The organism is Enterobacter sp. HMSC16D10, assembly GCF_001807145.1.
Taxonomy (GTDB): Bacteria; Pseudomonadota; Gammaproteobacteria; order Enterobacterales; family Enterobacteriaceae; genus Enterobacter; species Enterobacter roggenkampii.
In genome coordinates, this window is record NZ_KV787862.1 from 123,731 (window position 1) to 180,513 (window position 56,783).

The 56,783-nt window shown below is 57.7% G+C and carries 51 protein-coding genes and 1 pseudogene; 19 read left to right on the forward strand and 33 right to left on the reverse strand.

All coding sequences use genetic code 11. From position 1 onward, the window contains the following. Positions 1-170 precede the first annotated feature (170 nt). The gene (gene fumC / locus HMPREF3143_RS08595) at positions 171-1,565 is read left to right on the forward strand and encodes a class II fumarate hydratase (protein ID WP_070532644.1); all 1,395 of its coding nucleotides are present in this window, start codon (positions 171-173) and stop codon (positions 1,563-1,565) included. On the opposite strand, the gene tus is transcribed toward fumC, so the two are convergent. The 4 genes from tus to rstA form a co-directional block, all read right to left on the reverse strand. Beyond that, a complete protein-coding gene (tus, locus tag HMPREF3143_RS08600; protein ID WP_023292613.1) occupies positions 1,566-2,495 on the reverse strand; it encodes a DNA replication terminus site-binding protein in 930 nt (309 codons plus the stop codon). It abuts the gene before it with no gap. Between the two features lie 73 nt (positions 2,496-2,568). Then, positions 2,569-3,867 carry a two-component system sensor histidine kinase RstB gene (rstB, locus tag HMPREF3143_RS08605; RefSeq protein ID WP_023343989.1) on the reverse strand — a complete coding sequence of 433 codons (1,299 nt, stop codon included), beginning with the start codon at positions 3,865-3,867 and terminating at the stop codon, positions 2,569-2,571. A 75-nt stretch (positions 3,868-3,942) separates the two neighbouring features. Continuing rightward, entirely contained in the window at positions 3,943-4,203 is a 261-nt protein-coding gene (locus tag HMPREF3143_RS08610; protein WP_008500551.1) for a hypothetical protein, read from the reverse strand. Between the two features lie 244 nt (positions 4,204-4,447). Beyond that, complete coding sequence (rstA, locus tag HMPREF3143_RS08615; protein WP_021241154.1) at positions 4,448-5,164, reverse strand: two-component system response regulator RstA; 717 nt, start codon at positions 5,162-5,164, stop codon at positions 4,448-4,450. A gap of 128 nt (positions 5,165-5,292) precedes the next feature. Here rstA and HMPREF3143_RS08620 point away from each other — a divergent pair, with 128 nt between their 5' ends. Continuing rightward, positions 5,293-5,628 carry a GlpM family protein gene (locus tag HMPREF3143_RS08620; protein ID WP_070532648.1) on the forward strand — a complete coding sequence of 112 codons (336 nt, stop codon included), beginning with the start codon at positions 5,293-5,295 and terminating at the stop codon, positions 5,626-5,628. Here HMPREF3143_RS08620 and folM read toward each other — a convergent pair. The 3 genes from folM to ydgH form a co-directional block, all read right to left on the reverse strand. Next, a complete protein-coding gene (gene folM / locus HMPREF3143_RS08625; RefSeq protein WP_032674641.1) occupies positions 5,625-6,347 on the reverse strand; it encodes a dihydromonapterin reductase in 723 nt (240 codons plus the stop codon). The genes HMPREF3143_RS08620 and folM overlap by 4 nt on opposite strands. A 39-nt stretch (positions 6,348-6,386) precedes the next feature. Beyond that, complete coding sequence (locus HMPREF3143_RS08630) at positions 6,387-7,769, reverse strand: amino acid permease (protein WP_070532651.1); 1,383 nt, start codon at positions 7,767-7,769, stop codon at positions 6,387-6,389. Between the two features lie 184 nt (positions 7,770-7,953). Beyond that, positions 7,954-8,898: a DUF1471 family protein YdgH gene (ydgH, locus tag HMPREF3143_RS08635; protein ID WP_023327293.1), complete on the reverse strand. Its 945-nt coding sequence runs from the start codon at positions 8,896-8,898 to the stop codon at positions 7,954-7,956. A 535-nt stretch (positions 8,899-9,433) separates the two neighbouring features. On the opposite strand from ydgH, the gene pntA reads away from it, so the two are divergent. Then, positions 9,434-10,963, forward strand: a complete 1,530-nt coding sequence (pntA, locus tag HMPREF3143_RS08640) for a Re/Si-specific NAD(P)(+) transhydrogenase subunit alpha (RefSeq protein ID WP_021241157.1) — start codon at positions 9,434-9,436, stop codon at positions 10,961-10,963. 10 nt (positions 10,964-10,973) lie between these two features. Further along, the gene (gene pntB, locus HMPREF3143_RS08645) at positions 10,974-12,362 is read left to right on the forward strand and encodes a Re/Si-specific NAD(P)(+) transhydrogenase subunit beta (protein WP_021241158.1); all 1,389 of its coding nucleotides are present in this window, start codon (positions 10,974-10,976) and stop codon (positions 12,360-12,362) included. A 124-nt stretch (positions 12,363-12,486) separates the two neighbouring features. On the opposite strand, the gene uspE is transcribed toward pntB, so the two are convergent. The 7 genes from uspE to HMPREF3143_RS08680 form a co-directional block, all read right to left on the reverse strand. After that, a complete protein-coding gene (gene uspE / locus HMPREF3143_RS08650; RefSeq protein WP_032674643.1) occupies positions 12,487-13,437 on the reverse strand; it encodes a universal stress protein UspE in 951 nt (316 codons plus the stop codon). Positions 13,438-13,546: 109 nt separating this feature from the next. Further along, on the reverse strand, positions 13,547-13,741 hold the full coding sequence (locus HMPREF3143_RS08655) for a hypothetical protein (protein ID WP_008500541.1): 195 nt from the start codon (positions 13,739-13,741) through the stop codon (positions 13,547-13,549). A 135-nt stretch (positions 13,742-13,876) separates the two neighbouring features. Next, a complete protein-coding gene (gene fnr, locus HMPREF3143_RS08660) occupies positions 13,877-14,629 on the reverse strand; it encodes a fumarate/nitrate reduction transcriptional regulator Fnr (protein ID WP_006174991.1) in 753 nt (250 codons plus the stop codon). A gap of 183 nt (positions 14,630-14,812) precedes the next feature. Beyond that, positions 14,813-15,328 carry a methylated-DNA--[protein]-cysteine S-methyltransferase gene (ogt, locus tag HMPREF3143_RS08665; RefSeq protein WP_025911525.1) on the reverse strand — a complete coding sequence of 172 codons (516 nt, stop codon included), beginning with the start codon at positions 15,326-15,328 and terminating at the stop codon, positions 14,813-14,815. Between the two features lie 10 nt (positions 15,329-15,338). Continuing rightward, on the reverse strand, positions 15,339-16,865 hold the full coding sequence (gene abgT / locus HMPREF3143_RS08670) for a p-aminobenzoyl-glutamate transporter (RefSeq protein WP_070532653.1): 1,527 nt from the start codon (positions 16,863-16,865) through the stop codon (positions 15,339-15,341). Between the two features lie 41 nt (positions 16,866-16,906). Further along, complete coding sequence (locus HMPREF3143_RS08675) at positions 16,907-18,352, reverse strand: M20 family metallopeptidase (protein WP_070532660.1); 1,446 nt, start codon at positions 18,350-18,352, stop codon at positions 16,907-16,909. After that, positions 18,352-19,662 carry a M20 family metallo-hydrolase gene (locus tag HMPREF3143_RS08680; protein ID WP_070532665.1) on the reverse strand — a complete coding sequence of 437 codons (1,311 nt, stop codon included), beginning with the start codon at positions 19,660-19,662 and terminating at the stop codon, positions 18,352-18,354. Before HMPREF3143_RS08680 ends, HMPREF3143_RS08675 begins: the two co-directional genes overlap by 1 nt. A 175-nt stretch (positions 19,663-19,837) precedes the next feature. On the opposite strand from HMPREF3143_RS08680, the gene HMPREF3143_RS08685 reads away from it, so the two are divergent. Next, positions 19,838-20,749, forward strand: coding sequence for a LysR family transcriptional regulator (locus tag HMPREF3143_RS08685; protein WP_023292606.1), 912 nt, complete (start codon positions 19,838-19,840; stop codon positions 20,747-20,749). A 357-nt stretch (positions 20,750-21,106) separates the two neighbouring features. Continuing rightward, positions 21,107-21,670, forward strand: coding sequence for a DNA endonuclease SmrA (smrA, locus tag HMPREF3143_RS08690; protein ID WP_032651637.1), 564 nt, complete (start codon positions 21,107-21,109; stop codon positions 21,668-21,670). Positions 21,671-21,697: 27 nt separating this feature from the next. Here smrA and HMPREF3143_RS08695 read toward each other — a convergent pair whose 3' ends face one another. Then, positions 21,698-23,359 carry a methyl-accepting chemotaxis citrate transducer gene (locus HMPREF3143_RS08695; protein WP_070532668.1) on the reverse strand — a complete coding sequence of 554 codons (1,662 nt, stop codon included), beginning with the start codon at positions 23,357-23,359 and terminating at the stop codon, positions 21,698-21,700. A gap of 143 nt (positions 23,360-23,502) precedes the next feature. Between HMPREF3143_RS08695 and HMPREF3143_RS08700 the strand changes: the two genes are divergently transcribed. From HMPREF3143_RS08700 to umuC, 3 genes are all read left to right on the forward strand, one after another. Beyond that, positions 23,503-24,369 (forward strand): aldo/keto reductase family oxidoreductase, encoded by an 867-nt coding sequence (locus HMPREF3143_RS08700; RefSeq protein WP_021241164.1) that lies wholly within the window; start codon positions 23,503-23,505, stop codon positions 24,367-24,369. Positions 24,370-24,528: 159 nt separating this feature from the next. Continuing rightward, positions 24,529-24,963 carry a translesion error-prone DNA polymerase V autoproteolytic subunit gene (gene umuD, locus HMPREF3143_RS08705; protein WP_049121959.1) on the forward strand — a complete coding sequence of 145 codons (435 nt, stop codon included), beginning with the start codon at positions 24,529-24,531 and terminating at the stop codon, positions 24,961-24,963. Next, entirely contained in the window at positions 24,947-26,209 is a 1,263-nt protein-coding gene (gene umuC, locus HMPREF3143_RS08710) for a translesion error-prone DNA polymerase V subunit UmuC (RefSeq protein ID WP_008500531.1), read from the forward strand. Before umuD ends, umuC begins: the two co-directional genes overlap by 17 nt. 7 nt (positions 26,210-26,216) lie before the next feature. On the opposite strand, the gene HMPREF3143_RS08715 is transcribed toward umuC, so the two are convergent. Beyond that, positions 26,217-27,113 (reverse strand): LysR family transcriptional regulator, encoded by an 897-nt coding sequence (locus HMPREF3143_RS08715; protein ID WP_070532670.1) that lies wholly within the window; start codon positions 27,111-27,113, stop codon positions 26,217-26,219. Between the two features lie 97 nt (positions 27,114-27,210). Here HMPREF3143_RS08715 and HMPREF3143_RS08720 point away from each other — a divergent pair, with 97 nt between their 5' ends. Both HMPREF3143_RS08720 and HMPREF3143_RS08725 read left to right on the forward strand, forming a co-directional pair. Continuing rightward, a complete protein-coding gene (locus tag HMPREF3143_RS08720; protein WP_025911506.1) occupies positions 27,211-28,266 on the forward strand; it encodes an SDR family oxidoreductase in 1,056 nt (351 codons plus the stop codon). Between the two features lie 75 nt (positions 28,267-28,341). Beyond that, complete coding sequence (locus HMPREF3143_RS08725; protein ID WP_070532673.1) at positions 28,342-28,788, forward strand: hypothetical protein; 447 nt, start codon at positions 28,342-28,344, stop codon at positions 28,786-28,788. A gap of 66 nt (positions 28,789-28,854) precedes the next feature. On the opposite strand, the gene HMPREF3143_RS08730 is transcribed toward HMPREF3143_RS08725, so the two are convergent. Next, positions 28,855-29,835 (reverse strand): NAD(P)H-dependent flavin oxidoreductase, encoded by a 981-nt coding sequence (locus HMPREF3143_RS08730; protein ID WP_070532677.1) that lies wholly within the window; start codon positions 29,833-29,835, stop codon positions 28,855-28,857. A gap of 134 nt (positions 29,836-29,969) precedes the next feature. Between HMPREF3143_RS08730 and HMPREF3143_RS08735 the strand changes: the two genes are divergently transcribed. Further along, a complete protein-coding gene (locus HMPREF3143_RS08735) occupies positions 29,970-30,854 on the forward strand; it encodes a LysR family transcriptional regulator (RefSeq protein WP_023292599.1) in 885 nt (294 codons plus the stop codon). On the opposite strand, the gene HMPREF3143_RS08740 is transcribed toward HMPREF3143_RS08735, so the two are convergent. Continuing rightward, positions 30,826-32,271 (reverse strand): aminotransferase-like domain-containing protein, encoded by a 1,446-nt coding sequence (locus HMPREF3143_RS08740; RefSeq protein WP_070532679.1) that lies wholly within the window; start codon positions 32,269-32,271, stop codon positions 30,826-30,828. The two genes, HMPREF3143_RS08735 and HMPREF3143_RS08740, sit on opposite strands and share 29 nt — an antisense overlap. Positions 32,272-32,367: 96 nt before the next feature. On the opposite strand from HMPREF3143_RS08740, the gene HMPREF3143_RS08745 reads away from it, so the two are divergent. Further along, positions 32,368-33,135: an arylamine N-acetyltransferase family protein gene (locus HMPREF3143_RS08745; protein WP_070532683.1), complete on the forward strand. Its 768-nt coding sequence runs from the start codon at positions 32,368-32,370 to the stop codon at positions 33,133-33,135. Between the two features lie 18 nt (positions 33,136-33,153). Here the strand turns inward: HMPREF3143_RS08745 and HMPREF3143_RS08750 are convergent, their stop codons facing one another. From HMPREF3143_RS08750 to HMPREF3143_RS08765, 4 genes and pseudogenes are all read right to left on the reverse strand, one after another. After that, positions 33,154-36,231 carry an efflux RND transporter permease subunit gene (locus HMPREF3143_RS08750; RefSeq protein WP_070532686.1) on the reverse strand — a complete coding sequence of 1,026 codons (3,078 nt, stop codon included), beginning with the start codon at positions 36,229-36,231 and terminating at the stop codon, positions 33,154-33,156. Next, complete coding sequence (locus HMPREF3143_RS08755; protein WP_070532690.1) at positions 36,228-37,376, reverse strand: efflux RND transporter periplasmic adaptor subunit; 1,149 nt, start codon at positions 37,374-37,376, stop codon at positions 36,228-36,230. The genes HMPREF3143_RS08750 and HMPREF3143_RS08755 overlap by 4 nt, the downstream gene beginning before the upstream one ends. A 78-nt stretch (positions 37,377-37,454) precedes the next feature. Then, positions 37,455-38,651 carry a sensor histidine kinase gene (locus HMPREF3143_RS08760; RefSeq protein ID WP_070532698.1) on the reverse strand — a complete coding sequence of 399 codons (1,197 nt, stop codon included), beginning with the start codon at positions 38,649-38,651 and terminating at the stop codon, positions 37,455-37,457. Beyond that, positions 38,648-39,323: pseudogene (locus HMPREF3143_RS08765) on the reverse strand (response regulator). The gene HMPREF3143_RS08760 and the pseudogene HMPREF3143_RS08765 overlap by 4 nt, the downstream one beginning before the upstream one ends. Positions 39,324-39,447: 124 nt before the next feature. On the opposite strand from HMPREF3143_RS08765, the gene HMPREF3143_RS08770 reads away from it, so the two are divergent. Beyond that, positions 39,448-40,233: a MipA/OmpV family protein gene (locus HMPREF3143_RS08770; RefSeq protein WP_023292593.1), complete on the forward strand. Its 786-nt coding sequence runs from the start codon at positions 39,448-39,450 to the stop codon at positions 40,231-40,233. 37 nt (positions 40,234-40,270) lie between these two features. Here HMPREF3143_RS08770 and yajD read toward each other — a convergent pair whose 3' ends face one another. Further along, a complete protein-coding gene (gene yajD, locus HMPREF3143_RS08775; protein ID WP_003857471.1) occupies positions 40,271-40,618 on the reverse strand; it encodes an HNH nuclease YajD in 348 nt (115 codons plus the stop codon). Between the two features lie 178 nt (positions 40,619-40,796). Between yajD and HMPREF3143_RS08780 the strand changes: the two genes are divergently transcribed. Both HMPREF3143_RS08780 and HMPREF3143_RS08785 read left to right on the forward strand, forming a co-directional pair. Further along, positions 40,797-41,822 carry an LLM class flavin-dependent oxidoreductase gene (locus HMPREF3143_RS08780; protein WP_070532700.1) on the forward strand — a complete coding sequence of 342 codons (1,026 nt, stop codon included), beginning with the start codon at positions 40,797-40,799 and terminating at the stop codon, positions 41,820-41,822. A 25-nt stretch (positions 41,823-41,847) separates the two neighbouring features. Continuing rightward, positions 41,848-42,795, forward strand: a complete 948-nt coding sequence (locus tag HMPREF3143_RS08785; protein ID WP_070532710.1) for a zinc-dependent alcohol dehydrogenase family protein — start codon at positions 41,848-41,850, stop codon at positions 42,793-42,795. A 3-nt stretch (positions 42,796-42,798) separates the two neighbouring features. Here the strand turns inward: HMPREF3143_RS08785 and HMPREF3143_RS08790 are convergent, their stop codons facing one another. Continuing rightward, positions 42,799-43,833 carry an AI-2E family transporter gene (locus HMPREF3143_RS08790; RefSeq protein ID WP_070532714.1) on the reverse strand — a complete coding sequence of 345 codons (1,035 nt, stop codon included), beginning with the start codon at positions 43,831-43,833 and terminating at the stop codon, positions 42,799-42,801. A 421-nt stretch (positions 43,834-44,254) separates the two neighbouring features. On the opposite strand from HMPREF3143_RS08790, the gene mdtJ reads away from it, so the two are divergent. The 3 genes from mdtJ to HMPREF3143_RS08805 all read left to right on the forward strand — a co-directional run bounded on the left by mdtJ (position 44,255) and on the right by HMPREF3143_RS08805 (position 47,180). Beyond that, positions 44,255-44,617, forward strand: a complete 363-nt coding sequence (mdtJ, locus tag HMPREF3143_RS08795; protein ID WP_023327314.1) for a multidrug/spermidine efflux SMR transporter subunit MdtJ — start codon at positions 44,255-44,257, stop codon at positions 44,615-44,617. After that, on the forward strand, positions 44,604-44,933 hold the full coding sequence (mdtI, locus tag HMPREF3143_RS08800; protein ID WP_008502462.1) for a multidrug/spermidine efflux SMR transporter subunit MdtI: 330 nt from the start codon (positions 44,604-44,606) through the stop codon (positions 44,931-44,933). Before mdtJ ends, mdtI begins: the two co-directional genes overlap by 14 nt. A gap of 84 nt (positions 44,934-45,017) precedes the next feature. Next, the gene (locus HMPREF3143_RS08805; protein WP_059365127.1) at positions 45,018-47,180 is read left to right on the forward strand and encodes a bifunctional diguanylate cyclase/phosphodiesterase; all 2,163 of its coding nucleotides are present in this window, start codon (positions 45,018-45,020) and stop codon (positions 47,178-47,180) included. 1 nt (position 47,181) lies between these two features. Here HMPREF3143_RS08805 and HMPREF3143_RS08810 read toward each other — a convergent pair whose 3' ends face one another. The 9 genes from HMPREF3143_RS08810 to puuD form a co-directional block, all read right to left on the reverse strand. Next, entirely contained in the window at positions 47,182-48,003 is an 822-nt protein-coding gene (locus HMPREF3143_RS08810; protein WP_023344007.1) for a trypsin-like serine peptidase, read from the reverse strand. A gap of 279 nt (positions 48,004-48,282) precedes the next feature. Further along, positions 48,283-48,657 (reverse strand): acid resistance repetitive basic protein Asr, encoded by a 375-nt coding sequence (asr, locus tag HMPREF3143_RS08815; RefSeq protein ID WP_070532717.1) that lies wholly within the window; start codon positions 48,655-48,657, stop codon positions 48,283-48,285. 174 nt (positions 48,658-48,831) lie between these two features. Beyond that, entirely contained in the window at positions 48,832-49,356 is a 525-nt protein-coding gene (locus HMPREF3143_RS08820) for a thioredoxin fold domain-containing protein (RefSeq protein WP_254668426.1), read from the reverse strand. A 171-nt stretch (positions 49,357-49,527) separates the two neighbouring features. Continuing rightward, the gene (locus HMPREF3143_RS08825; RefSeq protein WP_070532723.1) at positions 49,528-51,015 is read right to left on the reverse strand and encodes a carboxypeptidase M32; all 1,488 of its coding nucleotides are present in this window, start codon (positions 51,013-51,015) and stop codon (positions 49,528-49,530) included. Positions 51,016-51,165: 150 nt separating this feature from the next. Further along, entirely contained in the window at positions 51,166-52,437 is a 1,272-nt protein-coding gene (puuE, locus tag HMPREF3143_RS08830; protein WP_063616288.1) for a 4-aminobutyrate transaminase, read from the reverse strand. A gap of 25 nt (positions 52,438-52,462) precedes the next feature. Next, positions 52,463-53,743 carry an NAD(P)/FAD-dependent oxidoreductase gene (locus HMPREF3143_RS08835; RefSeq protein WP_025911468.1) on the reverse strand — a complete coding sequence of 427 codons (1,281 nt, stop codon included), beginning with the start codon at positions 53,741-53,743 and terminating at the stop codon, positions 52,463-52,465. After that, the gene (gene puuC / locus HMPREF3143_RS08840) at positions 53,740-55,233 is read right to left on the reverse strand and encodes an aldehyde dehydrogenase PuuC (protein ID WP_063616287.1); all 1,494 of its coding nucleotides are present in this window, start codon (positions 55,231-55,233) and stop codon (positions 53,740-53,742) included. Before puuC ends, HMPREF3143_RS08835 begins: the two co-directional genes overlap by 4 nt. A gap of 157 nt (positions 55,234-55,390) precedes the next feature. Beyond that, positions 55,391-55,948, reverse strand: coding sequence for an HTH-type transcriptional regulator PuuR (gene puuR, locus HMPREF3143_RS08845; protein ID WP_008502454.1), 558 nt, complete (start codon positions 55,946-55,948; stop codon positions 55,391-55,393). 25 nt (positions 55,949-55,973) lie between these two features. After that, entirely contained in the window at positions 55,974-56,738 is a 765-nt protein-coding gene (puuD, locus tag HMPREF3143_RS08850) for a gamma-glutamyl-gamma-aminobutyrate hydrolase (RefSeq protein WP_023292584.1), read from the reverse strand. Positions 56,739-56,783: the final 45 nt, after the last annotated feature.

The following is a 56,783-nucleotide window of genomic DNA, read 5'->3' on the forward strand; positions in this document are numbered from 1 at the left end:
CGGGTGGCGGCTTCGCCTTACCCGGCCTACATTCTTATAGGTCGGGTAAGGCGAAGCCGCCACCCGACACCAAAAAGAGCGCACAAAGCGCCATACCGTTTCTCAGAAGTCATCAATACTTATCCCTTAAGCATGTGAGCAATCCCGACAGTGTTATCAAGGAGAAAGTAATGACCACGGTACGCCATGAGAAAGACTCGATGGGCGCCATCGACGTCCCGGCCGACAAGCTATGGGGCGCGCAAACCCAGCGTTCGCTGGAGCATTTCCGTATCTCGACTGAAAAAATGCCCGTTTCGCTGATTCAGGCGCTGGCGCTCACCAAACGTGCAGCCGCGAAGGTAAACCAGGATTTAGGCCTGCTGGCGGCAGACAAGGCCACCGCCATCATAAATGCCGCCGACGAAGTGCTGGCGGGCAAGCATCCCGACGAATTTCCGCTCGCCATCTGGCAGACCGGTTCCGGCACCCAGAGCAACATGAACATGAACGAAGTGCTGGCGAACCGGGCCAGCGAACTGCTGGGCGGCGTGCGCGGCATGGAGCGCAAGGTTCACCCGAACGATGACGTCAACAAGAGCCAGAGTTCTAACGACGTCTTCCCCACGGCCATGCACGTGGCGGCGGTGATTGCTATCCGCGAGCAGCTTATCCCCCAGCTCAACGTCCTCAAATCCACGCTCAACGAGAAAGCGCAGGCCTTCCGCGACATCGTCAAAATTGGCCGTACGCACCTGCAGGACGCCACGCCGCTGACGCTCGGCCAGGAGATTTCCGGCTGGGTGGCGATGCTGGAACATAACCTGAAGCATATTGAAAACAGCCTGCCGCACCTGGCGGAACTGGCGCTCGGCGGCACGGCGGTCGGCACCGGGTTAAACACCCATCCGGAGTATGCGGTGCGCGTGGCGGAGGAGCTTGCGGCCATAACCGGACAGCCATTCGTCACGGCGCCCAACAAATTCGAAGCGCTGGCGACCTGCGATGCGCTGGTCCACACCCACGGCGCGCTGAAAGGGCTGGCGGCGTCGCTAATGAAAATCGCCAACGACGTGCGCTGGCTGGCCTCGGGCCCGCGCTGCGGTATCGGTGAAATCAGCATTCCGGAAAACGAGCCGGGCAGCTCCATCATGCCGGGTAAAGTCAACCCGACCCAGTGCGAAGCCATGACTATGCTCTGCTGTCAGGTACTGGGCAACGACGTGGCCGTCAACCTGGGCGGTGCATCCGGCAACTTCGAGCTGAACGTCTATCGCCCGATGGTGATCCACAACGTTCTGCAATCGATTCGTCTGCTGGCGGACGGCATGGAGAGCTTTAACGAACACTGCGCGGTGGGGATCGAGCCAAACCGCGGGCGCATCAGCCAGCTGTTAAATGAGTCGCTGATGTTGGTGACCGCGCTCAATACCCATATCGGCTACGATAAAGCCGCCGAGATCGCCAAAAAAGCGCATAAGGAGGGGCTGACGCTGAAAGCCTCCGCCCTGGCGCTGGGCTATCTGACGGAGGCGGAGTTTGATGCCTGGGTGCGCCCTGAGGCGATGGTTGGCAGTCTGAAATAATCAACTCGCCACGTACAGGTGCAGTCGCGGAATAATGAGTTGAAGCGGCTGCGCCTGAGGTCGGTAGCGGTGCTGGACATTTTCAGCATCGTAATTCAGCAACTCACCAATATCCGGCACGATAGCCCCCTGATCGGCATCATAAAGCGCAATCAGCGGCGTCGGACAGGCGTACTGCACCTGTTTTTGCTGACCGGAGTACCAGACGCGGGCGATAGGCTGCACCTTCACCGGGCGCTTAATTTTGAGGCGCGTATCCGCAGGTAGCGAGGCGATGCTGTGGTACTCCTGCTCCAGGCGCTCGATCCACTGCTCACGCGACCACGGCGCGACGGTGCGCGGCGTCTTCAGGCTCTTTTCCAGCTGCGCCAGAATTTCATCCCGGGTGAAGTTTTTAATGATGTGCTTATTCGCCCAGCCGAAGCGCAGCGTGGCGGGATGGCGCAGAACCGTCAGCGTGCGATAGGCATTCAGGGTAATTAACCCCGGAAGCTGACGGTGCACCCACTCAAACCGGGCGGCGGGGGCCAGGCCAGACTCTTCGGTAACGATTTTCTCAAATGCCGCTTTCAGACTGTTGATATGGGCAATCTGGCTTTCCAGCGCCTCGCGCGCTACTGCATCGGTTTGCAGACAGATCACGCCCGGCAGCCGCACGGCCGCCTTGCTGCTGCGCTGTTCAGACTGCTGCTGGATAAAAAGATGGCGATAGTGTTTCATCGCCAGCTCCAGTGCGGCCTTGCCGATGTGCTGCTTCACGTCGATGGTGTCCAGCGGATCGTGCTCGGCCCCTTTGGCCACCTCGGGCAGGGTAAAGACGCGCGCGGCCAGCAGCCGGCAGGTCTGCAAACGTTCTGTCAGGGTCAGCAGCTCGTGTTCTATTTCCCGAAACGTGCTGTTCAGCCGTTCGATAAGATCGTAGGTCGCCATAAGCACTCTCATTAGTTACAACATACTTATCATATAGCACAGCACGCCGGGTCAGGCCAGCGTGCGGTTGAAGTCAGGCAGGGACGGGAAGGGCGATGTTATGGTACACCGGCCAGCTAAAGCAGAAGCGCGCGCCGCCGAGCTCGCTCTCTTCGCAATGCACCGTGCCGCCCATCGCCTGCGCGATAGAGTGGACGATTGCCAGCCCCAGACCGCATCCGCCGGTGGCGCGATCGCGGCTGGGATCGAGGCGGACAAACGGTTCAAACACGGTTTCGCGTGCTTCCGGGGCAATCCCCGGCCCGTCATCCTCAACGGTCAGGCTGGCCTGATTGCCCTGCAGATCCAGCCCAATCTGCAGCGTACTTTCGCTGTAGCGCATGGCGTTGTTCATCAGGTTGTCCAGCACGCGCTCCATCAGGCGCATATCGAGCGCGCCGTAGTCACCCGGCGTGACGCGCGTTAACAGCGTGCGCTGCGGGTTCACGCTCTGAACGTCGTCAATGTGGGTTTGCAGCCAGGCGGGCAGATCGGGCGTGCTGAGGTTTAGCTCGTTTTGCGGGCGATCGAGGCGCGCGTAGGTCAGCAGCTCCTCAATCAGCGCTTCAAGCTGGCCAATATCGCGGTTAAGCGCCTGAGACTCCGCTTCCGTCAGGTTCTCGCTCATCTCCAGACGATAGCGCAGGCGCACCAGCGGCGTGCGCAGCTCGTGCGCGATCCCGTCGATCAGCTGCTTCTTGCTGGCGATAAGGGCATTGATGTTATCGGCCATCTGGTTAAAGGCCACCCCCAGACGTTCAAAGCTGGAACCGCTGTCGAAGTGAATACGCTCTGTAAAATGCCCCTCGCCAAAACGCTGCGCGGCGGATTCGAGTTTCAGCATGTCCTGCCAGTGCGGGCGCATCCAGATAAAAACCGGAAACGCGAGTGAAATGGCGATAAAGGCCATCAGCGCCATGTCCAGCAGGCGCATCTGATGCAGATAATAGAGATAGGGCACCGGCCCGACGGCCAGCACGTAATGGCTGCGCGGAATTCGCTGGATAAAGGTGTATTTCTCATCCAGCGCGACGATGTCCCCGTCGCGCAGACGCTGCATGGCGGGCGGGTCCAGATCGAAATCTTTCAACGGCTCGATGCGTAAATCGAATGACAGATTGAGATCCAGCTCTTTCAGGGTTTTCGCCCAGTCGTGTGGCGGGATCTCTCTCAGCTCGCTGCGCATCAGATAGAGCGAGCTTTTCATCAGGTCGTCCAGAGACTGCCTGCCCGCGCGTTCGGCGGTAAATTTATAGACCAGGCCGACCAGCATGGTCATCACCAGGAAGCAGACAAACAGTAAAAGATAAAACTGCACAAACAGCTTTTTCATTGGATCTCACCGCAAAAACGCTATGTGCAGAATATACATGAAAACCCTTCGAGTTTTTCACGTCTGTCGAGCGTGTTAGACGGCTTTCGCGCTGTTTTTTACCTTGGCGATGAATTTTTCCGTCACGGCCAGGCCTTCTGCAATGTGCGTATCAATCACATCCGTTCCGTATTCACTGATGAGATCCAGCAGTATTTCGTAAGACTGGATGAGTTCCAGCAGGTCAAAGAGCGCTTTTTGATCGGTGCGTGAGGGGGAGGCGTGGTTCAGGGTTGCCTGATTAACAATCCACTCAAGATTGGTTTTTATCGCTTCTACCTGACCGTAGCTATACATAATTCATGAGCTTAAATCCTCATTTCAAGATTTATTGGAGAGATGTCGTGAAAGCTTCACGGCGAAAATGAGTAAAACAATCGCAAGAGCGGGGCGAGCTGAAGAAAGGAGAGTCGAGAAGGTAATTATGGAATAGTTTGCGTGCTTAGCAAGTTAATTGTTGCGCAAACGTAAAAATAAACGCGCGAAAGAAGGGCATTCTCGCGTAATGCCTTTATTTCGCGCAGGTTATCCTGTCCGGCGATCAGGTTTCCCACGCATGTGGGGCAAACAGATAGCCCTTGTTACGCACGGTTTTAATGCGGTAGGGCTCGGTGGCGTTATCCTGCAGTTTTTTGCGCAGACGCGAAATCGCCACGTCCACGCTGCGGTCCATTCCGTCATAGCTTACGCCACGCAGGTTTTTCAGCAGCGCGTCACGGTCCATGATCTGCCCGGCATGCGTTGCCAGCTCCCACAGCAGGTCAAAATCTGCGGTGGAAAGGGCGATAAGCTCGCCAGAGAGCAGCACCTGACGGTTAATCGGATCAATAGACAGCGTACCGAAGCGCATCGCTTTGTGCGGCGTCAGAGACGGCGCCGGTGCTTCGCGTTCGATGCTGGCGTGCTGGCGTAAATGGAGGCGCAGGCGAGCGAGCAGGACGGCTGGCGGTGTGGTTTTCAGAATGTAATCATTGGCACCCATCTCCAGCGACAAAATATGGTTCATATCGCTGTCCAGTGAGGTGAGCAGGACGATAGGGCCCTCCCACCGGGCGCGCAGGTCGCGGCAGAGCGTCATGCCGTCTTTGCCCGGCAACATGATATCCAGCAGCACCAGATCCGGGTTTTCACGGACGACCACCTCTTCGGCACGATCGCCACGAGGTTCAACAATGACGTCCATATCATGTTTACCCAGATAGGCGGCGATCAGCTGCCCGACTTCGGGTTCGTCTTCAACATAAACAATCTTATTCATACAGCGTCTGTTTTCGTGAAAAAAGCCAACATACACCGCGAAACCTTAACCTTCCATTAATCTTTCAAAATTAACGCCGGTTCCGTTATTCTGGCCCATAGGGTGAGTTGATTATTATAAGGAAAACGATGGCTCTGGTGATCAAAGCCGCGCTGGGTGCGCTGGTGGTGTTGCTGATTGGCATTCTGGCAAAAACGAAAAACTACTATATTGCCGGGCTGATCCCTCTCTTCCCGACCTTTGCACTCATTGCCCACTATATTGTGGCGTCCGAACGCGGCACGGAAGCGTTACGCACGACCATCGTGTTTGGCATGTGGTCAATCATCCCGTATTTTCTCTACCTGCTTTCGCTGTGGTATTTCACCGGTTTTCTGCGTCTTCCCCTGGCGCTGGGCGGGGCGGTGGTCTGCTGGGTGCTCAGCGCCTGGGTGTTAATTTTCTTCTGGAGCCGCTTTCACTAGCGCAGCGGTCGGCCGCCGTCCACGGCAAAGGTTCTGCCGGTGACGTAGCAACTGGTGAGCAGGTAATCCACGAGGTCGATGACCTCTTTCTCGCCCGGGGCAATTTTCATCAGCGATTTATTCAGCGCCTGCTGGCGATACTCCGCATCATCGCTTTCGTTGAATAAGATCATTGCCGGGGCGATGGCGTTCACCTTCACCTCGGGGGCGAGCTTGCGGGCAAACGAGCGGGTCATATTATCCAGCGCGGCTTTACTGGCCGCATAGGCAATGTGCTTGTCGCTGCCGCGCTCCACCACATAATCCGTGAAGTGAATGATGTCGCCCGCAGCATGCCCGTGGCCGCGGAGCAGATCCTGCAGAGCGTGGTTAAGCAGATAAGGGGCATTGACGTGGATCTGCAGCATGGCGGAGAGCGTTTCGCTGAGTGACGTACCCGGCTTTTCGGCCTGCCATGCGCTGGCGTTATGGAGCACGGCGCGCAGACCCGTTGTGGTGGATTTCACCTTTTCCGCAAAGGCCAGAATGCCTTCATCGGTTGAAAAATCAGCCTGAATGCAGACCGCCCCGGCTTTGCGCAGCCCTTCAATCGACGGGTATTCCGTGCGGTAGCTGACAATGACCGGATGGCGAAGGTTGAGAAAATGATGGGCGAGGGCGAGGCCGATACGGCGGCCTCCGCCGGTGATCAGTATGGGGCGAAGCGGTGCATTTCCCATCGTATTCTCCTTTACAGTTCAACAATGGGAAAGGCGATGCTATCCCACTAACATCCAGGTTGCCGGCACGGCAGCAACCAGTAACAGTCCAATTAAGGCCATTTCGCGGCGCTTCAGCGCGTTCTCCAGCTCATGCGTGCGGCGGGCGTAGATGAACACCAGCAGACCCGGTGCGTACAGCACCACCGACAGCAGCAGATGCATAGGTCCGGAAGCATACAACAACCACAGGCCGTAAATACAGGCTCCGACACCGACGACATAATGCGCCGGGCGTGTGGCAATTTTTAACAGATACGCACCCACTAAGAAATAGGGTACCAGAATCATCTCCGAGGCGATGGTCAGCAGCGTGTTATAGTCTGAACCTGTGAGCCAGATCAGCACCAGACAGATCTGAACGCTGATGTTGGTCAGCCAGAGTGAGGCAGACGGCGCGCTGTTTTGGTTTTGACGCGCAAACAGGCGTGGAAACGCCTTGTGCGTCGCGGCCAGGAAAGGCACTTCAGCCGCCATGATGGTCCAGCTCAGGTAGGCTCCGCAGACGGAGATGATAAGACCCGCCGCAATCACCACATCGCCCCAGGGGCCGAGCATTTTCACCATCAGGCCCGCCATTGACGGGTTACGCATTTCAGCCAGCTCAGGACGCGCCACCACGCCCAGCGACAGCAGCGTTACCAGCAGATAAACCCCGAGCGCAGCCAGTACGGCCAGCAGCGTGGCGCGGCCTACATCGCGTTTATTTCGGGCCCGGGCAGAAACCACAACCGCACCTTCAACACCGATGAACACCCACAGGGTAATCAGCATCGTGTTTTTTACCTGCTCCCAGACGGGGACGCCCAGCGCAACGCCGCTGAAATCGAGCGTGAACACGTCCATACGGAACGCAATGAAGGCCAGAACGATAAACAGGCCGAGCGGAACCAGTTTCGCGAGCGTCGCCACCAGGTTAATGCTGGCGGCCGTTTGTACGCCACGCAGCACCAGCCAGTGGACGAACCACAGTAACACCGAGGCGCCCACAATAGACTGCCAGGTATTCCCGTCGCCAAACAGTCGCAGCTCAGGCGTATCGGTAAAGAAACTGAGGGCCGAGAAAACGATCACCAGATAGGAGACGTTGGCGATCACCGCACACAGCCAGTATCCCCAGGCGGAGCAGAAGCCAATCAGCTCGCCGAAGCCTTCCCGGGCATAGGTGAAAATGCCGCCGTCCAGGTCCGGGCGAATGCGTGTCAGCAGCAGCATGGCGAAGGCCAGCAGCAATATTCCGACACCCGTAATGCCCCAGCCAATGATGAGGGCAGACGGGCTGGCGACGGCCGCCATATTTTGCGGCAAACTGAATACGCCCGCACCCAGCATTGAGCTTAAAACGAGTGCAGTCAGAGCACTCAGGCCAAGTTTCTTTTCCATTGGCTTCCTGTTATGAAAGGTCAAAATCCAGAATAATTATTTCGCTCAGGCGCATAAAAATGGTGGATCACACTAAGGCGCGGGATTTTACGGAGTGTAACGAAAGCATGCAATGACGTGTGGCAGAAATTCAAAAAAAGTAACAAAAAAGGCGGCATTGCGCCGCCTTTTTTAAACGATTTTGTTACTTGTACAGATCGGCGCTGATGGTCACGTTGTTACCACGTTCCTGCCACTGGCGGGTGATGTGGTAGAATTTCGCCCCTTTCTTCGCCGCACGCTTCGCGACCTGGTAAGAGACTTCCGTCATGTTACCGTAGTTGCCGGTAAATTTGATGCTGTCGAACGGCACCATCTGCGCGGCAGTGGCGTTGTTCAGCTCTTCAACTTTGGTACCGTCTGGCAGCGTAACCGAATAACGACCACCTTTCGTGGACTGCGTTTCAAAGAAACGGCCCACTTCAGCGCTTGGCGTAGCCGTCGTTGCGACGCCTGGGATTTCCACTTTCTTCGCTTCTTCGCCGCCTTTCGCTATCGCCGCGCGACCGGCTTCGGAGTTTGCCGGAATCGCATCCGGGCTCTGCAGAACACGTTTCTTCGCATCTTCTTTATAGATGAACGCGGTAATACGCTGGTTGCCGCCCTGGTTAGCATCGACCTGACGCACGATGTAGAAAGCGTAGGCCCCTTTCTCTTTCGCGGCTTTGGTGATGGCATCGTTCACTTCAGGCTGGCTGCGGTAAAAGCCCTGAACGGTGACGGTGTCGTACGGTTCCAGCGCAATTGCCTGATCTTTCGGCAGTTCAACAACACCGTTAATCACGCGGTTTTTCGGTGCGTCAGCTTTTGGCGCGTTGTCCTTATACAGCGCAATGGTCACGCGCTGGTTACCGCTGTTGCCGTTATCAGACTGGTCAACAACATAAAACGAGGCTGCCCCGTTTTTATCAGCGGCCTTTGATGCAGCGGCGACGGCGTCGCCAATAGAATTATAACGACCCACAATGACCTTATGGTCAAAAGGTTTTAACGCTGCCGCTTGCTCCGGCGTTAACTCTGTTGCGGCATTCGCAGACAGGGCGGTCGCGGAGAGAAGTGCGGACGCCAGGAGTGTGTTCTTAAGCTTCATAAAAATGATCCTTCGCCTTGCGCAAACCATGTACTGGTATTGTTGTTAATTTGAGACGGTCCCGATTATGGCATTTAAAACCCGTCGCTGTCTGCGCCATTTTTCACTGCCTGTGCTCACTGAATCACCTTATTCGATAACATTTAGTGATATGTTGAAAAAACACGCGTTTGACAAGTAAAACTGATAAAGCTTATGACTTTTACAAGTTAATTTAATGTTAATAAGTTGTTCTCTCATGGCGCTATATCATGTTTTTACCGCTTCGCTTGCGCGAATTATCGGTTCTGGCGATGAATTTAAGGTAAATATCACTGTCAGTGACGCCGATCGCTTATTTTTCACAGATAAAGTAAGAAATAGTGTTTTCTGGCGGTAGATCACGGCCGCTATTTTCAGTAGGTTATAGACAGTTTGTTACTGTTTTATTTTCCGGGGTTAATTGTGTCTCATTGCTTGCGTGATGGCGAAAAATGATACAAACCGCGGGCACTTATCGTTAAACCATCATCAAAAACCGATGGAAGGGAAAACTATGCGTATTGGGGTACCAAAAGAACGGTTAGCCAATGAAACCCGCGTAGCGGCAACACCGAAAACGGTGGAGCAACTGCTTAAGCTGGGTTTTACCGTCGCAGTTGAAAGCGGCGCGGGCAAACTGGCGAGTTTCGATGACGAGGCCTTTATTCAGGCTGGCGCGGAAGTGGTGGACAGTGCCGACGTGTGGCAGTCGCCGGTTATTCTGAAGGTCAACGCACCGGAAGAGAGTGAGATTGCGCTGCTGAATCCGGGCACCACGCTGGTGAGCTTTATCTGGCCTGCGCAAAATCCTGAGCTGATGGAAAAACTGGCCGCGCGCGGCGTCACCGTGATGGCGATGGACTCCGTGCCGCGTATTTCGCGCGCCCAGTCGCTGGACGCCTTAAGTTCGATGGCAAACATTGCGGGCTACCGCGCCATTGTTGAAGCGGCCCACGAATTTGGTCGCTTCTTTACCGGTCAGATCACCGCGGCGGGTAAAGTCCCTCCGGCGAAGGTGATGGTGATTGGCGCGGGCGTGGCGGGACTTGCCGCCATCGGTGCGGCAAACAGCCTGGGCGCTATCGTTCGCGCGTTCGATACCCGTCCTGAAGTGAAGGAACAGGTCCAGAGTATGGGGGCCGAATTCCTTGAGCTGGACTTCAAGGAGGAAGCGGGCAGCGGTGATGGTTACGCGAAGGTGATGTCGGAAGCCTTTATCAAAGCCGAAATGGAACTTTTCGCCGCGCAGGCGAAAGATGTCGACATCATTGTGACCACCGCGCTTATCCCGGGTAAACCGGCGCCGAAGCTGATTACCCGTGAGATGGTGGACTCCATGAAGCCGGGCAGCGTGATTGTCGACCTGGCCGCGCAAAACGGCGGCAACTGCGAATATACCGTAGCGAATCAGGTGACCACGACCGCAAACGGCGTGAAGGTGATCGGCTATACCGATCTGCCGGGTCGCCTGCCGACACAATCGTCTCAGCTGTACGGCACCAACCTCGTCAACCTGCTGAAGCTGCTTTGCAAAGAGAAAGACGGCAACATCACCGTCGATTTTGACGACGTGGTGGTGCGCGGTGTGACCGTGGTGCGTGAAGGTGAAATTACCTGGCCTGCGCCACCGATTCAGGTTTCGGCCCAGCCTCAGGCAGCGCCTAAAGCGGCGCCTGAACCAAAAGAACCTGCCAAACCGGCTTCCCCGTGGCGCAAATACGCGATCATGGCGCTGGTGATTATTCTGTTCGGCTGGCTGGCTGACGTCGCGCCGAAAGAGTTCCTCGGCCACTTTACCGTCTTCGCGCTCTCCTGCGTCGTGGGCTACTACGTGGTGTGGAACGTCTCCCATGCGCTGCATACGCCGCTGATGTCGGTGACCAACGCCATCTCCGGGATCATCGTGGTGGGGGCGTTACTGCAGATTGGCCACGGCGGCTGGATCAGCTTCCTGAGCTTTATCGCGGTGCTGATCGCCAGTATCAATATTTTCGGTGGTTTCACCGTGACTCAGCGCATGCTGAAAATGTTTCGTAAAGGCTAAGGGGTAGCATATGTCTGGAGGATTAGTGACAGCCGCATACATTGTTGCTGCAATCCTGTTTATTTTCAGTCTGGCGGGGCTTTCCAAACACGAAACGTCTCAGCAGGGGAATAACTTTGGTATCGCCGGGATGGCGATTGCGCTGATTGCCACCATCTTCGGGCCGGACACCGGCAACGTGGCGTGGATCCTTGTGGCGATGATCATCGGCGGTGCGATTGGTATTCGCCTGGCGAAACGCGTTGAAATGACCGAGATGCCGGAGCTGGTGGCCATTCTGCACAGCTTTGTGGGTCTGGCTGCAGTGCTGGTGGGCTTCAACAGCTACCTGTACCACACGCCAGGTCTGGAACCAATTCTGGTGAATATTCACCTGACGGAAGTGTTCCTCGGTATCTTCATCGGTGCGGTCACCTTCACCGGTTCCATTGTCGCGTTTGGCAAGCTGCGCGGGAAGATCTCCTCTAAGCCGCTGATGCTGCCAAACCGCCACAAGCTGAACCTGGCGGCGCTGGTGGTGTCGTTTGTGCTGCTGGTGGTCTTCGTGCGTACCGAAAGCGTCGGTCTGCAGGTGCTGGCGTTGCTGGTGATGACCATCATCGCGCTGGCCTTCGGCTGGCATCTGGTGGCGTCCATCGGTGGTGCGGATATGCCGGTGGTGGTCTCCATGCTGAACTCCTATTCCGGTTGGGCGGCAGCGGCGGCGGGCTTTATGCTGAGCAACGACCTGCTGATCGTCACCGGTGCGCTGGTGGGTTCTTCCGGTGCGATCCTGTCTTACATCATGTGTAAGGCGATGAACCGCTCGTTCATCAGCGTCATCGCCGGTGGCTTTGGTTCTGACGGCTCGTCTACCGGCTCCGATGAGGAAGTGGGTGAGCACCGTGAGATCAGCGCGGAAGATACCGCCGAGATGCTGAAAAACTCGCACTCGGTCATTATCACCCCGGGCTACGGCATGGCGGTGGCACAGGCGCAGTATCCGGTGGCGGAAATCACCGAGAAGCTGCGCGCGCGCGGCATCAAGGTGCGCTTTGGTATTCACCCGGTGGCGGGGCGTCTGCCAGGCCACATGAACGTGCTGCTGGCGGAGGCGAAAGTGCCTTACGACATCGTGCTGGAGATGGACGAGATCAACGATGATTTCGCCGACACCGACACCGTGCTGGTCATTGGGGCTAACGACACCGTTAACCCGGCGGCGCAGGACGATCCGCGTAGCCCAATCGCCGGGATGCCGGTTCTGGAAGTGTGGAAGGCGCAGAACGTGATCGTGTTTAAGCGCTCAATGAATACCGGCTATGCCGGGGTGCAGAACCCGCTGTTCTTCAAAGAGAACACCCACATGCTGTTTGGCGATGCCAAAGCCAGCGTGGATGCGATTCTGAAAGCGCTCTGACAGGGTAAAGCCCGGTGGCGCAAGCTTACCGGGCCTACCAAACCCGTAGGCCGGGTAAGGCGTAGCCGCCACCCGGCAAAAAAAAACCGCCGGTTCGCCGACGGTTTTTTTTTCATCTTGCGGGTCAATCGTCTTCCGGATCGTCAAGCTCAACCGGCGTCTGGTACTCATCCGGCTTGATGACCAGCAGGTCGCAGCGCAGATGGTCGATCACCTGCTCGGCGGTGTTGCCGAGGAAGGCGGCAGAAATACCGGTACGGCCAATGGTACCCAGCACCACAATCCCCGCCTGCAGGTGTTCAGCCAGGTCCGGGATCACCTCTTCAGGCAGCCCTTTTTCCACGTGGGTCATCTTCTCATCGATGCTGAATTTCTGGCGCAGCGCTTTCATGGCCAGCAGGTGCTGACCGCGGATGGCGTCGTTATACACGCTCGGGTCAAATTCCGGCAGCTCAATGGCGATGTTAATCGGGGTAACCGGATAGGCACCTACCAGATGCACTTCGGTGTGGTTGACCTGGTCGGCAAGCTGGAGGGTCTCCTTCACCAGCTTCTCGTTCAGCGAGTTATGGTAATCCTCTTCGCTGGCGAGGTTTACCGCCACAACGGCTTTCCCGCCTTCAGGCCACGGCTGGTCTTTCACCATCCAGACCGGGCAAGGGCATTTACGCAGCAGGTGCCAGTCGGTCGGGGTGAAGATCACGGATTCCAGCTTGTCGTGCTGGTGCGCCATCTTCAGCAGCAGATCGTGCCCACCGGAAACGACTTCCTGAATGATGGCTTCGAAAGGTCGGTTGTGCCAGACCACTTTAATATCAATGGGCACACCCGCTTCCAGGTAATACTTCGCCTGTTCGCGGATCCACGCGGTACGCTGGCTGATGACGCCCTGACGCATAGCGGTGCGCTCGTCAGGCGACAGAAGGGTGGTCATCTCATACGAGAAGTCATAGATCGGCAAAAACGCTTTGATTTTGCCACCAATCCGTTGATGTAAATACACAGCACGTCGTAATGCCGGCTGATCGTCCTGATTCGGATCGATTGCTACCAGCATGTTTTGATACTTGGCCATACAGGTCTCCTTACTACTGTCACCACAGTCTGTAATTAAAAGAGTAACCTATATATCCTGAATGAAACAGAGGAGAGCTTTTGCCAGATCAATAATTCATGAAAATTTATCAGAGGAAAAGCACCGTGGTCGTTACCGCGATAAACGCAATAAACAGCAGCACCATCACCGCTATCGCAAAGGTCGTGGAGTCCTGAACGTAGGTTTTTTCCTCCCCCTTCATTGGGCCGACAAGCATGATCCAGATGAAGATAAAGGTCACTGAGGCAATCACGACTGAAACGAAAAACAGACTTTCTCTCAATTCATAACCTCAACGAGACCCTTTTGGGTGTTGTGTGGGGACGTGCTACGGTGAAAAGTGCAGATATAAGACGGGGTAACAGGCCAGACCCATAAATCAGGAAAATTTATCGGTCTGGCAGTATACGTATGGCGTTTACGCCACGTTGCGGGCGTGCCCGGCAAGAACGGCCAGCGCTTCACCGTTTTCGATAGTGATGTATTTACCCTTAACGGCCAGCATCCCGCTTTTCTGGAAACGACCCAGCAGACGGCTGATGGTTTCCACGGTCAGACCCAGGTAGTTACCGATATCGCCACGCGTCATGGTCAGACGGAATTCACGCGGCGAGAAGCCACGCTCGGCGAAGCGGCGGGAGAGGTTGTAGATAAACGCGGCCAGGCGCTCTTCTGCATTCTTTTTGGAAAGCAGCAGAATCATGTCCTGATCGCCTTTGATCTCACCGCTCATCAGACGCATCATCTGCTGACGCAGGTTAGGCATCTTGCCGGACAGATCGTCCAGAGTTTCAAACGGAATTTCGCAAACCATCGAGGTTTCGAGTGCCTGAGCAAAGCTCGGGTGGTGGCCCGTACCGATGGCATCAAAGCCTACCAGGTCACCCGCCAGATGGAAGCCGGTGATCTGCTCATCGCCCTGTTCGGTGATGGTGTAGCTCTTGATGGTGCCAGAACGGATAGCATAGAGCGATTTCAGTTCGTCTCCCGCTTTAAACAGCGTCTGCCCTTTCTGAATAGGCTTTTTACGCTCGATAATATTATCAAGCTGATCGAGTTCATGCTCATTCAGGGTAAACGGGATACAGAGCTGGCTGATGCTGCAATCCTGGCAATGGATAGCACAACCGCCAGACTGAATGCGTCGTATAATTCGCTTTTCCGGGATCATAGGTTTGCTCAAGCCTTAATTGATATTGGTCAATTTTAACATCTTTTTGGTAAGTACGTAAGCCTGACAAACCCTCAATAAGGACAAGAGACGGCAATGTGTCGCCATCTTCTTGAAATTCCACAGCTTGATTATGGATTTTTAGCCTAACCGGAAGAAAATTAAGCACAAAAAGCCTGGGAACTAGAGTAAGAGATACCCTTCGTGACGCAGCAACCACTCTTTTCGCTGCACGCCACCGGCATAGCCGGTCAGGGTGCCGTTGCGGCCAATAACACGATGGCAGGGCACCACGATGCTGACCGGATTAGAGCCGTTCGCGGCACCTACGGCGCGTGCGGCCCCAGCGCGACCTAACTGCGCCGCGAGCTGGCCGTAATGCATCACCTGCCCGCAGGGAATGGCCCGCAGCGCCTGCCACACTTCGCGCTGAAAAGGCGTGCCCGCCGTGGCGGTGGGCAGCGTGTCGATGATGCTGAGATCGCCTTCGAAGTACGCCGCAAGCTTGTCGCTCAGTCCACCCGGATTGGTGGCGCGAATACGTTCATACCCTTGGGCGCGGTAGTGAATCGCAAGCAGTTCTTCCATGCGGTCGCTGTGCTCTTCCCACTCAACGGCGCGCAGGCAAAACTGCTCGTCCGCGATCACCCACAGCGGCCCAAGCGGCGTCGCAATCTTGTCTTCGAGTAATCTCAGCATCCTCATTCCCTTAGTTCAGCCTCGGGTAGATCCCCGGCCCAATCGGCAGGCCGACAAGATACCATGCCACCAGCATCACCAGCCATACCCCTAAAAAGATAAGCGGGTAGGGTAAAACCAGCGAATAGTAGGTACCCAGTTTGGCCTCGGGTTTATAGCGCTGGAGGAAGCCCAAAAACAGCGGAACAAACGGCGAAACCGGTGCCAGCGGAATAACCGAGGAGTCGGCAATGCGGAACAGGATCTGGGCAAACGCCGGGTGGAATCCCAGCATCATAAACATCGGCACGAAGATCGGGGCCAGAATCGACCAGATGGCGGAGCCGCTGGCGATAAACATGCACAGCAGGGAGGAGAGCAGCGCCAGGCCGACAAACGCCGGTACGCCGCTTAGCCCGGCAGCCTCCAGCGCGTCGGTCAGGCTAACGGCCATAAATTTGCCCATGTTGCTCCAGTTAAACATCGCCACAAACTGAGCCAGCGGGAACACCATCACGATAAAGCCCGCCATCTCCTTCATCGGCTCGATCATCAGCTGCGGCAGGTCACCCTGGCGGCGGATTTTGCCGGTGGCGATACCGTAGGCGAGCGAAACAACGAAGAAGAAGAGGATAATCAGCGGCACGATGCCCTGAATAAACGGCGAGGGCAGGACCGTATGTTTAACCGGATCGCGCAATATGCCGTTTTCCGGCACCACCATCAGCGCCACCGCGGCGATAAACGCCAGCGAGACAATCCCCGCTACGCGCAGGCCGAAGCGCTGCGCTTCGCTCAGGGTTTCCAGCTTTTCATCACTGCGGCCTTCCCATTTGCCCAGGCGCGGCTCAATGATCTTATCGGTAATCAGCCCGCCGACAATCGTCAGGAGAATGACCGAGCTTGCCATAAAGTACCAGTTGTCGATCACGCTGACGTGCATGGCCGCATCAATGGTTTTCGCCGCCTCCGTACTGATGCCCGAGAGCAACACGTCGGTGGTCACGATCAGCAGGTTAGCGGTAAAACCGCAGCCCACCCCCGCAATCGCGGACAGCAGGCCCGCCACGGGGTGGCGCCCGACGGCGAGGAAGATCAGCGCCCCCATCGGCGGCATGATCACCAGCGCGGCGTCGGAGGAGATATGGCTGAAGAAGGCGATAAACAGCACCATGTAGCTGGCGTAGCGCGCGCTGACGTGAGAAGCCATCTTCACCATCAATGCGGGCAACAGGCCGACGCGTTCAGCCAGCCCGGCGCCCAGCACCAGCGCCAGAATGGCGCCGAGCGGGGCGAATCCGCTGAAGTTTTTTATCACGTTGGGTAAAAACCAGTGCAGCCCTTCAATGCTCAGCAGGTTTTTCACCGCCACCAGGCTGCCGTCGGCCGGGCTGCGCACGCTGACGTCAAAGGCGGAGAGCGCGGCGGTGGCGACCATCAAAATCACAATCAGATAGATAAAAAGCAGGAAAGGGTGCGGCACTTTATTGCCGATCCTTTCAACCCAGCCATAGAGCTTACCGGATGGGGAATGCGAAGGTATGGATGACATACTCATGGGCGTTCCTCGGAAGTGTTGTGTTGTTGTGTTGTGTTTTTTTATTTTAAAGGTGACGGTGTCACGCCTCGTGGGATCGGACACACGTACGGTTTTTCTTCTATTTGTTGTTCGAACTCTTCACGGCATTTTTTCAGCAGCGCGGCGTCCTGCAGCAGATTGAGCGCGGTCGCGCCCATCACTTTCCCGGCCAGCAGCATGCCTTTGTGGGCAATAGAGGTTCGCCCCTGAGATACCAGTTGCCAGGTATGCAGCGGCGTGCCGACGGTAAAGCAGGGGCTGAAGCACTGGGCGACCGGCATTTTCCAGCTGACGTCACCCACGTCGGTTGAACCTGCCAGCACGTTGTCGGTGACGGCATAAGGCGCGACTTCATCCACCAGCAGCGTCGCCTGATGACGGCGGGCAAAGGCTTTACCCGCTTCACCACCCGTGGCGGCAATATTTTTCAGGCTATTTTGCAGATCGTTGGGCGTCAGCGTGGCGCGGATCTCACGGGCAAACTCTCGCTCTTCGTCGGTCCACTCCGGCGTGCCGTAGTGCTGCAGGGCGCGATACATCGCCGCCTCAAGCGTGCGGTTCGGCAGGTAGCTGGAGCAGGCTTTATCAAAGCGGCATTCGACGGTGGTTTCGGTCATCAGCGCCGCGCCCTGGGCGATTTTCTCGATGCGCTCGTAGATCTGCTGCGCATCCGCCATCTCCGGGGCGCGGATCAGGTACAGCACCTCGGCCTGCGCCTGCACCACGTTGGGCGAAATCCCGCCGGTGTCGGTAATGGCGTAATGGACGCGCGCTTTCTCGATGATGTGTTCGTTAAGGAAGTTGGTGCCGGTGGTCATCAGCGTCACGGCGTCCAGGGCGCTGCGTCCCAGGTGAGGAGAGTTGGCCGCGTGCGCCGCCACGCCGTGAAAACGCCAGGCGGCCTGAATATTCGCCAGCGTGCTGACGTTAAACATCCCGGCAAAGGCTTCCGGGTGCCAGGTGACGGCCGCATCGACGTCATCAAACAGCCCTTCGCGCACCATAAAGGTTTTCCCGGAGCCGCCTTCTTCACCGGGACAGCCGTAAAAACGCACCGTTCCGCTGCCGCCGTGCTGCTCCAGCCAGCTTTTCACCGCCACCGCGCCCGCAAGCGCCGCGGTGCCTAAGAGGTTATGTCCGCAGCCGTGGCCGTTAGCCCCCGGCGTGGCGGTTTGCGCGGTCGCGCAGTGTGCCTGCTGGCTTAACCCGGCCAGCGCGTCGTACTCGCCCAGCAGGGCGATAACCGGTTTTCCGCTGCCGAAGCTGGCGATAAAGGCATTGGGAATACCGCCTGCCTCGCGGGTCAGCGTGAAGCCTTCTGCTTCCAGCTCGCTGGCCAGCCGTTCGGCGGACCAGAACTCTTCAAAGCGGGTTTCGGGACGATCCCAGATCGCGTCGGCAATATCGGTTAACGTCCGACATCGCGTGTCGATCGCATCGGCAATAAAAGCGTAGTTCTCCTGCATCACACACCTCGCGTCCACGGGAAATTGAGCGCTGTTCGCGCCAGCGTTTCGATGGCGATAGTCATGACCTGCTCATCGAAGTCGAATTTTTCGTTGTGATGTCCGGCGCTCAAATCCGTACCAAACACCATATAGGACGCCATGCCGCCGTTCTGCTGCACGCGGGCCATCATCAGCGTGGCGTCTTCGGAACCCGCTGGCGCTTTCACCTTATCGATGGCATGAACAACCCCGGAAACCTGGCACGCCTGTTCGCGCAGATAATCCACCCACGCCGGTGTCGGCGCGCTGGAGGTGGCAGCCCCCATCAGGCGCATCTCCGCGCTCACGCCATAGAGCGCCGCCGCGCCGGTAATGACGGCCTGCGCGCGTTCAAAGACATACTGATTAATCGCTTCGCTTTCGCCGCGGGTTTCAACTTTGATCAGGGCATTCGCGGGCACCACGTTGCGCCCGCTGCCCGCCTGCATCACGCCGACGTTCACCCGGGATGCGCCGTCGCTGTGCGGAGCGATGCTGTGCAGGGCGAGGGCGGCCTGCGCGGCGGCGAGCAGGGCGTTACGCCCGTCCTCCGGCTTACCGCCCGCGTGTGCGGCCACGCCGGTGAAGCTCACGTCGAACTTGGTGGTGGCCATAAAGTTATCGCTGCCGCAGATCACCGTACCGGCAGGAACGCCGGTACCAATATGAATGGCCGTGAAATAGTCCACGTCATCCAGCGCCCCGGCGGCAACCATGGCGCGCGCGCCGCGCGTGCCTTCTTCAGCAGGCTGGAAGATCAGCTTAATGGTGCCGTTGAGCCGGGCTTCATTCTGCTTAAGCACCTGTGCCAGTCCCAGACCAATGGTGGTGTGGCCGTCGTGCGCGCAGGCGTGCATCATACCCGGATTGCAGGAGGCAAACCCGTCGCGGAACGGGCGATGGCTGTCGTCGAGCGCTTCGCTTAAATCAAGGGCGTCCATGTCCACGCGAAACGCCAGGGTTGGGCCAGGGCGGCCGGTATTCAGGGTGGCGACAATGCCGGTAAAGCCGCCTTCAAACGGCGCCAGCCATTTCTCAGGCGCGCCTTGCGCCCGCGCGCGGGCAAACTCTCGCGCCAGGGTTGCTTCGTCGGGCATCCCCATCCGGCTTTCGGCATCGACCACGTCGCGCCCCATCGCCAGCGCGTAACCCAGCGTATCCAGGGTCTCCGCGACTTTCGCGGCGGTACGAAACTCTACCCAGCCGGATTCCGCAAAATGGTGAAAATCGCGACGCCACGCGCTCAGCTGCGGGGTTAACGTCTGGATGTACTGCGCCAGTGTGTCCATATCTGTTCCTGTCATCATGAAAATATGTGAACTGCTTCACGCTGTGATAGTTTTTACTTATCACTAACCGATTTTTCACAGTTTTAACCGTTCAGGAATTACCCTCGCACATCCCTTTCCAGTAAAGTAGATGACAGTTTCTTTACTCTGATAAACAACGGTTATCGGTCGGGCTATGTCATTTCAGGTTAAATTCCATCATCTCCGGGCGTTTGTTGAAGTCGCACGTCAGGGCAGCATTCGCGGTGCCAGCAGGACGCTGAATCTTTCGCAGCCGGCGCTGACCAAATCCATCAAAGAGCTGGAGGAGGGCATGGCGGCGCAGCTTTTCGTGCGCAGGAGTAAGGGCGTGGCGTTGACCGAATGCGGTGAGGGCTTTTACCAGCGCGCCCGGCTAATTCTGGAAGAGCTGCGCGCGGCGCAGGATGACATTCGTCAGCGGCAGGGGGAACAGGCCGGGCAGATCAACATCGGGATGGGGGCCAGCGTTTCGCGCAGCCTGATGCCCGCCGTTATCACCCGCTTTCATGCCCAACATCCGCAGGTCAAAGTGCGGATAATGGAAGGGCAGCTGGTGTCGATGATCAACGAATTACGGCAGGGAGAGCTGGATTTCACCATCAATACTTATTATCAGGGACCTTACGACCAGGAATTTACGTTTGAAAAACTCTTTGAGAAGCCATTTGCGGTATTTTGTCGCGAAGGGCATCCGGCAACGGGGGCAACGTCGATTAACGAACTCCTGCATTATAACTGGACAATGCCGACGCCGCGGGGAAGTTATTATAAGCAGTTAGAAGAGGTATTTAGCCATCGCTCGCAAATACCGCGAATTGGTGTGGTCTGCGAAACCTTTTCTTCCTGCATAAGCCTGGTTGCACAAAGTGATTTTCTAAGCATATTGCCGCAGGAGTTAGGCTGTGACCCGCTGCTGGCGCACCGTCTGGTCATGCTACCGGTTGTCGAATCGCTTCCAAAAGCAGCATATTATTTAATTCAGCGCCGTGATTCACGTCAGACGCCCCTGGCTGAATCGTTAATTACACAGTTCAGACGGGAAGCGAGGAAAATAATCGTGGCGTGAAAGTGAGATAATAAAAAAAACAGGATCTGCCCGACATCAGACAGATCCTCCAGTACACACAGCAGTGCGTCCTTTCGCCAATCCTGAATATTATATCCATGAAGCAGGTATATTTAGGTATAACACCTTTTCCGCAAAAAGAAAGGATGTCGAGTGTTTGATTTTACGAAAATTTAACACAAATCACTTATTTCATCTTTGCTGAAATTTTAGTTAAGTTGTATTTAAATCCATTTTATAAATACTATATATATTCATCAGGTTAATATTTGTTGCGCACGACGGCCTGTAACGGTGATTGAGGCCTGTCTCGGGCACAGGTATAGTACCGTCCTCAGTTGTAGCCGGAGGATATCCATGAACCCTGACGACAAATCCTTTTTTCTTGACGCCATGGAAGATGTCCAGCCGCTGAAGCGTGGCCCGGATATTCACTGGCAGCCCAGCCGCAATACGCGGGCGCGCCAGGAGGTGGATTGTGAACAGCTGGATAACTTCCTGACGCTGGATTTTCTTGACCTTCTTCCCCTGGAAGAACCGCTGGCGTTCCAGCGCGAAGGGGTGCAGCAGGGCGTTATCGAGAAGCTGCGCTCGGGTAAATATGCCCGCCAGGCCAGCTTAAACCTCCTGCGTCAGCCCGCCGAACGCTGCCGTCAGATGCTCTATTCTTTTATTCGCCAGGCCGGACGTGACGGGTTACGCAATCTGATTATCATTCACGGAAAAGGGCGCGAGCAGAACTCGCATCCTAATGTGGTGCGCAGCTATCTGGCGCGCTGGTTAACCGAGTTCGAGGAAGTGCAGGCCTTCTGCGTGGCGCTGCCGCATCACGGCGGCAGCGGGGCATGCTACGTTTCACTGCGTAAATCCGATGAAGCAAAACAGGAGAACTGGGAGCGGCACGCCAAGCGCAGCCGCTAGCGGGCGATCTCCTCGCCCGCCGGTGATTCAGAAGGTTTCCCAGTTGCTGTCGGTGGCGGCGTTTGCGGTTGCCGGGCGCAACAGCTGAGTCGTTTTCACGCTGGCCGGACGTGGAGCTACCGCTTTTTCTTTGCCGTTCAGACGAAACGCGGCCACCGCCTGGCGCAGCTGTTCGGACTGATCTTCCAGCGCCGCTGCCGCCGTGGCGGACTCCTGCACCAGCGCGGCGTTTTGCTGCGTCACGCTGTCCATCTGCGAAACGGCCAGGCTCACCTGCTCAATGCCGCGGCTCTGCTCGTCAGAGGCAGAGGAAATCTCGCCCATGATATCGGTCACGCGGGTCACGGCGGCGACGATCTCCTTCATGGTGGTGCCTGCCTCGCTAACCTGCTCAGAACCGGTATTCACCCGGCTGACGGAGTTCTCGATAAGCCCTTTGATCTCTTTCGCCGCCTGCGCGCTGCGGCTCGCCAGGGTCCGGACCTCGCCTGCGACAACCGCAAAACCACGTCCCTGTTCCCCGGCGCGTGCCGCTTCCACCGCGGCGTTAAGCGCCAGAATGTTCGTCTGGAACGCGATGCTGTCAATCACGCCGGTAATATGCGCAATTTGCTGCGAACTGTCGGCGATCTCGTTCATGGTGCGAACCACGTTATCCACGACGTGACCGCCGCGCGCGGCCGTTTCAGAGGCGTTTTTCGCCAGCAGCGTGGCCTGACGGGCGTTATCGGAGTTCTGTTTAACCGTCGCGGTCAGCTCTTCCATGCTGGCGGCGGTCTCCTCGAGCGAGGCGGCCTGCTGCTCGGTGCGGGCGGAAAGATCGTTGCTTCCTGCGGCAATTTCGCCTGCGCCGGTGTAGATGGAATCGGTACTTCCGCGTACGGCGCTGACGGTGGTCACCAGCGACTGCTGCATCTCATGCAGGCCCGCGGCCAGCTGACCCATCTCATTGCGGCCCGAGATAGCGATCTCCTGCGTCAGGTCGCCTCCTGCAATGGCGCGAATATGGTCCATAATGGAGTGGAGTGGTTTTAACAGCAGGTGCTGTAAACCCTGCCAGATGACCACCAGAACCGCGATAACGGCCAGCAGAATTGCCGCCAGCGTCCACTGCATCTGCGTGAAGCTGCTCTGATTCTCTTCGGTTGCGGCCTTCAGCAGGGTGTTGTTTTCGGCGCGCCAGCGGTTATAAACCGCTTCCATATCGTCCTGCGCCTGCTGGGCGTCCAGATCGCCATAGGCCTGATAGTTGTCGGCGCGCAGATACTCAATCGATAAACGCATGACTTCGTGCATCTGGTTCCAGGATTTCTGCATCTCGTCGGTCAATGCCGCCTCCTGGCCCTTAACCTGCGGCAGTTTCTGCCACTCTTTGTTATAGGCTTCGGCTTTTGCCAGCGAGTCGCCTGCGGTGCCCAGCAGTTTATTGATCGCCGCCAGGGAAGCCGGGTCACGCTGGTTTTTCAGGTAGCGGATCGCCACGCGGGTGACGGTGACGCGCGTTTTCACCAGCGTGTTCACGCTGTCGCTCAGGCTTTCCTGCTGGGCATTGAGCACGCCGGAGTTCTGGAAGTTATGGCGATCGTTACTGACGGCAGAGTAGAACAACCCTCCCGTGACAACTTGCAGCAGGCAGAATATGGTGAGGGCAAAGATAATACCGGTAATCACGTGCAGATTTTTCAGCATAGCGGTCGTCCGTTAGAGAAGATGCAGGGTTACTTCATTACTATCGTCGTAGAGAATGTAAACTTTAATTAACTCGCGCTTAACTAAGGGGCCCTTTTGGGAACCTGTTGTAAATCCGGATCATTTTTATGAGGAAGGTCAACATGAGCAGCATTGATAAAAGCGGGACATACGCGCTCGGGACGCGGACGGTGAAACGGCTGGGCTATGGCGCGATGCAGCTGGCCGGGCCGGGCGTCTTTGGGCCGCCGAAGGATAAGCAGGCCGCGCTGGACGTGTTACGCGAGGCCGTGGCGGCGGGGGTGAACCACATTGATACCAGTGATTTTTATGGCCCTCATGTCACCAACCAGCTGATCCGCGAGGCGCTTCATCCTTACCGGGACGATCTGACGATCGTCACCAAGATTGGCGCCCGTCGCAACGACAAAGGTGCCTGGCTGCCGGCCTTTTCCGCGCAGGAGCTGACGCAGGCGGTGCATGACAACCTGCGTAATCTGCAGCTGGACGTGCTGGACGTGGTGAATCTGCGGATCATGTTTAGCGCGCACGGGCCAGCGGAAGGGTCGATTGCTGAACCGCTCTCCACCCTGGCAGAATTACAGCAGCAGGGGCTGGTGCGGCATATTGGTTTGAGCAACGTCACGGCCACCCAGGTCGCGGAAGCGCAGAAGATGGTGCAGGTGGTGTGCGTGCAGAACATGTACAACATTGTGAACCGGGGTGATGATGCGCTGGTGGATCTGCTCGCGCAGCAGGGGATTGCGTATGTGCCGTTCTTCCCACTGGGCGGCTTTACGCCGCTGCAATCGTCCGGGCTGAAGGCTGTCGCGGATTCACTGGGCGTCACGGCAATGCAGGTTGCGCTGGCATGGCTGCTGCAGCGTTCTCCGAATATCCTGCTGATCCCGGGCACCTCTTCCGTGGCGCATCTGCGGCAAAACCTCGCGGCGGGGGAACTGCAGCTGCCGCCTGACGCGCTGGAAACATTGAATACGCTGATGGACTGATCGTCACAGGCGCAAAGCCCGACATGTGCTTCCGGGCTTTGCGCGTTTTAAATCTTCTGACACTTCAACGCGTTTGGGTTCGCTTCCGGAAATGACCTTGATCCCTGACCATAATCCGTAATACTGTATTTATATACAGTATATGGCGAGAAAGGCATCATGGACACTCTCTTTTCTTATCAACCAAAACAAATCATTGAACTACCTTTGTTTTTAGAACGTGTTGCCTGTGGGTTTCCCAGCCCGGCGCAGGATTATGTGGAGGATCGTCTCGATCTTAACCGGCTGGCAGTGAGGCACCCCAGTGCGACCTATTTTATCAAGGTGAGTGGAGACTCCATGATTGGCGCGGGGATTGGCGACGGCGATCTGCTGGTGGTTGACCGCTCGTTAAATGCCGAACATGGGGATATCGTCGTGGCGTCGGTCGCCGGTGAGTTTACGGTGAAAGAGCTACAGACGCGCCCGGTGCTGAGGCTGTTGCCACATAACGCCCGCTATCAGCCGATTACCTTTCATTCCGAAGAGGAACTGCAGATCTTCGGCGTCGTCACCCACACGCTTAAAACGCATAAACATGTTCGCGCTGGTTGATGTGAACAGCTTCTATGCCTCCTGCGAGAAGGTATTCCGCCCCGATCTGGAGGGGAAGCCCATCGTGGTGGTGTCCAACAACGACGGCTGCATCATTTCACTCTCGCGGGAGGCAAAGCAGTTCGGCATAAAAATGGGTGAGCCCTATTTTAAATTCAAAGAGAAGCTTTTTCCGGCGAGGGTTTACGTCTTCAGTTCGAACTATGCGCTGTATGCCGACCTCAGCAGTCGGGTGATGCAGACGCTGACGGATCTGGCTCCGGCCATAGAAATTTACTCGATTGACGAGGCGTTCGTGAACGTTTCAGGGATCGGTAACTGCATGTCGCTGGACGCGTTCGGACACCAGATGCGCACGCAGGTCTTTAAAAACACGGGTTTAACCGTTGGCGTCGGCATTGCCCCGACAAAAACGCTGGCAAAGCTGGCCAATTATGCGGCGAAACGGTGGGCCAGTACCGGCGGCGTGGTCGATCTGTCGGGCCGCGAGCGGCAGCGTAAACTGCTGGCAAAGGTTCCGGTAGAGGAGGTATGGGGCGTAGGGCGGCGCATCACGAAAAAACTGAACGCGATGGGGATTACCACGGCGCTGGAGCTGGCGGAGGCCTCCTCGTGGGTCATTCGCAAACATTTTAACGTGGTGCTGGAGCGTACGGCGCGCGAGCTTCGCGGCGAGCCCTGTCTAGACCTTGAAGAGTACACCCCCACGAAGCAGCAAATCATCTGTAGCCGTTCGTTTGGTCATCGCATTACGCAATATGAAGAGATGCACCAGGCGATTTGCGCCTACGCGGAACGCGCCGCAGAGAAACTGCGCGGCGAGCATCAATACTGTCGTTTTATCAGCGTGTTTGTGCGCACCAGCCCGCATGCGGACAACGAAATTTATTACGGTAATCAGGCTTCGGTCACCCTGATGACGCCCACCAATGACTCGCGGGATATCATCCGTGCCGCCACGGAGGCGCTGGGGCGGATATGGCTCGACGGGTATCGCTATATGAAGGCTGGGGTCATGCTGGCGGACTTTTTCAGCAGCGGTGTCGCTCAGCTTAATCTGTTTGACGACAATCGCCTGCGCGCCAACAGCGCGGCGCTGATGGAGATGATCGACAGCGTCAATCACTCCGGCAAAGGGAAGATATGGTTCGCCGGGCAGGGGATTGAGAAACCGTGGGCCATGAAGCGAGAGATGTTGTCACCGGCCTATACGACGCGGTACGCGGATTTACCGGTGGCGAGGTAAAAGGCGGTTATTTTGTGGCGTTGTGGGTCGCGATCTCAGGCAGTAATTGCTCAATCACGCTGACGACCTTTCTGACGCGCTGCGGAATAAAGCGGGCATCAGGATAAACGGCATAGAGGAAGCGATCGGGTAACCGCCAGTCGGGCAGCACCGGTACCAGCTTGCCCGCCTGCAGAGCCCTGGCCACGAGCGGTCGCTGCATGCCGCCGATACCCATGCCGGATTCCAGCGCCTGCAGCAGCGCGTCGCTGGTGTTGGCACGGAAAACGGTATTCACGTTGACCTCGACCGTTTCCTCGTCAGAAATCAGGCGCAGGGGGGCATCCAGCGGAATGCCGCTGAACCGCACGTGTGGGAGCGTCGCCAGTTCGCTGACCGCGTGTACCGCCTGAAAACCGGGAGCGGCAAACAGTGCAGCTTCAATACGCCCCAGCACGCGAGCCGCGTGCGCCTGCGGAGGCTCGCTGCTCAGCCGTATCGCGACATCCACGCCCTCCGCCACCAGATCGGCAAGGCGGTCATCCAGGGAAAGCATCAGCTGCAGTTCGGGATGCAGGCGCTGTAGCGCCAGCAGATGCGGCAAAATGATCTGCCCCAGGCCGCTCGGCAACTGGACATGGACGCGTCCCTGAACGCTATGATCGACAGGATGTAAACGCCTCTCCGCTTCCCCCATGGCGTCCAGCACGAGCTGCATATCACGCCGGTAGCGTTCCCCTTGTTCGGTCAGCTTCATCGTACGCGTCGTACGGTGCAGCAGTACCACACCCAGCGATTCCTCAAGCGCCGCGATCTGTTGACTGACGGCGGACTGCTTAATACCGGTCTGACGGGCAGCCGCTGAAAACGAGCCCGCTTCAGCGACGCGCAGAAAAGTAGAAATGGCATTGAGCTTATTATTCATTTAATGATTTTGCTTATAAGTGCCATCGGTTTCATGGGATATCTCCAGAAAAAATAATATATCACACTGCGTCTGTCACCCTTTCCGGAGAAATACCATGAATAATAGGCAGCAACACAACGTCGCCCTGGTCGCGGGCGCCAGCGGCATTGTCGGCAGACAGATGGTCAACACGCTCCTGCACCATCAGTGGCAGGTGATCGGCCTTAGCCGCCATGCCGGGTCGCATCCTGACGGCATTCCGATGGTCAAGATCGATTTACTGGATGAAAAGGACAGCGCCCGGGCGCTGCGCTCCCTGGACGGTGCCACCCATCTCTTTTACAGCGCCTGGGCGAACGCGGCGAACTGGGAAGACATGGTTGAGCCGAACGTCACCATGCTGCGTAATCTGGTCAGCATCCTCGAAAAAACGGCACCTTTGCAGACGGTAAGCCTGATGCAGGGGTACAAGGTCTACGGCGCGCATCTGGGGCCGTTTAAAACCCCGGCGCGCGAAAGCGATCCCGGCGTACCGGGTGCCGAATTTAACGCCGCGCAGCTTGCGTGGCTCAGCCAGTTTCAGCGGGGAAAGCGCTGGCACTGGAATGCCATCAGGCCGGGCGTGGTAGGGAGTGCGGTACCGGGCAATGCCATGAACCTTGCGCTGAGCATTGCCCTGTACGCCTCCCTGTGCAAGGCGCTGGGTTTACCGTTGCGTTTTCCCGGTTCGGAACAGACCTGGCACAGTATCGTTGACCATACAGACGCCGGGCTGCTGGCCGACGCCACTCTGTGGGCCGCCGCGTCACCTGCGGCACAGAATCAGGCGTTCAACGTGAATAATGGTGATATCTGGCGCTGGAGCGAGCTCTGGCCGCGCATCGCACGCTGGTTTGACCTGGACTCTGCACCGCCGGTGAGGCTGTCATTTCATCAGCTGTTTACGGACTATCGCGGCGTATGGCGCGAGCTTGCCGGAGAGCGGCTGGTGGAAGCGGATATTCTGCAGCTGAGCGACGGGCGGTTTGCCGATTTTGTCTTTAGCTGGGACTACGACATGTTTGGTGACGGGAGCAAGCTGCGCAGGGCGGGCTTTACGCAAATGCAGGCGACGGATGAGATGTTTTTCCACCTGTTCGCGCAGTTGAGAGCCGCGCGGATTATTCCCTGACCGTAAGGGTTGTTGTCATCAACGATCGGCGCGTTATACTCACGCGTTAAAATGAATGTATTGTGGGGCAGGGATATGCACGAAAGTCTAAAAATGATATCAGTCGCTCTGCCCCTCATTGCGCTTCTCATTCTGTTAAGCTTTTTGGTCAGACGCATTCGCCAGGCAAAACGTATCATTTCAGACCGTAACGGGATGAAAAAGATCTCTGCCAGTCCCTCAATATTTGGCGGAAATGCAGGTAAAACCTGGTTTTATGATGACCAGTTTTTATATGAAGTTAAAAACAACGCCACCCGTAAAATTGCGCTGGCTAACATCATTAAAATCAGACCGGGGAATACAGAGATAAACAGCAGACGGGTCTGGATTGTTATTTACCGTGATGGTGCAAATGAAAAGCAGGTGCAGTTTTATAACAATCTCACCCTCTGGAATCATAACTTCACGGCTTTTCTGGTAGCGGTAAAACGTGCCAATCCTGACGCTGTGGTTAAAGAACGCGCAATCCTCAATCTATGAAAAAGAACCGCAGACGGTTTGCGGACGCTGCTCCTGTGCAGCGCCCATAGCATCAGGGTTAAGGGCTTACTCAACCGTTAACGCATCGACAACCTCGGCCACGCTTCTCACGCTGCGGATATTCCCAATCCCCGTGCCGAGCGCGATATACCCTTCATCGGTATTATTTTCCAGCATGCCCAGGCGCAGGCCCCGTAATCCGCCCATCGCCTTGCCCAGCGCTTCGTTGCTTGCGCCAGCTTTATCCATCGCCGCCAGTTTTTCCGCCAGCTTGCCGGGGAGAGAACGATAGTAGTGGGGGACGGTGCGGAAAAGCAGCAGGTCCAGGCCGTTGGCGGCAACAATTTTCTCTTTGACCCCCTGCGGCACGCGGCTTTCTTCGGTACTGATAAACACCGAGCCGGCAAACACGCCTTCTGCCCCCAATGCATGCGCCGCTCTGGCGGTGCGGCGATCGGTAATACCGCCCGCCGCCATCACCGGGACGTGCTTCACGGCGTCGGCAATCAGCGGCACGATGGAAAAGGTACCCAGCGCCGTCGCGGGTAACGTCCCACCCTCATCAAAACCGGTGGCGACGATGATGTCTGCCCCCATTTCTTCAGCCAGAAGGGTATTTTCCGGCGTGGGATTGATGTCGCGGTAGATAATGGCGATACCTGCCTCTTTTAAGTCACTAAACAGCGCGGGAATAATGCTGCCTTCCCCATAGCCCGTATACACCACGGCCCTGACGCCTTCCTCTTTTACCACCTTAAGAATTGGCCCGGTCCAGACGTCATTAACGGCGGTGGGGATCAGGTTCACGCCGAAGGGTTTTTCGGTCAGCCGTTTGGTTTTCCGAATTTCTTCCCGCATTTTTTCGGCGGTCTCTTCCGGCGTGGAGACCGCGGTATCGGCAGTTAAACCGGCGTTGGGGCCCAGCACGCCGAGTCCTCCGGCATTGCTGACCGCGGCCACTAAACGGGCATCAGTAAGCCAGGATAACGGTCCCTGAATAACGGGCTTTTCGATACCCAGGATCTGACAGATACGGTTATTTTTCATAGCAGACTCTCCCTTACGTTTGAATGAGGGAGAGTGTAGAGAGGAAGATTGTTAGGAAAAATAGCCAGAAAGATTCATCACTGTTATAAAATCAATAACAATCATTTTCTCCCGCTCGCGGCAAGACATCCCTTATGCAAATAAACCTCTTTGAATCTATTCGGATTTTTATTGAAATTGTCGACTCGGGGAGCCTTACCCAGGCGGCAGAGAATCTGCAGGTCCATCGACCGGCAGTGACCAAAGCGCTGCAGCTTCTGGAACAACACAGCGGCACGCGGCTCCTGCAGCGCACCACGCGTCGGATTAGCCTGACGCCGGATGGGGAAGCCTTTTATCGCCGCAGTAAACCCCTGCTGGCGCAGGCGGACGAATTACTGGAGTCGTTTGGCGCCGATCGACCGATACACGGCCAGCTGCGTGTGGATATGCCCATCTCTTTTGCGGCGCTGCGGGTGATACCCAACCTGCCTGATTTTTATCGTCAGCATCCTGATATCGACATCATCCTGAGCAGCTCTGACCGCCGTCGGGATATGCTGCGGGACGGTCTGGACTGCGTGCTGCGGGTGGGCGAGCTGGACGACGGCGACTATATCGCGCGTAAAATCGGGAACATTAAAATCACGACCTGCGCCAGCCCGGCCTGGCTGGCTGAACACGGTACGCCAGAAACGCTGGAGGATTTACGCAAGCATCAGGCGATTAACTGGATTAACAACAGCAGCAGGCACGTTCAGCCGTGGACGTTTACCACGCCAGAGGGCGTTGCGGAGATCGCGCTACCCGGTAAGCTCGTGGTGGATAATTCCGAGGCCTACATCGCGGCAGGCCTGGCCGGGCTGGGGGTAATGCAGGGAATGAATCTCTTTCTCCAGCCTTACATTGACCGCGGCCTGCTGGTTGAGGTCCTGCCTGAATATCGTTCGCCGGACCGCAAACTGTCACTGCTCTACCCACATCGTCATCTCTCCCGCAAGGTACGGGTATTTACCGAATGGCTGGAGAGTCTGGTGTGAAAGCGGCCAGCTCATGGCATAGCGCACCAATCTGCTCCACTGCATTGAGCAGGCGGGGCGTCGGTTCGTTTGCACAGTTTAGCCGCAGAAAGTGCGTGAGTTCTGCGCCAGGGGAAAACAGGGGGCCGGGGCTGACGCCAATACCCCTCGCCAGCGCGCGGCGATGCACCTCCAGCGCGTTGACCTGCGGAGGAAGTTCGACCCACAGCAGAAAGCCAGCTGCGGGGACGTTTACGCGGGTACCGGGGGGAAAACTGGCCTCGACCCGCGCCACGACGGCGTCTATTCCCTCTGCGATCCGCCGCTTTAGCCGCCGCAGGTGACGGTCGTAGTCGCCGCTTGCCAGCATCTCGCTCGTCGCGGCTTCCAGCAGCGGCGCGCCGGCCCAGTCTCCGGCCATGCGGGCCTGCAAGACCTGCGGGTAATAGCGTCCGGCGGCAATCCAGCCGATTCGCCACCCCGGTGCAAGCGTTTTAGACAGGGAGCTGCAGTAAATCACATTCCCGTTCTGGTCGAAGGCTTTGCAGGCCGGAGGACGTTGCCCGTCACCGACCAGGTCACCGTAAACGTCGTCCTCAATCAGAGGAATACCGGCTTCTTCAAGCAGAGCAACCAGTTCCTGCTTGCGCGCGACGGGCATGCTGGCACCCAATGGGTTTTGCACGGTGGGCGAGGCCAGGACGGCCGCGGGACGGTGGCAGCGGATGGCGTCAGCCAGCGGTTCCAGTAACAGACCTTCAGCAGGATCGGTGGGGATTTCTAACGCCTTCAGGCCTAAATCCTCCAGCAGCAGGAGCGTGCCAAAGTAGGCGGGCTGCTCCACCGCCACCACATCACCTGGCTGACACACGGCCCGCAGGGCCAGGCGCAGCGCCTGCGTCGCGCCTGCGGTAATAATCAGATCGTCCGCGCCGAAGCGGGCTCCCCACTGCGCAGCACGCGCCGCAATCTTGCTTCGTAAATCACGCCTTCCCGGCGGCAGGCTGTAGCTCTGCCCATGCGCGTCCAGACGACGGCCCACGGAGTGTAACGCCCGCTGTAGCGCCTCCCCGGGCAGCCACGCGGGATCGGGCAGGGCGGCGCCCAGCGGGATCAGCCGGGCTTCTGCACTGCTGAACAGCGACCGGGCCACGGCGGACATAGTCACGGGCACCGGGCCCGGCGTGGAACGCGCGGGCTCCGCGCGCGGAGGGAGGCTGATCTGGCGGATGTAATAACCTGAACGCGGTCGCGCAACGATCAGCCCTTCAGCCTCAAGGCAGCGAAGGGCCTCCAGCGCCGTCGGAAGGCTCACGTGCTCGCGTTCGGCCAGTTTACGCGCGGAGATCATCCGGTCACCGATTCGCAATGCGCCTGAAGAGAGCGTGAGGCGCAGACGCTCAGCAATCCGGCGATAGTGTGGGGAGGGGGCAGACATGGGTATCTGTTCAGGCTAATTTTCGATAAAACTGACTATACAGCCAATGATGTGCGCCATCTATAGTGACCGGCATGTTCAGGACAAGGAGGCATTATGCACAGCGATAATTTCGACATTTCCTCGTATTTCAAACGCATAAACTACACCGGACCGGCGGCGGCCGATACGTCCACCCTGCATGCGCTGATGCGTCATCAGATCTTTTCCGTTCCCTTTGAAAATCTGGACGTGCAGGCGGGGAAAATTGTCTCGCTGGCACCAGACGACATTGCCGAGAAGGTGCTAAAGAAAGGGCGCGGCGGGGACTGCTATGAGGTGAACGGGCTTTTTGCCATGGCGCTGGAAGCGTTAGGGATACCTTACCGTTTTGTGGCGGCGCGCCCGATGTTCTACCCCGCGCGACGGCCAAAAACCCATATGGCGCTCATCGCCGAGGTGGAGAGCCGCCAGTGGCTTTGCGATCTCGGCTTCGGCAGCTACGGCATCCGCGCGCCAATGGCGCTGGACACGCTTGACGTGGAAATCACCCAGGATTTCGACACGTTTCGCCTGAGCCGCAGCGCGGAGGGCGAGTATCTGCTCGAGGCGAAGGTGGAAGGCGAATGGGCCCGACAATACGGCTTCGATCTCACGCCTCAGGAGTGGATTGATTTCGTCCCGGCCAACTACCTGAACTCCACGCACCCGGATGCGATCTTTGTGCAGAAGCGGGTGGTGGTGGTGCACAGCCCGGAAGGACGCCAGATTTTGCTGGGCGATATGCTGAAAACCATCACGGCGAACGGCACTGAAACGCGGCAGCTGGCGGAGGAGAACATCCGCCATGTCCTGAAAGACCGTTTTGCGCTCACCGCCGCGTAATCGGAGAAAGATGGGGACTCAGCCCGGCCCGTCGGCTGCGGCTTTGCGCTGAGCCCCCCACTGTAACAGCAGGCTAAACGACGCGGGTAACACGGTCAGCGTCACCAGCGTCGCAGCCAGCAGCCCGCCGATAATGGCATAGGCCATTGGACCCCAGAAAACCTGGTGAGAGATGGGGATCATCCCCAGAATGGCGGCACAGGCGGTCAGGCAGATGGGTCTGGCCCGGTGCTCCGCCGCTGCCATAATCGCGGCATCGTTTGCCATCCCCTGAGCAAGATTGCTGTCAACCTCGCTAATCAATATTACCGCGTTACGCACGATCATCCCCGCCAGGGCGATGACGCCCAGCAGCGCAACAAACCCCATCGGCGTGCCGCCAGGCAGCATAGCCAGCACGATCCCCGGTAAACCAAACGGGGCCATCAGGAGCGCCAGCAGCATCCGGGAATATCGCCGCAGCTGAAGCATCAGCAGCATCAGCATGATGACCAGCGTCACCGGAAGAACGGTAAAGACGGAGCTGTTCCCCTTATCCGATTCGGCAACCGCGCCGCCTTCTTCAATGCTGTAACCTGCGGGCAGGCTCGCGCGCAGTTTATCGACCGCCGGACGCAGCGCGGCGGATACCGCTTCAGCCCTCAGCCCCGGGGCGAGGTCGGTTTGCACCGTGATAAAGGGCACGCGCTGGCGGCGCCAGATGACCGGATCGTCCACGCCCCAGACCGGCGTTGCGACGGCGCTGAGCGGAATTTTTTTACCGTCATTCCCCTGAATCGTGAGTGAGGAGAGGGTGGCGGTGCTCTGGCGCGCGCTGTCCTCGGCCCTGAGCACCACGTCGACAAGGCGGTCATTATCTCTGATGGACGTGACAACGCTGCCGGACCAGACGGTATTCAGCGTGCGGGCGAGGCTTTCTGACGATATTCCCGCCGCTCTGGCCGCCGTCTGATTCACCTTAAGGGTGATGACCCTCTCCGGCTCTCCGGCCGTCTGGTTAACGTCGCGTGAGAACGGGGAGCGGCCAATCGCGTCCGTGAGACGGTTCGCAAGCGCCCGGACCTGCAGATAATCCGGCCCGCTCACCCGGTATTTGATGGGCCAGCCGACGGGAGGCCCCAGCTCAAGGGGCGACACGCGCGTGATGATGTCGCTAAATTGCGTCGCCAGGATCGTGTTGAGCTGTGCGTGCAGACGATCCCGCGCCGCAAGATCCTTCGCGACCACAACCAACTGGGCGATATTTTCATTTTCCAGCAGCACGTCCATCGGCAGGTAAAAACGGATGGCGCCTGAGCCAACGTACGTCGAAAAGCGATCGATATTGCTGTTGTCGGCCAGCGCTTTTTCCAGCTTTTCCACCTCTCTGAGCGTTTCCGGCTGCGACGCGTTGGCCGGAAGCGTCAGGCTGACCAGCAACTCGGGCCGGTCCGAGGCGGGGAAAAACTCGCCCTGCATAAACGTCGTGCCGTACGCTGACAGCCCCAGCGCGGCAAGCGCAATCAGTACGGTAGCGAGACGGTGGCGGAGCGCCAGGCGTAAAAGCCGTCCATACCCGCGCGCGATCCTTCCCGGTCCTGCCGCGTGATGTCTGACTTTTTCCGGCAGCAGCCACGTGCCCGTTAGCGGCGAAAACAGGATCGCGACGGCCCAGGAGCAGAGCAGGGCGATGAGCACCACCGCAAACAGAGAGAAGCAGTATTCGCCGGCGCTGGAGGCCGCAAAACCAACGGGAATAAAACCGGCAATCATGACCAGAGTACCGGTGAGCATCGGGAAGGCCGTCGTTTTGAATGCATAGGTGGCCGCGAGTCGACGGGAATCCCCAGCTTCCAGTCGGGAGACCATCGTTTCGACGGCGATCATGGCGTCATCCACCAGCAGGCCCAGGGCAATGATCAGCGCCCCGAGCGAGATACGCTGAAGGCCGATGCCGGCGAGCATCATGCCGACAAACGTCATGGCAAGCACCAGCGGAATGGCCGTCGCCACCACCAGTCCGGCCCGCAAACCCAGCGAGACAAATGAAACCGCCAGCACGATAACAACGGCTTCGATAAGTACCCGGATAAACCCGCTTACCGCTTCACTCACCACCGCTGACTGATCGGCGACTTTCACCATCTCAATACCGTGCGGCAGCCCGGCGCTGAGGGCCGCCATTTTTGCGTTCAGCGCAGCACCGAAACGCAGCATGTTGCCTGTCGGTGCCATCGACACCGCCAGACCGATAGCCGGTTTGCCGTTCACCCGGTAGGCCGGGGCCGGTGGCTCAGCGATTTCCCGGGTGACGGTGGCAATGTCGGTCAGCGGAATATAGCGATTGTTAACGTGCAGCGTGACGGCGCGCAAACTCTCTTCGGTGGTGAGCGCCCCGCTGACCTTTATCGCCATGTTCTCCTGCCCGGTACGCATCGTTCCTGCCGGGACAACGGCGTTTTGCGCCCGGAGGGCGTCGGCAACGTCCTGAATATCCAGCCCCATCCCGGCCAGGCGCGCCGGAGAAAAGGCGAGAACCCACTGCTCCTGCTGTTCGCCCAGCAGGGTGGTTTTGCCCATATCCGGCAGGGACATGAGTTCGCGCCGTATTGTCTCTGCGCGATCCCGCACCTCCCGCAACGTGAAGCCTTCGGGAATAAAGGCGTAAATTGTGCCGAACGTGTCGTCAAACTCGTCATCCACGGCAGGACCCTGCACCCCTTCGGGCAGGGACGGCGCGATGTCCTGCATTTTTTTGCGAACCTGATACCAGATATCGGGCACGCGTTGCGGGGGCGTATCGTCACGGAGGTTGACGTGGATAACGGTGCGTCCGGCACGGGTTTCACTTTCGAGATAGTCCAGCCAGGGCGTTTCCTGCAGCTTTTTTTCAAGCGTATCGGTCAGCAGGCGGGTGGTATCCGTCACGGAGGCTCCCGGCCACTGTGCGGAGACGACGGCCGTTTTAATGGTGAATGCCGGATCTTCGTTACGCGGCAGCTTCTCATAGCAGAACACGCCCATCGCAATCACCAGCAGCATGAAAAAGCTGACCATCTGCTGGTTCTTCAGCGCCCAGGCGGAGAGGTTAAATTGGGCTTCCGATCCTGTGTTCATAGCTGACCCTCTCCGGCCATCACCGGCTCGCCGGGTCGTAATGTGCTCACGCCCGCCGTAATCACCCTGTCGCCGGGCTCAAGGCCGGAGGCAATCATGACGGAGGTGGCCGTATAGCCGACGGGCACCACCACGCGCAGCTGCGCCCGCGACTGCGGGGTAATCACGAAAACCGCCGGTTTGTCGCCGGCTCGGGTCAGCGCCGACGCGGGAAGCGCGTACCCGTGCGGGGCGGCGGAGGGCAACGTCACGGTGACGCTGGCGCCCAGCGCCATGGCCTCCGGCGGGTTTTGCAGGGTGGCTCTGACGCGCCACGTGCGGGTCTGAGGATCGGCCTGCGGGGTGATATCCCGCAGCAGGGCAGACGCCTGCACCGACGGGTCGCCGAGCAGGGAAACCTGCAAAACCGCCTTATCCAGAGGCGGGATCGCATCGGGCGCGGCAATATCAAACGCCACGTCGCGGGCTTCCCCGGTCGCCAGCGTCAGCACGGACTGGCCGTCGCTGACAACCTGTCCCGCAGAGGCGCTCACGGCCGTGATGACGCCCGCTTGTGGAGCGATAAGTCGCGTCCAGCCCAGGCTTTCCCGCGCGTTACGCCATGCGGCCTCGCTGCTTTTTAAGCGCGCGCGGGCGACAAGCCAGTCAGCCCGGGCGCTGTCGAGCTGCGTGCGGGCTATCGCACCCGTTGGCATGAGCTTTTGCATGCGACTGACGTTAAGCGCGGCGACCTGGGCTGAGGCTTTGGCGCCTTCATAGTCGGCCGCGGCGCTGTCCAGCTGGTTTTGCCCGGTCGTATTATCAAGCGTGGCCAGCAGCTGTCCGGCAGTGACCCGGTCGCCAATATCAACGCTACGCGTCAGTATCCGGCCTCCGGTGCGAAAGCTCAGGGTCGTTTCATCGTGGGCATGGATCTCACCGGTTCTTTCCAGCGCGGGAAGGGATTGGGCGGAGCCAACGACGACGTAGCGTACCTTACGCACTGGGTCAGGTTTGTTTTCGTGTTTATCACCGCAGCCGGCCAGCGGAAAAATCGCCAGCGCAAGCAGGGCCAGGGGAAGAAAATGCAGCCAGGAAAGGGTGCGCGCCACGCCGTACAAATGATGCAGGCAGTGGCGGAGGGAGAGAAAAAATTCGTCTGACATAACGCCGCTCCATAAAGGGAATGGCGTTATTAAATGCGCGCTACGTCGAGAAAGATTCGATGTTCTGTCAAGGCTTTATCAAGAGGGGAGATTTTCATTATCGGACGGCTGCCAGGGCAACAAAATGCGCACCGCAAGGCCGCCGGTTTCCGGTAATGACGCGCTAATCTCACCCCCATGCGCCTCGCAAATCGCCCGGGCGATGGACAAACCGAGGCCGCTGCCGCCGGAATGCCGCGCGCGGGACTGCTCCTCGCGGCTAAAGCGTTTAAACATTTCCGGCAAGAACTGGGGCGACACGCCCGGCCCGTCATCGGTGAATTCGAGGATGTAATGCCCGCTGGCGTAATGCAGCGCCACCTCAAGGTGGCCGCCTTCGCGTCCGTAACGTAGCGCATTTTCCATGAGGATGGTAACGACCTGCCCCATACGGAATGCATCGCCCCGGAAGGGGCTGGTGTGCGGGTTACGCAGCGTTATCCTGAAATGATGCGCATCCGCCTGGGGCATGATCCAGGCAGCCCGCTCGTGAATCAGCTCATCCAGACAGAACGGCTGGTCCTCCAGCACAAGGTTACCCGCGTCTGCCAAAGAGAGAAGGTGGAGCTCATCGGTGAGGCGGTTGAGGTGCTGGAGCTGTTTCATCACCATGCCCAGCTGCGCCGGGCTGGCATCAAACACGCCGTCTAGCATGCCCTGCAGACGCCCGATGGCGGCCGTCAGGGGCGAGCGCAGCTCGTGCGCCATCGCGACGTGCGAGGCGCGGAGCTCTTTCTCATAGCGGGCCAGTTGCCCCGTCATGGAGTTAAAGTCGGTCGCAAAGCTGACCATTTCTGCCGGTGCATCCTTGATGAGCTCTGCCTGACGGCCAAACTGCCCTTCGGCGACATCCTTTGCCGCAGCGCGAAGGCGGCTGAACTGCAGCGCCAGCGGGCGGGCGTGTTTGAGCCCCATCACCACAATAAACGGGATCATCACCAGCACCAGCAGGGCCACCGTGACCCAGTCCGCTGAGGCGATGGACGGCGTGGAATAGCTCAGGCCCCACCAGGTATCCACAATCGTGTGGAAGCGGGCCGGATTGGCCTGCGGGTTCTGGCTGAGCGTAAGAAACTCCTGCCGGACTGCCGGCGGCATCCTGCCCATGATCCAGTAGTTCTGGACCGCATAGCGCAGCCACATGCAGGTGGCAATGACGATCACGCTGCCGATGGCCAGCGCCAGGATGCGCGCGCAAATCCAGCGCCACAGAGAGGCGTGCCGATTTTTTATCATGGCTGTCTGAACCTGTAACCCACGCCGCGCACGTTGATCAGCACGCCGGAAATACCCACCGCTTCGAGTTTTTTACGCAGGTTATAAATATGGGTGTCCACCACGCGCTCCAGCGCCTCGCTTTCCGGCAAGCAGTGTTCCAGTAAATACTGGCGGGGAAAACGGGTGCGCAGGCGAGCGCAGCAGCGTTGCCAGAAGCGAGAATTCCGTTGGCGTAAGATCGAGCATCACAGGCGCGTCGTCGCCGTTGTCCACGCACGCCACAATGGCGGCGACATCCACCGCCAGCGTTTGCCAGCGAAGGATCTTTTCCTCTGTCAGCACCGCCTGCACCCGCGCCACCACTTCGCCCGGATGATAAGGCTTCACCACGTAATCATCGGCACCGTAGCGCAGGGCGCCAATGCGATCGGGAGTATCCCCCATGGCCGTGACCATGATTACCGGCACATCGCTTTTACGACGCAGGCCCGCCAGCACCTCGGTGCCGTTAAGTCCCGGCAGCATCACGTCCAGCAGGATGAGGTCGGGCTTCCACCGCTGCGCCATATCCAGCCCGGAAAGACCGTCTCCGGTAATGGTCACGTCGTAATTTTCACGCCGTAAATAGGCTTCGAGCACGCCAGCCGCGTCGGCGTCATCTTCAATAATCAGCACTCTTCTGGATAACATCCGTTCACCTTGACCATTTCTTAACACTATCCCGACGATTCATTGATTCAGCCAAATCATACTGCACCAACATTGTGTGGCTGTTCCTGTCTCAGGAGACGCCAGCGTCTGTAAGGAGAGCAGTATGATAGCGATAAAAAAAGTCCTGTATATGTCCGTCCCGCTTCTGATGGTCGTGGCATCCGCCGCGCAGGCGGATGATGACACCGCGTCCGATTCCTTAACCGTCGGGCTGGGAGGGCAATATGCCCCGCGTTACTCAGGCTCAGACAAGCAGGTGTGGCAGGTGGTTCCTGTGCTGCAGGGACGCAAAGGCGCTTTCTTTGTTGATGCACAAAAAGGGGTGGGATATGACCTGCAAAACGACAGCGGCTGGTATTTCGAACACACGCTGGGCGACGATCCCGGAAGGGCTGATAAAAATTCTGGCTGGCGCGAGGGGGCAAACAACCTGAAAGGGATGGGGGATATTGATGCCACCCTGAATACCGGCCTTGCCGTGGGCTGGCAGGCTGCGCCATGGCTGAGCATGGAAGGCAAAGCGACGCTGCCGTTAACCGACAGTCAGGGGGCAAGCTATCAGGCCTCCGTTACGCTGATCCCGGTACAAAATAACCAGGACACGATAGCCTTTCAGTCTGCGGCCCTGTTTGGCGACAGCCGTTACCTGAATACCTGGTATGGGGTCAGTGAGCAGCAGAGCCGCCGCACCGGCTATCGCCGCTATGCTGCGCCGGGTGGATTTTACGGCGTCGACACCAGCCTGACCTGGAGCCATCAGTTCGATGCTCACTGGGGAACTGTCCTCAGCGCGGACTATACCTGGCTTGGCGACCATGCCAATCAAAGCCCGATCGTGATGCGGCGTAATGAGGGGTCTGCAACCGCCGCTATCACCTGGACATTCTAAATTCTCGGATCATGATGTGAGCGAGGGGGCGAGAGGATTACTTCTTCTTATCCATCATCGCCTTTAAATCGGCAAACGGGTTAAACGTGGCGACGCCCACGTCTTTTTGCGCGTCTTCCCCGGCCACCACGGTGGTGCCGTACTGATCCGCTTCGGTGTATTTCGAATGCTCGTGATCGTGGCAAAACAGGCACAACAGCTCCCAGTTGCTGCCATCTTCCGGGTTGTTGGTATGGTCGTGATCGATATGGTGAACCGTGAGTTCACGCAGATTGGAATAGACAAACTCGCGCGAGCAGCGTCCACACACCCAGGGATAAATTTTTAATGCTTTTTCGCGATAGCCGCTTTCCAGCCGCGCGTAGTTTTTGGGGATCAAAGCCATTGCCGGTTTTACCTGCCATGAAAAGAGTGGGGAAGAGTATATCCCATAACGTTGCGTCGTGACGAACCCGTCAGTTATGTCAATTTATTTGAACCATTCCGTTAAATAAACGGCATTTATTCTTACCGGGTAATGCGTAAAGTGGACAGAACGCAATGCATTATCAGGACACAGGGTTATGAAAAAGATCGGATTTTTATCCTTTGGTCACTGGACGCCTTCACCGCAGTCCGGCACGCGCTCGGCGGCCGATACGCTGCTGCAGTCCATCGATTTAGCCGTGGCGGCTGAAGAGCTGGGGGCAGACGGCGCCTATTTCCGCGTGCACCACTTCGCCCGACAGCTTAGCTCGCCGTTCCCTCTGCTGGCCGCTATAGGGGCAAAAACAAAAACCATCGAAATTGGCACCGGCGTAATCGACATGCGCTATGAAAATCCGATGTACATGGCCGAAGATGCGGGCGCGGCGGATCTGATTTCCGGCGGTCGCCTGCAGCTGGGCATCAGCCGGGGCTCACCGGAGCAGGTTATTGATGGCTGGCGGCATTTCGGCTATGTCCCGCAGGAAGGGGAAAACGAGTCGGATATGGCGCGTCGTCATACCGAGGTGCTGCTTGAGGTGCTGCGTGGGGAAGGGTTTGCCAAACCGAACCCGCAGCCAATGTTCCCCAATCCGCCGGGGCTGCTGCGTCTGGAGCCTTATTCAGAAGGGCTGCGCGAGCGTATCTGGTGGGGCGCGGGTTCTAATGCGACGGCGGTATGGGCGGCAAAACTGGGCATGAACCTGCAAAGCTCAACGCTGAAGGACGATGAAACCGGCGAGCCGTTCCATATACAGCAGGCAAAACAGATCCGCGCGTACCGTCAGGCCTGGAAAGACGCAGGGCATACGCGCGAGCCGCGCGTGTCGGTTAGCCGCAGTATTTTTGCGCTGATGGACGACCGTGACCGGATGTATTTCGGTGCCAGCCGCAACGACAGCGATAGCGTGGGTTATCTTGATGAGAAAACGCGCGCCATCTTCGGGCGCAGCTATGCCGCGGAGCCGGACAAGCTGGTTGAACAGCTGAAAAAAGACGAGGCGATTGCCGAGGCGGATACGCTCTTACTGACCGTACCGAACCAGCTGGGGGTGGATTATAATGCGCACGTGATTGAGTCTATTCTCAAACGTGTCGCACCGGCAATGGGCTGGCGCGAGTAGTTCCGCTATCAGCCTTGAGATCGTAATGGAAAATCTGGCCCTCTGGTATCGCCGGTTTGGCGAGCCAGACTCTGTTCTGCAACCTGAAAACGCGCCGCTGGGCGCGCTTGCGCCCGGACAGCTCCGCGTGCGGATGCTGTTTTCTCCGGTCAACGCGTCCGATCTTATCCCCATCACCGGTGCCTATCGCCACCGAACCCCGTTACCCGCCGTCGCGGGGTATGAAGGTGTCGGGGTTGTCACCGGGGCGCCCGCCTCGTTTAAGCATCTGGTGGGTAAGCGCGTCCTGCCGCTGCGCGGTCAGGGCACCTGGCAGCGCTATGTGGACTGCCCGGCAGAGTATGCGATACCCGTTCCGGACGTTGTCGACTCGCGCCTGGCCGCGCGGGCCTACATCAACCCGCTGGCGGCGCAGATGATGCTGACCCGCTACCCGCCGCGCGGAAAGCGGGTCTTGCTCACGGCTGCGGGATCCGATTGCGCCATCCTGCTGGGGCAGTGGGCGCGTCAGGCGGGTGCGGAAGCGGTGTACGGCATTCACCGTTCCGCCGTGCATGCTGAACGGCTGGAGGCGATGGGGATCGCGCCTGTCGCGCAGCATGACGCAAACAGAATCGGCGCCGTCGCCGCACGCAGCGATATCGTCTACGATGCTACCGGCGGGCCGCTTGCGGAAGCGATCCTCAGCGTCATGCCCGAGCCGGGCATGTTTGTTTGCTACGGGCTGCTGTCCGGGCAAGCCTTTACACAGCGGCGGCCTGCGCCGCGCGTGGCGTGGTTCCATATCCGAAACGGTCTGGATGCGCTCAGCGTTGAGGCGTGGCGCGCAGAGTTCGAGCGCATCTGGCTGAGGTTGCCCGGCAGTGAGTACAGCGACGTTACGGTGTACCCGCTGGCGGAGTGGCGAAGGGCGCTCAGCGCTTATCGTGAAGGTGGAAGGACCCGCAAGCCCCTCCTGTCGATGGCGGAATGACGGCTATTTATGACTCATATCGCTCAGCAGCACGGCGATACTTTGCCCGCCCGCCGTCTGCTCCAGACCAATCTTGACGATGATGGTGAGCGGAACGGAGAGCAGCATCCCGACGGGCCCGAGCAGCCAGCCCCAGAATATCAGGGACAAAAAGACCACCAGCGTGGACAGCCCCAGGCCCCGGCCCATCATGCGCGGTTCCAGTATGTTACCGAACACCAGATTGATGACCAGGTATCCGGCCAGCAGGATCAGCGCGTCATAAAGCCCGCTGAAAACCAGCACCTGAAGGATAGGGGGGATCGCCGCCAGCACGGAGCCGATGTTGGGAATGTAGTTAAGCGCAAACGCCAGTAACCCCCAGACGAACGCGAAGCGGACGTCCAGCGCCAGAAGCATCACCCAGACGACAAGGCCCGTCACCAGGCTAATGGCGGTTTTCAGCACCAGATAGCGAGAAACGCTGTCCAGCGCGCGTTGAATCGCCCCCATTCCTTCAACCGGACGGACCATGATCTGCTGCAGCTTTGCCGGCAGCTGGGGCACCTCCAGCAGCATGAACACCACCGTTAAGAACAGCAGGAAAATGGAGGTCATGGCGTTGGAAAGCTGCGTCAGCAGGCTGGTGACGATCGTCATCGCCGAATTGGGGTCGATATATTTCAGGAGTTCCTCAACCGAGATTTCGATCCCCGCGCGCTGCAGCCAGGGCTCCAGCTGCAGCAGGGGGATCGCCAGCGAAGAGCGATATTTCGGCAGCGTTCGCGCCAGTTCATTGAGCGAGGTGCCCAGATAAGCGACCAGCAGCACCATCGCCACAATAATGATGCTGATAAGCAGCGTGATGGCCAGCACGCGCGGGACGCGCAGCCGCGTCATGCGCTGCACCAGCGGGTTGAGGATCACCGCAATAAACAGGGCCAGAATAAAGGGCACAATAATGTCGGCGGCAAAGCGCACGCCTGTCAATATGATCACCAGCATGCCCAGCATGATGACAATTTTTAACCCGTTCAGGGTAATGATGGGTTTAGCCATGGTGACTCCGCAATTTTCGTTATTTTTATAATAAAGGCGAAAGGCGTTGCAATAAACTAACCAAAATCAAACGGGGTGGGTAAAGAATTGCAAAGACTTTGAGTAAAATCCTGGCTTATGGTACAAATTCGGTGTGTTTAACTACCGAGGACAATTTTCATCCGCAAAGACGAGAAGCAACAACGCGGATAATTGTAATTTTATGGACAATATGTTCAGGACGTACTCTTCAAACAATACTGCTGTATACTCCACCTCTTTCTGCCTGCTTTCTGGTGAGCAACACTGGCGCACCGCACTCTAGTCATTTCTTCTGCATGAGCTGGCGCTAAGCGCTTAGCTGACTGATTTCAATTCGTATTTTTGGGTTTGCTGCACGCAGCGGGCCACGATGGATTATATTCTCAAGCAGGAGAAAAACATGTTTTACTGGATTTTATTAGCACTGGCTATTATTGCTGAAATTACCGGCACGCTGTCGATGAAGTGGGCAAGCGTCAGCGATGGCAATACTGGTTTTATTTTGATGCTGGTGATGATTTCGCTTTCTTATATTTTCCTCTCATTTGCGGTGAAAAAAATTGCGCTGGGCGTCGCGTATGCCCTGTGGGAAGGGATCGGTATTTTGTTGATTACGCTGTTCAGCGTGCTGATATTTGACGAAACATTAACAACAATGAAGATCGCCGGATTAACGACGCTGGTCGCGGGTATTGTGCTGATTAAATCAGGTACCCGTAAGCCGTCTAAAGTGCAGAAGGAGCAGAACCATGCAACAGTTTGAGTGGGTTCATGCGGCCTGGCTGGGGTTTGCCATCGTGCTGGAAATTCTGGCGAACGTTCTGCTGAAATTCTCCGATGGTTTTCGCCGTAAGCTCTACGGCCTGATGTCGATTGCCGCGGTTCTGGGCGCGTTCAGCGCGCTGTCCCAGGCGGTAAAAGGGATTGACCTGTCGGTGGCCTATGCGCTGTGGGGCGGTTTTGGTATCGCCGCCACGCTGGCCGCAGGCTGGGTGCTCTTCGGTCAGCGTTTAAATAACAAGGGCTGGATGGGACTCATCTTGCTGCTTGCCGGTATGATTATGATAAAACTCGCCTGACGCTCATAAAGCCATCCTTTACAGGCAGCGAAATTCGCTGCCTGTATTACGCTTAGAAAAGCAAAACCCTGAAGAGGATGGCGGATGTATCGCACATTAAGCTGGCGCAATATTCCCACCGCGAGAACGTTGTTTGCCATGGTCTTTATGGCGGGCATCGGCTTAATCATCTCCGTCGTCGCACTCCTCTATCTTTCCCTGCATCTTATCAGCACCAAAACCAATGAAATTGATGAACACCGCGCGGCGCTTTCCGTGCAGGGGGCCATTCAGACATCGGTCAACCGCGTCTCCTCGCTGGTGCTGGATAACGCCGTCTGGGACGATGCGGTGCGGGAGGCCTACCGTCCCACGCTCGATACCAACTGGTTGTATAACACCTGGGGCGCCGGCTTTAAAATCAACAACCTCTATGATGGCACCTTCGTGCTTGATGAGCATTTCAACGTCATCTGGGGATCGTTTCAAAGTCAGCCATTTCAGGAGACGAATCTCGATTTTTTCGGTAAGGGGCTGAAGGCGCTTATTGCTCAGCACGCGCGCGCCTTATCAGGCGATAAAAATATCTATGCCGGGATCAGCAAAACGCGAAGCGGCGTCGCCTTTGTGGGCATTGGGCTGATTCGCCCGATGGTCGGAAGATTACAGGTTACCGACGGAACGCGCCGCTATCTGGTAATCACCCGTCATCTGAACGCCAGAATTTTATCCGACCTGGGGTCGACCTTTCAGATCGATAACCTGCACTTTACGCCGGATAAAATTAACGAGCTGAGTATGCCGCTGCGCAGTTCGGCAGGGGAGCTGCTGGGCTATCTTAACTGGCAGGCACGGCTTCCGGGAGCGCAGGCCGCCCGGGCGGCATCCTCTGATATCACCCAGATTGTCGTGCTGGCATCGGCCCTGATCCTACTCTTTATTCTGGTGAGCAGCGTGGGGCTGTACAAGCTTGCGCGCGGAGAAAGCCAGGCGCGTCTGGTGGCCAGAACGGACTGGCTAAGCCATCTGCCGAACCGGCGAGCGCTCATTGAGGCGCTGGATCGGGTGAGCTTACGCGGAGATATCGACGTCAAAAGCGTGGTGTTTATCGATCTGGATGGCTTTAAAGACGTGAATGACATCTACGGCCACAGCGTGGGTGACGATCTCATTGTGGCGATTGCGAAAACGCTGAGTGAACGCGTGCCGCCGGGGGGAATGCTGGCGCGTATGGGCGGGGATGAGTTTGCCATGACAATCGGCGGTGATAAGGCAGAGACACAGGCCACCGCTTTTGCCGTGTCGGTGCTGGATTCTCTCTCCACCCCGATTCAGCTGGGGGAACGCACCATCCATATCGGGGCCAGTATCGGGATCGCCAGCGGAACCCTGATTGAATGCACCAGCTCCGAGCTGTTTCGTCGCGCCGATATTGCCATGTACCATGCCAAAATGAGCGGGAAAGGGCGTATCACCCACTACGACGCCGAGCTGAACAGCGCCCGTGAGCGCAAGCTGGCGATTGAAAATCAGATCCGTAACGGTCTGGAGCGCGATGAGTTTGAGGTCTGGTATCAGCCGATTATTGACGCCCGCAGCCAGAAAATGAGCAGCGTCGAAGCGTTAGTCCGCTGGCCGCGTCGCCCGGAAGGGCCGCTGGGCCCGGATACCTTCATCGCCATCGCGGAGACGAGCGGTCTGATTTACAAACTGGGCCAGTTTGTGTTGCAGCGCGCCTGTCAGGATCTCCAGCCATACGGTGACTTAACGCTTTCCGTTAATATTTCTCCCGCACAATTCCGCGATCCCGCCTTCGAAGACAAAGTGGCCAGCGTGCTGGAGACCACCCATTTCCCTGCCAACCGACTGCAGCTGGAGGTCACGGAGTCTTATGTGCTGGAAAACCCGGAGCGTGCCCGCATGGCGATAGCCAATCTTAAAGCGCTGGGCACCGCGGTGGCGCTGGATGACTTTGGCACGGGCTATTCCAGCATTGGCTATTTGCGGCGTTTTAACTTCGACACCATCAAGATTGATAAATCGCTGGCCGGGCTGGTGGACCACGATGAACAGGCGGCCGCGCTGGTGAGCGGCACGGTGCGGATCGCCAACGCGCTGGGGATGGCGGTGGTCGCCGAAGGGGTCGAAACCGAAAGACAAATGAAACTGCTGCGGCTGGCTGGCTGCGATCAACTGCAGGGTTTCTGGTTCAGCCAGCCGATGCCGATTGAGTCAATCAGGGCATTACATCAGGTCAGACGATGCTGATTTACTGCTGCGCCAGCGCTTCCAGCTTGTCGCGAAAACCGGTCACGGACAAGGCCCGGTTATCGGCCCGCCAGCGATCTTTCGCCGCCGGTGCAGAGCTCTGCACGCCAATCAACTGCCAGCCGTTATCTGTTTTCAGCATCAGCGGTGAACCACTGTCACCCGGCAACGTATCGCACTGGTGCGAGAGTACGCTGGTTTGCGCCCAGCCCGTCACAATACAGTCGGTGTGGGTGTAAAGGGTATCCAGATGGTCGACAGGATAGCCGGACTGCGTCACCTTCCGGTCGGCGGCTTTCAGCGCGGCGGTGAGTGCGTCTTTATCGCCGTCAAATAACGGCAGCGGCGAAATGCCGGAAGGGGGGTAGCGTAAAACGATCAGGCCAAAGTCCCATGAGGCGGCCGCCGGTGGCACGATCCAGCCGTCACCATCCGGTTTCAGCCGTTTGCCGAGAGACGGATCGACCCGGCCTTCAATGCCGTGTATTTCATAGCGCCAGGTCCCTTTTTGCGACACAAACCGCAAGGCCACCGCTTTATCCGGCTTGCCGTTTGGCGGCGTTAACAGACAGTGGCCTGCCGTCAGGGCAAGCTGAGGGGTGATCAACGTCGCAGTACATAAGTTACCGCTGGCGGTTTCCAGTTGACCTATAGCATCCCAGGGCGCCTGGGTGGGATCGGCGACGCGCGTACGGTCGTCATGATTGAAAAAAAGTGTCTTTAGCTCTTTCGCGCTAATGGTGTCATCACCGCCATCATCCGCATGTGAGAATCCAGAAAAAAGACCAAACGTTCCCAGTAACAACACAACAGATTTACGCATATCTCACTCTGGTGGGGGTAATTATGATTATTAAAAGTGAACCCTATGAAAATACTATAGACGGGACAGCGCTAAAGTGGGAGTAAAATCAGCGTGCTACATTCAGGAAAGATAAAAATGGCTGGCGATGAGCGCGCATAAAATAAGCAGGATCAGAATCAGCTCAAACCGATAGCGCCGCAGCATACGCCCTCCGGATAAAAAAAACGGCGCAGAACCTGTTCCGGTTCAGCGCCGGTTTACCAACGTGCCCCGAAGGGCACGGTTTAGCTTGTACTCTTACGCAGCTGGCTGTGCAGCTGGTTTAGCAGCTTCGTGTTTTACTGCTTTTTTGTGATGCTTTTTAGCAGCCTGGGCTTTCTGCTCTACAGCCGGTTTGGTCGCTTTTTTGTGGTGCTTTTTAGCAGCCTGGGCTTTCTGCTCTGCAGCTGGTTTGGTCGCTTTTTTGTGGTGCTTTTTAGCGGCCTGGGCTTTTTGCTCTGCAGCCGGTTTAGCGGCTTTATGATGTTTCTTGTGATGGACAGTTTTTGCTGGCGCCGCGGTGGTCGTTGCAGCAGGTGCCGAAGCAGCCGGTGCAGCAGTGGTTTCAGCAGCGAACGCAGCAGAAGACAGACCCATAGCAGCGGCAACAACCAGAGCTAATACTTTTTTCATGTTCATACCCTCGAATTTGGTTTTTCATTTAACCCCACTGCGGGGCCGTTGAAATAACTATATCCCTGTAAATTCGGGGTTTCCGTGAGTGATTGGTATCGGCGTGTAACGGAATGTACAGAGGGGAGAAAAGTGTACGAACAGACCAAACGCCGCTGCTCGTACAGGTCTCTGTTATCTTTTCACTGTGGCCAGAATAGCCGCCGGAGACTGACTGCCTATAATCGACCGTGATTCAGGCTCAATAACCACCATTACCGGGGTGACGCTAATGCCCAAACGTTCTGCCAGTGCAGATTGCCGCGCGATCAGATCGGAGCACGCTGTCGTGGTGTCGTTATTCGGTAAAAATCCCGCCATCGCTTGTTGCAGGCTTTTGACCTTATCGGCTGAACACCAGACGCGCCCCATATCTTCAATTACCGAGTCGCGAATGGCGCTGGGCGCAACGGTCAGAAACGACATCGTCAAACCGGCATCCGTATATTGCTTAACGTTTTTCACTACATTGCTGCAGTAAATGCACTGATTATCAATAAACACCAGCAGCTTATATTTTTCAGCGGGAGCCTGAAACGTGATGGGCTGGAGGTCTGCAAGAGAGCGGGTAATATCGTTGAACGCGTCTTGCGGGGTATTATCCGTGGCTGCGAAAGTACTTAAACTGGTCGCACACAGAATCGCTAACACCGTTTTCATTATGCCTTTCATCATTGATCCCTTTATTTTTTTAATCCTGGCCTGATAGCAGTCTAATTGTGTCGGAAGGACACGCATTCATACACCCGGCGCAATCATGGCAATATGTGCTAAATCATATTCTTATTGAAAAGGGTGAGAAGAGTGCCGGAGCAGGCTCCGGCAGAGGGATTAAAGATAACGGGAGGTCAGATGCTCGCGGAAGTAACGGATATTCAGATCTTCACCCGTCGCCTGGGTGATTAACTGCGACGTGCTGAAGCGACTGCCGTGCTGCCAGATGTTCTGACGCAGCCACTCAAAGAGTGCGGAAAAATCGCCCTCAGCGATGGAGTCCTGCAGACCCGGAAGCGCCGTTTTGGCCGCATGGAACAGCTGCGCGGCATACATGGCCCCCAGCGTATAGGATGGGAAGTAGCCAAAACCGCCATCGGTCCAGTGGATATCCTGCATGCAGCCGTTGCGGTAGTTGTCTTTGGTGGATAACCCGAGCCAGGCCTGCATTTTCTCGTCCCACAGGGCAGGGATATCGTCCACTTCGATCTCGCCGTTGATCAGCGCGCGCTCAATCTCATAGCGCAGCACCACGTGCGCCGGGTAGCTCACTTCGTCCGCATCGACGCGGATATAGCCCGGCTTCACGCGCTGGTTCCAGGCAATAAAATTCTCTTCGCTGAACGCCGCCTGGCTGCCAAAGCGGGCGTGCACCGCAGGGAGAAGATGCTTGAGGAAGGCTTCACTGCGTCCCAGCTGCATCTCAAAGAACAGGCTCTGGGATTCGTGGATCGCGGTTGAGCGGGCGAGGGCAATCGGCTGTCCTGCCCATGCGCGCGGCAGGTTTTGTTCGTAGCGCGCGTGTCCGGTTTCGTGGATCACGCCAAACAGCGCGCTGAGCAGTTCATCCTCGTCGTAGCGCGTGGTGATGCGCACGTCCTCCGGTACGCCGCCGCAGAACGGGTGCGCACTCACGTCGAGGCGACCGCCGCTAAAATCGAAGCCGAGCATTTTCATGGCTTCCAGGCCCAGTTCGCGCTGTGTTGCGGTCGGGAACGGGCCCTGAGGAGGAACAAACGAACGTTGCGCCTGCTTTTCCACGACGTTTGCCAGCAGGTCCGGCAGCCAGGATTTCATATCGCCGAACAGCACGTCCAGACGGGCGCTGGTCATGTCGGGCTCAAAAATATCCAGCAGCGCGTCGTACGGCGTACAGCCTTTGGCTTCCGCCCGCAGGCGCGCCTCTTCACGGCTGAGTTTGACCACCTCTTTCAGGTTGGCGGAAAAACCCTGCCAGTCGTTAGCGGGGCGCTGCGTGCGCCAGGCGTGCTCGCACCTGCTGCCCGCCAGGGATTTGGCTTCCACCAGCGATTCCGGCAGCAGGGTTGCCTGCTGGTAGTGGCGCGTCATTTCGCGCAGGTTGGCCTGTTCGACGTCATTCAGATCTTCACCTGCCGCCGCCGCTAACAGGTCGCCGACTTTTTTGTCGGTCAGGATCTGGTGCTGCAGGACGCTCATCTCCGCCAGCGCCTCGCCGCGTGCGGCGCTGCCGCCGGGCGGCATCATGGTGAACATGTCCCAGCTGGCGATGGAGGTAAGGTGCGAGAAGCGGGAGAGACGCTGGAAGGTTTTCACAAGTGACTGATAGGCTGATGTTTTTTGCAATTCTTATTTCCTCATGCCGGGGATGTGTTTCAGGGAGCATACAATGAAACAGACCAAATTCCCCAACATTTCCCACGCGGAGGAAATCTGTGCCGATCTCCTCCGTTGAAACCGTCCCCGGCATTCCGGGAGACGGTTTTCGGTGGGCACTCAGGACTTATCGCGCATAACCTGTTGCAGGATCGCCAGCGCCTGGTTGAACTGGGCATCCGGAATGGTCAGCGGATAAAGGAAGCGGATCACGTTGCCGTACTGGCCGCAGATCAATAACAGCAGGCCCTGGGCGAGCGCCTTTTGCTGGATCGCTTGCGCGATAGCGGCTGACGGTTCACGGCTCTCGGGGTCAAAAAATTCCGCCGCAATCATCGATCCTCTTCCCCTTATCGCCACGAGCGCGGGAAAGGTGCCCTGAATCTCCTCCAGCGTGGCCTTCAGCCGATCGCCCAGCTGACGGGCGCGCGCGCACAGCGACTCGTTGTCGATAATCTTCAGCACCGCGTGCGCGGCGGCCACCGCAAGCGGGTTGCCTGCATAGGTGCCCCCCAGGCCGCCGGGAGCCGGCGCGTCCATGATTTCGGCGCGGCCCACCACGCCGGACAGCGGCATTCCGCCTGCCAGGCTTTTAGCCATCGTCATCAGGTCGGGTTTGTCCGCGTAGTGTTCCATCGCAAACAGTTTCCCCGTTCGGGCGAAGCCGCTCTGCACTTCGTCGGCAATCATCACGATCCCGTGCTCATCACAGATATGGCGGATGGCGGCCACCAGTTCTGGCGGGGCGACGTTGAATCCGCCTTCACCCTGAATGGGTTCAAAAATAATCGCCGCCACCTGTTTCGCCTCAATATCTGCTTTGAACAGGCGTTCTATCGCCGTGATGGCATCCTGCGTCGTGATGCCGTGCAGCTCGGAGGGATACGGCACGTGGTAAACCGACCCCGGGAAGGGGCCAAATCCCAGCTTGTAAGGCGCGACCTTGCCGGTTAAGGCCATGGTCATATAGGTTCGGCCGTGAAAGCCTCCCCCGAAGGCAATCACACCCGGTCTGCCGGTGTGGGCCCGGGCGATTTTAATGGCATTTTCCACCGCTTCCGCGCCCGTTGTGAAGAACGCCGTTTTGGCCGGGCTCTGCACCGGGGCCAGCTCGTTAAGTTTTTCGGCCAATGAAACGTAGCTTTCATACGGCACAATCTGGTAGGCCGTGTGGGTGAACTGGTGAAGCTGTTTTTCCACTGCGGCCACCAGTTCAGGATGACGATGGCCGGTATTCAGTACCGCGATCCCGGCGGCGAAATCAATATAGTCGTTGCCTTCCACGTCGGTGAGCGTGGCATTCTCCGCCGAGCGGGCAAAGAAATTACACATTACGCCAACGCCGCGCGGGGTGGCAGAAAGTCTGCGCTGATGAAATTCCTGGTTACTCATGTCAGATACCCTTTTGTCGAAACGATCATACGCCAAGACGATCGCGCAGGCTGTAGTACGCCGCGCCCATCGCCGTAAATGGAATCCGCAGGCTGCGGCCGCCCGGGAAGGGGTAGTGCGGGAGGTTGGCAAACGCATCAAAGCGCTCAGCGTCACCGCGCAACAGTTCCGAGATCAGCCGTCCGGCCAGGTGGGTGCAGGTCACGCCATGGCCGCTGTAGCCCTGCATGTAATAGATGTTTTTATCCAGACGACCAAACTGCGGCATACGCGACAGGGTCAGCAGGAAGTTGCCCGTCCAGCGGTAGTCGATTTTGACGCCTGCCAGCTGAGGGAAAGTTTTCAGCAGCTTTGGCATCACCAGGCGCTCGACATCGTCCGGATCGCGCGCGCCATACACGACGCCACCGCCGTACAGCAGGCGGTTGTCGGCGGTGAGACGGTAGTAATCCAGCAGGTAGTTGCAATCTTCCACGCAGTAGTTATTGGGGATCAGCGTGCGGGCGAGCTCTTCCGGCAGCGGGGCGGTGGTCACCACCTGGGTGCCGCAGGGCATGCTGCGTTTTGCCAGCTCCGGTTCGATCTTATCGCCCAGATAGGCATTCCCGGCGACGATCACGTAGCGGGCCGTCACCTGACCATGCTGCGTGCTCACCACGGCCGGGCTGGTGTGCTGAATGGCAGTCACCGGGGACTGTTCATACACCCGCCCACCGTTCAGGCGAATGGCGTCCGCTTCGCCGATCGCCAGGTTCAGCGGATGAATGTGCCCCCCGCTGCGGTCCAGCAGCGCGCCGGTATAGCGTTCGCTGTCGACTTCCCGGCGGATGGCGCTGGCGTCCAGCAGCTCCAGCTGGGTGTTGCCGTAACGTTCCCAGTTGGCCTTTTGCTCCTCCAGCGTCTCCAGCTGCTTATGGTTTAGCGCCACAAACAGTCCGCCTGGACGATAGTCGCACTGGATCTGATAGCGCTGGATACGCTCCCGGATGATCTCCCCGCCTTCAAACATCATGCTCCCGAGGGCTCTGGCAGCATCGGGGCCGTAGTTTTTCTCAATCACGTCGATGTCGCGGCTGTAGGAGTTAACCAGCTGGCCGCCGTTGCGTCCGCTGGCGCCGAAGCCGATGCGCGCCCCTTCAAGGAGCACCACGTCGTAGCCCATTTCAGCGAGATGCAGCGCGGAGGAGAGGCCGGTATAGCCGCCGCCCACCACGCACACGTCACAGCTGATCGACTCGTTAAGCGTCGGGAAGGGTTCGTAAGCGTTCGCGCTGGCCGCGTAGTAGCTGGTGGTATGTTCGGTCATGATTGAGGCTCCAGGGCAATCCAGATGGTTTTCAGTTCGGTAAATTTTTCCAGCGCGTGCAGGGACTTATCGCGACCGTTGCCGCTCTGCTTATAGCCGCCAAAGGGAACGGTCATATCACCGTCGTTATAGTTATTGACGAAGACCGAGCCTGCCTTCAGGCGGCGGCTCATGCGGTGCGCGCGGGAGAGATCGCGGGTCCATACCGCCGCGCCAAGCCCGTATTCACTGTCGTTGGCCAGCGTTAAGGCTTCCTCTTCGGTTTTAAAACGGGTGACGACCAGCACCGGCCCGAAAATCTCTTCCCGGCACAGCGGGGAGGCAGGGTCGATGTCGACGAAAATGGTTGGACCGACTGCGGAAGGCCATGATTGTTCCCGCCCGTCCAGCAGCAGCGTACCTTTCCGGGTTCCCTCGCGAATAAACGTGTGGACGGTATCGGCGTGCGCGGCGTCGATGAGCATCCCCATCGTGCTGTCGGGGTCGAGCGGATCGCCCGGCTGCCAGTGGCGGGCCTGCGCCTTCAGCCTTGCCAGGAAGTCATCAGCGATGCTCTCTTCGAGCAGCAGGCGGGTGCCGGCGATACAGACTTGCCCCTGGTTATAAAAAATCCCGGCGGCGGTCGCGCTCACGGCCTTGTCCAGGTCCGGACAGTCGGCAAAGATAATGTTGGCGCTTTTGCCGCCCGCCTCCAGCCAGACGCGCTTCATGTTGCTTTCTCCCGCGTCCTTCAACAGCTGCTTGCCGGTACGGGTAGAGCCGGTAAACGTCAGCACCTCGACCTCCGGGTGCAGTGCCAGCGCCTGGCCCGCTTCGTGGCCGTAACCGCTTATCACGTTCAGCACGCCGTCAGGCAGGCCCGCCTCTTTCGCCAGTCCGGCCAGCCGCAGGGCGGTGAGCGGTGATTTCTCCGATGGTTTCAATACCACGCTGTTGCCCGCGATCAGCGCCGGGCCCAGCTTCCAGCAGGCCAGCAGCAGCGGGAAGTTCCAGGGGACGATGGCCGCGACAACCCCGATGGGCTCGCGCACGATCATCGCCAGCTCGCCCGGACCCGTAGGCGCCACTTCGCCGTAGACTTTATCCGCCGCTTCGGCGTACCAGCGAATGGCGCGCGCCGCGCCGGGAATATCGTCGCGCAGGCTGTGGCGGATGGGTTTACCGGTGTCCAGCGTTTCCAGTAAGGCCAGCTCTTCGCTATGGCGTTCCATCAAATCGGCGAGCGTATTTAGCACGGCCTTGCGCTGCGCCGGAGACGCCTGCGACCAGTCACCGCGCTCAAATACCGCACGCGCGGCCTGAACCGCGCGGTCCACGTCCGCCTGTTTGCCCCGTGCGACGTTCGCCAGCGTCTGCTGGGTCGCGGGATTGACGGTGTCAAACGTGGTGTTATCGGCGGCGTCACAATAGGCGCCGTTAATAAATAACCGGGTCTCAATGGCGCTGTTTTTTGCTTTATCCTGCCAGTAAGTCAGGTGCTGAAAATGCATATTCACTCCTTTCTTTCGCAATCAGATAAATAAAGGCATGGCCGTTTCAGGCAATACGAAGCCGTGGGGCATCCCGGGAATTAACCCGTTAAATGCCGACAGCGATCGTTTTTATATTTCCCGGCGTAAGCGCGCTTACGCCGGGACTGAGTGGTAATTAGAACGTGGTGGGAGTGTGGGCACTGATAATGCGGCAGATGCCTGCCGAGGTGTTGCTGAAGCTGTGCGGTATGCCGGTATTGATGGCATAGCTCTGCCCCGCAACCAGGTGATATTGCTGGCCATTAATGGTCAACAATATTTCACCTTCCAGTATCGTACCGATCTCCTCACCCTGGTGTTTGATCCTCTCTCCGGTCGTGGTTCCAGGCTGGTAAGTTTCAAAAATCATCGCCAGCGTACGGTTCGGATTTCCGTTATGAACCAGCTTCATCGAAACCCCCTGACTGCCTATTTCGATAAGGTCTTCCTGATTAATAACCACCTGCGGTTCATCAGGTTTTTCCGGTTCCGAAAAGAATTCCGAGAGCGACAGCCCATAAACTTTCAGCAGCTTTTGCAGCGTACTGATAGCAGGACTGACTTTGTCCTGCTCAATGGTGCTGATGGCACTGTGTGTTAACCCAGACAGTTCGGCGGCACGCCGCTGCGAGAGACCCAGCTGCTGGCGGATCTCAGACAGACGTTTCCCTGGCGCCAGTCCGTCATCGCTCATAGTTGCATTTCCTTTACGGTAGTGGTCAAAGCCGTTGCTTCTCGGCAATGTGGCTTTGACAGGCGGTGATAAAACCTTCAAACAACATACGGGACAGGGCGTACTCGCTGCTGTTCCATTCGGGGTGCCATTGCACGCCGAGGGCAAAAGGGTGGTCATGAACGCTGACCGCCTCGACCAGCCCATCCGTCGAGCGGGCCTCCACGCGAAGCCGTGGTCCTAACGTCCGTGCACCTTGCCCGTGTAACGAGTTTACCCAAAATGTGTTACAGCCTGGTATTAATTGAGACAGCAGTCCTCCCTCCTGAACCTGAACTTCATGAGACGGGGCGTATTGTAGCTCAACCGGCAGTTCAGGATCTTCCCGGTGCTCGAGCAGGTCGTTCTGCTCGAACAGGCGGCGATACAGCGTCCCCCCCGTTGCAACAACGAGTTCCTGCAGCCCCCGGCAGATGGCGAAAATGGGGATGCGCCTTTCGAGCGCGGCGGCAATCAGCGCCATACTCAGAAGATCTCGCCCGGGATCGGCGTCAGGCTCATCGCCGTTTTCACCATAAAGGTGCGGCTGCACGTTACTTGGGCTGCCCGGCAGGTAAATCCCGTCCAGGGTGGGCAGCAGAGCGGTGAGCAGCTCTGGCTCTGCCAGCGCATGCGGTAAGGCAATCGGTAAACCCCCCGCGTTAATAATGGCATTCAGGTACTTTTCTTGCAGGGTCTGGGTCTCATGACCCTTAAGCCTGTTTCTACACATCACCACGCCAATAACTGGCTTGTTCATTATATTTTCCATGATCGCCCTCACAAAGTGGACTAAATTTAGGCCATTTTCGCCTGA

Bases quoted from the DNA above. Each gene is read 5' to 3' on its own strand.
- HMPREF3143_RS08735 (WP_023292599.1), top strand. From the start codon at position 29,970: ATGCAAATAAACCTCTTTGAATCTATTCGGATTTTTATTGAAATTGTC.
- yajD (WP_003857471.1), bottom strand. From the start codon at position 40,618: ATGGCTTTGATCCCCAAAAACTACGCGCGGCTGGAAAGCGGCTATCGC.
- HMPREF3143_RS08790 (WP_070532714.1), bottom strand. From the start codon at position 43,833: ATGGCTAAACCCATCATTACCCTGAACGGGTTAAAAATTGTCATCATG.
- fnr (WP_006174991.1), bottom strand. From the start codon at position 14,629: ATGATCCCGGAAAAGCGAATTATACGACGCATTCAGTCTGGCGGTTGT.
- puuR (WP_008502454.1), bottom strand. From the start codon at position 55,948: ATGAGCGATGACGGACTGGCGCCAGGGAAACGTCTGTCTGAGATCCGC.
- ogt (WP_025911525.1), bottom strand. From the start codon at position 15,328: ATGCTGAGATTACTCGAAGACAAGATTGCGACGCCGCTTGGGCCGCTG.
- uspE (WP_032674643.1), bottom strand. From the start codon at position 13,437: ATGGCCAAGTATCAAAACATGCTGGTAGCAATCGATCCGAATCAGGAC.
- pntA (WP_021241157.1), top strand. From the start codon at position 9,434: ATGCGTATTGGGGTACCAAAAGAACGGTTAGCCAATGAAACCCGCGTA.
- puuC (WP_063616287.1), bottom strand. From the start codon at position 55,233: ATGCATTTTCAGCACCTGACTTACTGGCAGGATAAAGCAAAAAACAGC.
- HMPREF3143_RS08835 (WP_025911468.1), bottom strand. From the start codon at position 53,743: ATGACCGAACATACCACCAGCTACTACGCGGCCAGCGCGAACGCTTAC.
- HMPREF3143_RS08675 (WP_070532660.1), bottom strand. From the start codon at position 18,352: ATGCAGGAGAACTACGCTTTTATTGCCGATGCGATCGACACGCGATGT.
- HMPREF3143_RS08755 (WP_070532690.1), bottom strand. From the start codon at position 37,376: ATGTCAGACGAATTTTTTCTCTCCCTCCGCCACTGCCTGCATCATTTG.
- HMPREF3143_RS08685 (WP_023292606.1), top strand. From the start codon at position 19,838: ATGTCATTTCAGGTTAAATTCCATCATCTCCGGGCGTTTGTTGAAGTC.
- HMPREF3143_RS08620 (WP_070532648.1), top strand. From the start codon at position 5,293: ATGGCTCTGGTGATCAAAGCCGCGCTGGGTGCGCTGGTGGTGTTGCTG.
- HMPREF3143_RS08725 (WP_070532673.1), top strand. From the start codon at position 28,342: ATGCACGAAAGTCTAAAAATGATATCAGTCGCTCTGCCCCTCATTGCG.
- HMPREF3143_RS08715 (WP_070532670.1), bottom strand. From the start codon at position 27,113: ATGAATAATAAGCTCAATGCCATTTCTACTTTTCTGCGCGTCGCTGAA.
- HMPREF3143_RS08760 (WP_070532698.1), bottom strand. From the start codon at position 38,651: ATGATAAAAAATCGGCACGCCTCTCTGTGGCGCTGGATTTGCGCGCGC.
- HMPREF3143_RS08720 (WP_025911506.1), top strand. From the start codon at position 27,211: ATGAATAATAGGCAGCAACACAACGTCGCCCTGGTCGCGGGCGCCAGC.
- puuE (WP_063616288.1), bottom strand. From the start codon at position 52,437: ATGAGTAACCAGGAATTTCATCAGCGCAGACTTTCTGCCACCCCGCGC.
- umuC (WP_008500531.1), top strand. From the start codon at position 24,947: ATGTTCGCGCTGGTTGATGTGAACAGCTTCTATGCCTCCTGCGAGAAG.
- HMPREF3143_RS08810 (WP_023344007.1), bottom strand. From the start codon at position 48,003: ATGCGTAAATCTGTTGTGTTGTTACTGGGAACGTTTGGTCTTTTTTCT.
- abgT (WP_070532653.1), bottom strand. From the start codon at position 16,865: ATGAGTATGTCATCCATACCTTCGCATTCCCCATCCGGTAAGCTCTAT.
- pntB (WP_021241158.1), top strand. From the start codon at position 10,974: ATGTCTGGAGGATTAGTGACAGCCGCATACATTGTTGCTGCAATCCTG.
- HMPREF3143_RS08630 (WP_070532651.1), bottom strand. From the start codon at position 7,769: ATGGAAAAGAAACTTGGCCTGAGTGCTCTGACTGCACTCGTTTTAAGC.
- HMPREF3143_RS08750 (WP_070532686.1), bottom strand. From the start codon at position 36,231: ATGAACACAGGATCGGAAGCCCAATTTAACCTCTCCGCCTGGGCGCTG.
- fumC (WP_070532644.1), top strand. From the start codon at position 171: ATGACCACGGTACGCCATGAGAAAGACTCGATGGGCGCCATCGACGTC.
- HMPREF3143_RS08740 (WP_070532679.1), bottom strand. From the start codon at position 32,271: ATGTCTGCCCCCTCCCCACACTATCGCCGGATTGCTGAGCGTCTGCGC.
- mdtJ (WP_023327314.1), top strand. From the start codon at position 44,255: ATGTTTTACTGGATTTTATTAGCACTGGCTATTATTGCTGAAATTACC.
- rstA (WP_021241154.1), bottom strand. From the start codon at position 5,164: ATGAATAAGATTGTTTATGTTGAAGACGAACCCGAAGTCGGGCAGCTG.
- asr (WP_070532717.1), bottom strand. From the start codon at position 48,657: ATGAAAAAAGTATTAGCTCTGGTTGTTGCCGCTGCTATGGGTCTGTCT.
- HMPREF3143_RS08770 (WP_023292593.1), top strand. From the start codon at position 39,448: ATGATAGCGATAAAAAAAGTCCTGTATATGTCCGTCCCGCTTCTGATG.
- HMPREF3143_RS08680 (WP_070532665.1), bottom strand. From the start codon at position 19,662: ATGGACACACTGGCGCAGTACATCCAGACGTTAACCCCGCAGCTGAGC.
- folM (WP_032674641.1), bottom strand. From the start codon at position 6,347: ATGGGAAATGCACCGCTTCGCCCCATACTGATCACCGGCGGAGGCCGC.
- umuD (WP_049121959.1), top strand. From the start codon at position 24,529: ATGGACACTCTCTTTTCTTATCAACCAAAACAAATCATTGAACTACCT.
- HMPREF3143_RS08785 (WP_070532710.1), top strand. From the start codon at position 41,848: ATGGAAAATCTGGCCCTCTGGTATCGCCGGTTTGGCGAGCCAGACTCT.
- HMPREF3143_RS08780 (WP_070532700.1), top strand. From the start codon at position 40,797: ATGAAAAAGATCGGATTTTTATCCTTTGGTCACTGGACGCCTTCACCG.
- smrA (WP_032651637.1), top strand. From the start codon at position 21,107: ATGAACCCTGACGACAAATCCTTTTTTCTTGACGCCATGGAAGATGTC.
- HMPREF3143_RS08700 (WP_021241164.1), top strand. From the start codon at position 23,503: ATGAGCAGCATTGATAAAAGCGGGACATACGCGCTCGGGACGCGGACG.
- ydgH (WP_023327293.1), bottom strand. From the start codon at position 8,898: ATGAAGCTTAAGAACACACTCCTGGCGTCCGCACTTCTCTCCGCGACC.
- tus (WP_023292613.1), bottom strand. From the start codon at position 2,495: ATGGCGACCTACGATCTTATCGAACGGCTGAACAGCACGTTTCGGGAA.
- puuD (WP_023292584.1), bottom strand. From the start codon at position 56,738: ATGGAAAATATAATGAACAAGCCAGTTATTGGCGTGGTGATGTGTAGA.
- HMPREF3143_RS08695 (WP_070532668.1), bottom strand. From the start codon at position 23,359: ATGCTGAAAAATCTGCACGTGATTACCGGTATTATCTTTGCCCTCACC.
- HMPREF3143_RS08730 (WP_070532677.1), bottom strand. From the start codon at position 29,835: ATGAAAAATAACCGTATCTGTCAGATCCTGGGTATCGAAAAGCCCGTT.
- HMPREF3143_RS08805 (WP_059365127.1), top strand. From the start codon at position 45,018: ATGTATCGCACATTAAGCTGGCGCAATATTCCCACCGCGAGAACGTTG.
- HMPREF3143_RS08610 (WP_008500551.1), bottom strand. From the start codon at position 4,203: ATGTATAGCTACGGTCAGGTAGAAGCGATAAAAACCAATCTTGAGTGG.
- HMPREF3143_RS08745 (WP_070532683.1), top strand. From the start codon at position 32,368: ATGCACAGCGATAATTTCGACATTTCCTCGTATTTCAAACGCATAAAC.
- HMPREF3143_RS08820 (WP_254668426.1), bottom strand. From the start codon at position 49,356: ATGAAAACGGTGTTAGCGATTCTGTGTGCGACCAGTTTAAGTACTTTC.
- rstB (WP_023343989.1), bottom strand. From the start codon at position 3,867: ATGAAAAAGCTGTTTGTGCAGTTTTATCTTTTACTGTTTGTCTGCTTC.
- mdtI (WP_008502462.1), top strand. From the start codon at position 44,604: ATGCAACAGTTTGAGTGGGTTCATGCGGCCTGGCTGGGGTTTGCCATC.